The sequence below is a fragment of the Nitrospirota bacterium genome (assembly GCA_035516965.1).
In the GTDB taxonomy this organism is placed as follows: Bacteria; Nitrospirota; UBA9217; order UBA9217; family UBA9217; genus MHEA01.
This window is the reverse complement of sequence record DATIZR010000117.1, coordinates 1-57,487: the sequence shown is the minus strand read 5'-3', so window position 1 is coordinate 57,487 and position 57,487 is coordinate 1. Positions and strand designations below refer to the sequence as shown.

Below are 57,487 nucleotides of genomic sequence, written 5' to 3'. Positions count from 1 at the left end.
ACACAAGGATCATTACATGAATGTGAAAGGACTGGCGGACAACCAGGGGAAAGAAAATGAGCAGCAGGAGGGTGGCAAGTCCCGCAATGATCTGCCGAACCGTAAAATTACGCATGCGCTACCACCCCCGGAGACCCTGCGGCCTTATCCAGATTGTTATGAGATATATCGAGAAGACGATGGCATACTTGTAAGACGGATCAAAGAAGAATCCACCTAATGTCTGTGCCAGTCCTACCAGTATGCCGGCGATAAACGCCCCCTCAATGCTGCCGAACCCGCCAAGGGCCACGACGCAAAAAGCGATGGTCCCGAACAGACCTCCCACCTGGGGATAGATGTAGTAATACGTGGATAAGAAGGCCCCCGCCACGCCGACGAGGGCCGCACCGATTCCGAACGAAAGCGAGTTGATGCGCTCGGTATTGATCCCCATGAGCAGGGCCGCATCGCGGTCCATTTCGGTCGCCAAAATTGCCTTGCCGGTTTTCGTCCTTTTCAGGAACAAAAACACGCAGACAGACGCGATTACGCTCCCGAAGGAAGCTGCGACCTTGGGAACACTGAGGTTGACGCCGCCGATCTGCCACGCGCCCTGGAGTATGGTTGCCGGCAAAAGCCGGAAATCCGGGGTCCAGAAATAAACGGCAAGATTGGAGATGAAGATGCTCACTCCGAAGGTCACCACCAGCTGGGCCAGCATGGGACCTTTCATCACCTTGCTAACAATAAAGCGGTAGATCAGCGTACCCAGGACAAACATGCAGATAAAACTTATGGGGATGGAAAAAATGGGATCGATGCCGTACAGGGTAAAGAGCCAGAAGGACGTGAACATCCCGAGCATCAGAAAGTCGCCATGGGCGAAATTCACGATGTTCATAACTCCCCAGATAAGAGTCAACCCGATGGCGACCAATGAATACATCAAGCCGATTAATAAGCCATCGGCAATCTGCTGAAGCACCTGATCAGGCATCGATCGATCCCCTCTCTACTTTCTGTCTTTCCATGCCGGGAACGGCCAGACTACCTGCTTCGAGGCCGAGTCAAAAGGCCAGATCGTTACATATTCCTGATTGAGTATCTGAACAAGCGTTCCTCTGGCATAGATGTTCTGGTTTGTTTGCGGGTCGAACTTGATCCCCTCCCAGGGGTAGATGGTCTGGTTGCCGGGTATGTTCGTCTCATGAAGAGCTTTTACAATAGCTGCCGGATCTGTGGACTTCGCCCGGTTCATGGCCTCGGCGAGGACAAAGGGGGCCATGAAGCTCCGGGCTGCATTTTCGCTCATGTCTATTCCGTACTTTTTCTTAAAAAGTTCGTTGACCTTGGCAACGAGCGGTTTATTCTTGGCCAGATCGAGTGCAAAGGTCGACCGGACAATTATGTAGTTGCCATCGGCTTTTATCGCAGCCAGGTAGCCCGGCTCGATATAACCAGCCATGGTCATAATGCCTTTCGGCTGAAAACCCATATCCTTGAACGTCTTGGTAAAGAGAATGGCATCGGTGATATACGATGCGTGCATCAGTACGTCCGGTTTGCTTACGATGAGCTTGCCCACTTCGCTGGTCACGTCTGTTGCGTTGGCCGCGTATGTTATATCGGCAACCACGTTATAACCGAATTCAGCGGCATATTTCTTGTAGGCCCTGCCTGCATTGGAGCCGAATTCCGTATTTTCGTAAAGCACAGCTACGTTCTGAACTTTCTGTCCCGTCTTCTTTTCCAGGTCCTTCAGGAACTGGAACTGGTTCCGGGCAAAAATGTCGTCGTGGGGGCTGACCCTGAAAAAGTACTTGAATCCCCTGTCCGTCAGCGTGGGAGAGGAAGAATCCGAGCATACATAGGGAATCGTCAGCCTTTCGGTCATCTGGCTGGCGGTTTTTGTCACAGCACTCTGGTAGGCCCCGATCATAGCAACGACCTTTTCCGAAGTTATGAGTCTTTCAGCCTCGGACATTCCGTTTTTCGGGTCCCCCTTGGTATCGGCATAGACAATCTCGATTTTTGCGTTGCCCAGGTTCGGCAGCCCTTCAGTCTTCGCCAGGGGGAGATCAAGATCGTATTTCCCGTTGATAATATCCACCGCGAGATCGACGCCCCTCTTGCAATCCAGGCCGGTCGAGGCGATATTGCCGGTCAGGGGATAGACCGCGCCGATCTTGATCACCTTCTGCTGTGCTTGCGCGGATACGAAGAATACGAGGACCAGCAGCAACGATAATAAGGCGACAGATACAACTTTGATAAGATTCTTCGATTCCATCATGTTCTTCCTCCTGTCAGATCTTTTTATTTCCCTACCTATGTCCCGGGCGGACACTCCCGCCTGTTATCACCGTTTTACCTCAATGCCGGCCAATTTTTCATAAAAGCGGACCACGCTTCCATGATCCGCATTACCCAGGCCGTCGACTTTAAGGGCCTGCATAATCTCCATAACGGAGGCGGTAAGCTGCAACGGCACTCCGATCGAGTGCGAGGTCTCCAGGACATTGTTGAGATCCTTAATGTGCAGGTCGATCCGGAACCCCGGATTGAATTTACGGTCCATCATGAGCGGGGCTTTGGCATCCAGCACAGCGCTGCCGGCAAGTCCGCCGCGGATGGCCTGATAGACAAGGTCCGGGTCCACACCAGCTTTGGCAGACAGCACAAGGGCCTCGGACACTGCGGCGATATTGAGCGCAACGATGACCTGGTTCGCCAGTTTGGCGATATTGCCGGCTCCCGAGCTTCCGACAAGCACAACGGAACCTGCCATGGCTTTCATGACAGGGTAGCACTTGTCAAAAATCTCTTTCTTGCCGCCCACCATCACGGAAAGCGTGCCCTCGATGGCCTTGGGCTCTCCGCCGCTCACGGGAGCATCAAGCATTTCTATGCCTTTCTCAGCAAGCCTGGCGGCTATTTCACGGCTCACCAACGGAGCTATGGAGCTCATATCTATAACAACAGAACCCTTTGCTGCGCCTTCGATAACACCAGCTTCCCCCAAAACCACTTCCCTGACATGGGGGGAATTGGGCAGCATCGTAACGACGACCTCTGCCCGCTCCGCCACTTCCCTGGGACTCGTTGCAGCGCTTGCCCCGGCAGCGACAAGTTCATTCATTGCGCCCTTGCTTCTATTGAAAACGACAAGCTGATAGCCGGCTTTCAACAAATTTCTGCTCATGGGTTTCCCCATGATCCCAAGACCTATAAAACCGATTTTCATATTTTTACCTGCGTCTTCCTTAATGATTTGATTAAGACGGATTAAAGGCCTCTACAGTCCAAGTCAGAGTTTGTAGCCGAATTCTGTTATCCAGGCAAGAGAGGACTTGCTGTCAGGAATAGGCACATATTCAAGGCCGACATGTCCGCGGTACCCTGATGCGTCGATTTCTTTTAAAATAAACGGATAGTTTATTTCCCCCGTACCGGGCTGATGGCGCCCGGGATTATCGGCTATCTGGATATGGCCGATTTTATCGATATGTTTTCGTAATGTGGCTGCCAGTTCGCCTTCCTCCCTTTGAGCGTGATAGACATCATACTGCAAAAAGACGTTCGGCATCTCCGCATCGTCAATAAGTTTCAGTGCCTGCTCGGTCCGGTTAAGAAGAAAACCGGGAATATCGAAGTGATTAATCGATTCAACCATCAGTCGCAAACCTTTTTCTTGCATCACTTTTGCCGCAAAGCGCACATTCCCGACCAGTGTCGACCAGTGTGTGTCGTCATCATACCCACGTATTCTCTTACCAGCCAGACAATTCAGACCGCCCACCCCGAGTTCAAGAGCATACTCCACTGCTTTTGCAACTCCGGCACGAAATTCTTCGACTCGTTCCGGATTTGCGGCAATTCCCCGCTCACCTTCCTCCCATTTTCCGGCGGGGAGATTAAACAAAACTTGTGTTAACCTGTTTTGCCTCAGCCGAGCTTTCAGTTCGACCGCATCGAATCCGTAAGGGAATAAATATTCGATGGCTGAAAATCCTGCGTCCCTTGCCGATGCAAACCGCTCCATAAACGGGACTTCGGTAAAGAGCATCGTCAAATTCGCTGCAAACTTGGGCATTATTCCTTCCTTTTATGAAAAGGCAAGCTTAACCACTCTTGTATCAGCAGACGTACCTGCATCTTCAAAGGCAGTTGCCTTTCCTTGATCATGCATTAAAATTATGGGTACACCTCTGCAGTAGTGCAGACACGCTTGATGAGCCGGCTTCAGGAAGAGGCAAGCGTTACCCACGAAGAAACACGTCGTAAGGTCGATCGTTCTAACGCGATCCCCCTGTTATTATATCATAGCAAGTTTCCGAGGTATTGAGCCAGACCTGCCTCTTTATTCAGATTCCGGCGACCCTCATCCTGACATTTTTCAAGGTAATGCAGCAGCTTTTCCCTCTCTTTATATCCGTTCGATCTCTTTCTGAAACAACCCGAACGCCTCCTGATCAAATATGCAGAACTCGACGATTTCGAGCGAGGTCTCCGGGCTGTTCCTCAGGAATGCCGCAGTCTCTCCCACGAGGATCTGCGCGCACCGGTCCTTCGGGAAGCCGAAGATGCCGGCGCTGATGGCGGGCACTGAGATACTCGTTAGCCTCCTCCCGGTTGCGAGATCCAGCACGCTGTTGATCGCCTTCTTCAATTTACTGTCTTCATCGCCGTCTCCCATCCGCGGCCCCACGGCGTGGATAACGGAGCGGGCCTTCAGTTTACCTCCCGTGGTCATGGCAGCGCCGCCCACGGGAACGTAGCCGATCCGGTCGCTCTCCTCCTGGATCACCCGGCCGCCCTTTCTCACGATCGCGCCGGCCACCCCGCCTCCGTGCTGGAGGTGGCTGTTCGCAGCGTTCACGATGGCGTCCACGTCGCGCTCGGTGAGGTCGGCTGAAACAAGGCGCATTGTCGTTCTTCCGATCTTCTTTTCAATAGACTCCAAGCGACACCCCCCCTCCCGTCATGACCACGGAAGAACCCGCTCGACATTTTAGAAGTCTCATCTGTGCAGCGCAGCCCGCGTGAAGCCCGTGATTGAATGTGTCCTCACTTCCTGTGATTGGGACAAATATCTCGCTTGGCCTGGCCCGGTTTCCTCTGCGACCTCTGTCGTTCAAATGTGCCTCATATCTCTTTCCGGTACGGTGTGTAAAGTATATCAAAGGATGCGAAAAAAGACGAACTACCAGGAACCTGCATATGCTATAATGACCCACTATGAAAAAACCAGACTTGAGCGGACTCATCCCTTCCGTTGCCCAAAAAATCGCGCCCATGATCGATGACATGCTGCGGGAGCATGGAGCGAACATCCATTCCTTCCATGTCGTAGGGAGCGCCGTCATCCCGGACTACGATGAAAAGCTCTCGGACATCAACTCCGTTGTCGTTCTGCAGGATATGGACCTGAAGTTCCTCCATTTCCTCGCGCCCCTCGGAAGCAGGTACGGGAAAAAGAGGATCGCCGCTCCGCTCGTCATGACGCCGGAATATATCCGCGACTCGCTCGACGCGTTTCCCGTCGAGTTCCTCGATTTCAAGCTGATCCATAAAACAATCTTTGGCGACGATGTTTTCGCGGGACTCGAGTTGAACAGGACCCACCTCCGGCTGCAGTGCGAGCGCGAGACAAAGACCAGGCAGATCGGCCTGCGGCAGGGATACATTTCGTCGCTTGGGGAAAAAGATCGTCTCGCATCGATCCTCGTCAAGTCGTTCACCGGCTCCATGGCGTTCTTCCGGGCCGTCATCGTGCTGCTCGGCAAGGAGCCGCCCATCGCGCGGACCGACGTCATTTCCGGGTTCGCCGCGTGCTGCGGGGTCCAGACGGTCATCTTTGGCGACCTCCTCGCCTTGAAGAACGGTCGCATCAAACCGTCCGGGCAGGGGCTCCGCGAGATGTTCGAGCGGTATTATCAGGCACTGGAAGCAGTGAGAAAGATGATCGATGATCTCCCTTCGTAACAGGCTTCTCATCCTCATTCTGGTCCTGGTTCCGCTGTCCGCCTCGTTCTCCGCGGCTTCAACGCCCGAGCCCCCCGCCGTGCCCCGGGACTACGTCGTCGATCTTGCTGGGGTCGTGGCTGACAACGTGCAAGTCCGGCTGAACGCGCTGCTGCAGGAGCTTGAGCGGAAGACCGGCGCACAGGTCCTCGTCCTGACCGTCCAGAGCCTTGACGGCCAGGGCATCGAAGAGTTCGCCTTCACCACCAAGGAGCGGTGGAAGCTCGGACAGAAGGGCAAGGACAACGGGGTCCTGCTCGCTGTCGCGGTGAAGGACAAAAAGTACCGCTTCGAGGTCGGCTACGGGCTCGAGAGCGTGCTGCCGGACAGCCTCGTAGGGACGATCGGAAGGGAATATCTGGTCCCCTATTTCCGAAAGGGCGATTACAGTACCGGGATCTTTGCAGCAACACAGGCGGTGATCGGGACCATCGCTGGCCATGAGGGCGTTGAGATCACCGGGCTGTCGCGCATTCAACAGCCACGCACAGCGACGGGCAGACCGCTCGGGACCCTGAATAGCGTGATCTTCGGCATCTTTATCGTGGTCGGCTTGATCCTTTTCATAACCCATCCGCGTCAGTGCTTGCTCATGCTCCTCGCGGCCAACATGACCGGCAGAGGCGGCGGCTGGTCCGGAGGCGGTGGCGGCTTCGGGGGCGGGGGCGGCAGTTTTGGCGGTGGAGGCGGTGGCTCCGGAGGCGGAGGGGGCGCCTCGGGAGGATGGTAGGGCCATGCAAGTAAGACCCTCCTTGCCGATTCCCTCTCTCCGTGCGGAAAAACCATGATGGGAAGTTTCCGGGAACAGGAGACCCATCCTCACCCGTCCCTCTCCTTGAAGGAGAGGGTGAGTTTTCGAGCAGTCTTCTCTCTTTCGCAAAGGAGACGGTGAGTTTTCGATTACTTTCCTCCCTTTCAAGGGGAGGACCAAGGTGGGGATGGGTTGTCTTGCTTTTAAAGTTCCCTCTCCTTTCTGCCGAGAAGACAGCGGGAGAGTGGCTGGACAAAAATATATTTTTATTCTTAAGGAGGTTCTCATGAACAGTGGAATCAAGTCTATGCTCATTCTCCTTGCGGTCATCGCGGTCATTGCACTCGGCGTGATCTTCTGGGGCGTGGGCCAATACAACCGGGTCATCGCCATGGACGAACAGGTCAAATCCCAGTGGGCGCAGGTCGAGAACCAGTTGAAGCGGCGCTACGACCTGATCCCGAACCTGGTCGAGACCGTGAAGGGGTACGCCAAACACGAGAAGGAAACCTTCGAGAACATCGCGAACGCGCGAACGAAATATTTCCAGGCGCAGACCGTGAAGGACAAGATCCAGGCTTCGCAGCAGCTTGAGGGTGCGATCTCCCGGCTCCTCCTGCTGCAGGAGAGCTTCCCGCAGCTCAAGGCGAATGAGTCGTTCCTCAAGCTGCAGGACAGTCTGGAGGGCACCGAGAACAGGATCGCGGTGGAGCGGAAGCGGTATAACGACGATGTGAGGACGCTGAACACCTACCGGCGGTCGTTCATGGGAAGGTTCATCGCCGCCTTCGCCGGGGTCAGCGAGGCGCAGTACTACGAGATTCCCCAGGCGGAGAAGGAAGCTCCGAAGGTGAAATTCCAGTAGAATATAAGGTTCTCGAGCAGTATTCCGGCTGCGCGGGTTCGCGCGGCACTCGTTTCTTTCTGCTTTCCGGCACAGAGTATGCTCGATCAATCGCTCCTGGTTGTGATGATCATACTGAGGAGGAGTGGATACCCATGGATCAGACCACTGCTGATGTGGCAATCAAAAAGGCCTGGATGGCGGGCATCATATCGGGCGTCCTGACACTGATCGTAACGCTCGCGGCGATGTCCGGACACAGCATCATGGGGTTCACGGCCTTGAACCTTGTCGATGCCGTGTTGATATTCGGCTTGTCCTTCGGAATCTATAAAAAAAGCAGGACTTGTGCCGTCATTATGCTGATTTATTTTATCGGCAGCAAGATCTACCTCTGGAAGGAAACCGGTTCGCTTGCGGGATTTCCTCTTGCTGCGCTCTTCGGATATTATTTTTATCAGGGTGTGACGGGCACCTTTGACTATCACAGCAACGCCGATGCTCCGGCCACGCCCGCCGCCAAGAGCACTCCCGCCCCCGTACCGAAATTCAAGACACGCGAAGAGTATGAGCAATGGAAAGCCGAGCGGCTGACGCGTCCCCCGGGAGCTTCCCCGGTCAGTGATGGCGCCAATGTGCAGACAGCGGAAAAGAAAAGTTCATCCTTCGGATGGGCGATCGCCGTTGTCGTTGCGGCAACCGCAGCCGCAGTTCTTCTCTTTTCCGCACCCGGCAAAGCGCTTCTCAGCAAAGCCTCTATTCCGGAAACGCCTTCGTGGGCGGAGTTTTCTTCGCCGGAAGGAAATTTTTCGATCCTGATGCCCGGAACACCAGCACAGGAGAAAAAACAAGTGAGCACCGCCGCCGGCCTCCTCGACATGCACATGTTCTCGCGGGAAGTCCGGAACAGAACGGCATATATTGTCATCTACACCGATTACCCGGATGCCATAACCCGCGTTTCGCCGGACAAGGTCCTCGATGGCGGCCGGGACGGCGCCGTCGCGAACAGCAAGGGGAAGCTGCTGAGCGAACAATACCTGTTTCTTGAGGGCGGTCACTCCGGGAGGGAGATCACGGTCGAAGTCCCCGAAAAAGGGATGTTGAAGGTTCGTGCCTACCTGGTCCGGCAGCGATTGTATCAAATCATGCTCATCGCGCCAAAGGAGCTCATCGATTCCGAGGACAACGTCAGATATTTGTCATCGTTCAAACTGAAGTGAGCATAAGAACCCGACAACTGCCGATCGCCGGGCTTTGCAAAAGCATCAGACTTTTGTCAGGACGCCGCCTATCGTTCCTTCTCTTCCTGCTCCTGTGAAGGAGAGGCTGGATATGTCCTCAAAGGCGCTCATGGCCGCCATCGATCCCTGCCCCACGGCCACCACGATCTGCTTCATGCTTCCGGTGATGTCGCCTGCCGCATACACGCCGGGCATCGTTGTCCGCATGGTGGTGAGGTCCACCTTGACATATCCCTCGGCCGTGAGCTCCAGCCCGAGCGCCTTGGCGATCTCGTTGTTCGGCACGTAGCCGATCGCGACGAACACGCCCTCGGCAGGAAGTTCCGTCACGGCTTTCGTCTTGTTGTTCTCGATCACCGCGGACCTGACGGTCTTGTCGCCGACGATCTCCTTTACCTCGCTGTTCCATAAGACCGGGATTCCCGTCTGCTTCAGGCTCTCCTGCAGTTTTGCCTCGCACCGCAGCAACTCCCGCCGGTGCACGAGGGTGACCTTCGCGCCGATATTATGGAGGTAGAGCGCATCGGTGACAGCCGTGTTGCCGCCTCCCACGACGATCACCGGCTTCCCTTCCTTGAAGAAGTAGCCGTCGCAGGTGGCGCAGTAGCTGACCCCCCTGCCGTACAGCCTCTTCTCGCCGGCCGCGCCGAGCGCCCGGTTGCCCACGCCTGTCGCGAGGACGATGCCCTTGGTGATGTAGACCGCCCGGTTGGTCTTGATGTGCAACCTGCCGTCCTTCTGCTCGCGGCTGATCTCTTTCACCTGCTCTCCCACATGAACGTCAGCATACTGGATCGCCTGCTGCGATATCAGGTCAACGAGGCTCTTGCCGCCGATCCGCATGTAGCCAGGGTAGTTCTCGACCACGGGCGTGATGGCCACCTGACCGCCGATCATCTCGCGCTCGACCACGACGGTGCTCAACCCGGCACGTACCGCATAGATCGCGGCGGTGAGGCCAGCGGGGCCCGCGCCGACGATCACGAGGTCCCGCTCGATGGGTTCCGTCGAGATCTGTTCCGTAACATATTCGGGCTCTTTCAGGGTGAGGAGCGATTCGACGAACAGCTCCTCGGGCTGCAGGCCGATGCCCGTGAACGTGCCGTTGATGACGGTCTGCGGCACCGACATGGATCCGAGGCTCTCGGCAAGGTCCGGGTTCTCGTAGAGCTCCACGATCTCCGCCGATACCAGGTCGGGCTTCACGATCGCGGCAGAAAAGGCGGTGAGCGCCTGCTGCGGGCAGTAGGGGCAGGTCGGCGTAACGAATACCTGGATGTCCCTTTTTTCCTTCAGACCCGCGATCCGCTCCATGGTCGGCGCGGTGAGAATGCTCTTGCCCGTGGAGGCCATCAGGATCGCGATGAGCAGCGACCGCCCCTCCTCGCCGAGCGGCGCTCCGGAATAGCGCATCCGGTATTTGTCGGGTGCGATGAGGACCGTCGGGGACCGGTGCACGTCCCGTTTGATCGAGAGGTCGTCCCCGACCTGGTGAAATGAAACCGCTAGCTTGTCGGACAGCATTGACAGGGCCTTCATGAGCGAAACGGCGGCTTCATTGAACTGGTCGTTCATCCCGGTCTTGGTATAAACCTCTACCATGACCTTTTCCCTGAGGTCCTTGAAAAAGGTGTCCTTGATGACTTTTTGTACTTCTTCAGGAAATTGTTCTTCAGCCATGATGCCACCTCTGGATCAACCACCGGCTTCGCACACGGTTTAAGAAACGGGGTCCTGTGTCAGGTCAATTTTTTAACCATGTTCATCCGTGGTCAATAACCTTATTTTATTCTCTGCGATATTTTCTTGAACTCCTCGGTACCCGCAACTTTCAAGAGTTGGAACAGTACCGTTTCCGTGCAACTGATGACCGCCCCGACGTCTCGCATATACTCCAGCCCGGCCTTCCAATTCTCTGTGGTCCGTGAGCAAACCGCGTCCTGGACCACGTGAGGCATGAACCCGTCCTGCAGCAACCCTATCGTTGTCTGGAGGCAACAGATGTGTGTCTCCATGCCGGCCAGGACGACCTTCTTTCTCCTGAGCTTCCTGACCGCCTCGATGAATGTCGGCTCGCCGCAACAGTTGAACGACGTCTTCTCGATCGGCTGATATGCCGGCAGAGCTGACTGGATCTCGGCGACGGTATGTCCCAGCCCCTTGGGATACTGTTCGGTCACGACAACCGGCACGTTGATCATCTTCGCCAGCTCGATCAGATTCAGGCAATTCCTGACCACCCGGTCCCGCTCCTGCATGACCGTCGCAAGGCGGTCCTGAATGTCCACAATGAGGAGAACCGAGTCGTCTTTCTCAAGGAAATACTTGTTGTCCAATCCACCCATCTCCTTTTAAAAGAGGAATTATTAATTCAGCCGCCCGGATGTATATTATACACCTTCCGGCAAACTGCCGGATCTCATATTCCTCACGATCCTCCGTAGCCGACCGCTGTCTTTCCGTCCTCGACAATGACCGGAACGTTCCGCACACCCTTGGTAATTTTGAGCATCTCATCAAGCCTGGCCTTATCAGCCTTCACGTCGAAATAAACCGCCCTGTCCCCGAAGGCTTCACGAGCCTTGCTGGTATAGGGTCAACCCTGCTTCCCGTAAATAACGACTTTGTTTGTCACGGCAGACCTCCTCTTACCGGTTTAATTAATTATATATTAGCATTTTGCTGATGCAAAAGTAAACTTGTTGGGCTAGAATCGTTTTTATCATGGTCAATGAAACAAATCCCCTCGCTGGATTGTCTTATAATAATGGTGTAACCGGCATGCCGACGGCGGGTGACGATGCCGAACTCGTCGCACAGTCCCGTCAAGGCGACCTGGACGCTTTTGAACAGCTCGTGACTAAGCACCAGAAAAGGATGCTGAACATCGCGTTCAGGCTGATCGGCGACTACGACGAGGCGTGCGAAGTAGTACAGGATGCTTTCGTCTCGGCCCACAGGAACATCAAGACGTTCCGGGGCGATTCGAAGTTCTCGACCTGGCTTACGACAATAACGCTGAACCATGCGAAGAACAGGCTGAAGCAGGTCAGGGCCCGGCAAAGGCGCGTGGCTTTCTCCCTGGACGATCCTGTGCAAACCGATGACGGAGAAATGTCCAGGGGTCTGCCATCAAATGAGCCGTCCCCGCTCGACCGGCTGGAGAATCAGGACATCCGGAACAATGTGCAAGGGTGCATCGAGGCCCTGGACCCGGAATTCCGGGAGGTAATCGTGCTAAGGGATGTGCAGGACTTTTCCTATGATGAGATCGGGAGTATTCTGAAAATACGCGAGGGCACGGTCAAGTCCCGCCTCTTCCGTGCGCGCGAGGCAGTTAAGGATTGTCTGAAAAAGGCAATGGGAGATTTGTAATGGATCACAACGATATACGACATAAGTTGTCAGAATATATGGACGGTGCGGTCACGCCCGAAGAGAATGCAGTGATCGAAGAACACCTCAAGACCTGTCCGCTGTGCAGCGAGGCCTTGAGAGAACTTGAGACGACCGTCGAGCACATGAAAAATATAGAAGAAGTGGAGCCGCCTGCGTGGATGACGCAGAAGATCATGGCAAAGGTACGCGCCGAAGCGGAGAAGAAGTGGTTCATCCACCGGCTGTTCTTCCCGCTCCACGTCAAGTTGCCGCTCGAAACCCTGGGCGTTATGCTCCTTGCGGTGATGGTGTTCTTTATGTATCAAAACAACCAGCCGGCAAAATACGCCGAGTCGCCTACCCAGGAGTTCTCTCCAAAAGCGGAAACTTCTCCTCCGGCAACTGCTAAGGACGAACTTGGCAAAGCCGATAATTCCACCCACGGGAAACAGGTGCTGCAAAAGCCGGCGTATAAGGCTCTGGACATGAGGCAGGAGTACGAAAAACCCGCGCCGCCGGTACCCGAAGGCCGGACTGCACCTGCTCCTACTCCAGCGCCATCAAAAAATGAAGCTCATCCGGAAAGACGCGCAGCATCACCACAAGCCGCTGGGCCGAGCGTCGCGCGAGAGCAGTCGGTACAATTGGCTGGCGCGGCACCTCAGGCGGAGGCGAAACTAAAATCCGCTGCTCCGGCGGGGCGGAACATGGCCGCAGCAGGAGCGGATAAAGATGCGGAATGTCTCCCTTATGAGCCGAATATAGTTTCGCTTGCCGGCATCATCAACAAAAAAGACTTTCCAGGGAAACCCAATTATGAAAGCATTGGGTCAGGCAATGAGCGGGAGACCTATTGGATATTGAAATTGGACAGACCAATTTGCTTATCCGCAGATGCGAACAATGAATTGAATCAGCCGGAATTCGGCATAGCTGAAATGCAATTGGTGTTGGATTCAGCAAAATATGATGAGTATCGTTCTCTCCTCGCGAGACAGGTGACCGTGCGAGGCACACTATTTCATGCCCATACGGGGCACCACCATACAACCGTCCTCCTGAAGGTCCTTGATATTACTGCAGGAACAAATTAACAAGCCAGCCATTCCCCCGCCGGGAACTTTTCCCGCACCTCCTTTGTCTCATTCGCCAAGAGCGGTTCAATTCAGTAACAAAGGAGGTTCATCATGCAAATCAAAAGATTCATTGCGGTTGCAGCGGTAATGATCCTGCTCGGTGCCGGTTATGGTTCGGATTCATCAGCAGAAAATAAGGAAGCAAAAAACGGGGCAGCAACAAGCACTCTGGACGATCAGACCGGGATGGCGCTGACCATCTACAACGTCAACCTCGGGCTGGTGAAGGACCAGCGGCAGATCAAGCTGTTCAAAGGCGCAGGGAACCTGCGGTTCATGGATGTGGCTTCGCAGATCATGCCGACGAGCGTACATATCAAATCGCTCGTCAATCCCGAGAGCCTTCAGGTCCTCGAGCAGAATTACGAGTACGACCTCCTGAACCCCCAAAAGCTCCTCGACAAGTACGTGGGCAAAGAGGTGAAGCTTTTTACGATAAATCCGTACACCGAGCGTGAGGAGATCGTTACGGCCACACTTCTATCGAACAACGGCCAGCCCATCTTCAAGATCGGCGACGAAATCACCTTCGGCCATCCCGGCAGGATCATCTTCCCCGGCGTGCCTGAAAATCTCAACGCCAAGCCGACCCTCGTCTGGATGCTCGAGAACAGCCTGCCGACAACTCAGAGGATTGAGGCGTCCTATCTCACGAACGGCATCAACTGGCAATCCGATTATGTGGTCACGCTGAACGACAAGGATGATAAGGCGGCCCTGGCGGGATGGGTGACCATCGACAACAAGAGCGGAGCAACGTATAAGGATGCCAGGCTCAAGCTCGTGGCTGGCGACGTGAACCGCGTGAAGGACAAACACGTGTATGAGGACAGGATGATTCTTGCCGCCGAAGTGGCAGCGAAAGCTGCGGCACCGCAGTTTAAAGAGGATTCGTTCTTCGAGTACCATATATATACTCTTGAACGACCCGCGACGGTCAAGGACAACCAGACCAAACAGATCAGCCTGGTGGCTGCCGACGACATTCCGGTCAAGAAGGAGCTTTTATACTCCGGCGCAAACTATTATTACTACAATCGCTTCGGCTATGTCATGTCAAACCAGAAGATCGGCGTGTTCGTGGAGATCCGGAATAGGAAGGAGAACAATCTCGGCATACCCCTGCCCAAGGGCACGGTGCGGGTCTACAAAGCCGACAAGGAAGGAAGTCTCCAGTTCGTAGGTGAGGACTCGATCGACCATACGCCCAGGGACGAGAAGATCAGGATCAAGCTCGGCGATGCCTTTGACGTGGTCGGAAGCAGGAAGCAGACGGACTGGAAAAAGATCGCCTCAGACACCTATGAAGCGGCCTTCGAGATCTCGCTCAGGAACCATAAGAAGGAGGACGTGATGGTAAAGGTCGTGGAACCGGTCCCCGGGGACTGGATCATGCTGAACTCCTCCCACGAGTATAAGAAGACCGAGGCCTTCGCAGCGGAATTCAACATCCCCGTTCCCAGAGACAAGGAAGTAAAGCTCACCTACCGGGTGAGGATGAGGTATCAGACGGGATATTGAGAACGGTGTTCCCCTTCCCCGGCAGGAAGGTTTGACCTCTCACAGCCACTTCTTGCGTTTGAAGTAAAAGAACATCGAGACACCGATGCCGAGCATTACCAAGAGCGTGAGAAAATACCCGTACCGCCACTCGAGCTCGGGCATGTATTTGAAGTTCATCCCGTACACGCCGACGATGAAGGTGAGCGGCATAAAGATCAACGAGATCGCCGTCAGGACCTTCATCACCTCGTTCAGCCGGTTGCTCACGCTCGAAAGGTACATGTCGAGCATGCTGGAGATCATCTCCCGGTAGATGTCCACGCTGTCGATCACATGGATCACGTGGTCGTACACGTCCCGAAAATACGGGACCGTCGCCTCCCGGATGAGCGGCGACTCGTGCTTCCCCAGGGCGCTCACGACCTCCCGCAAAGGCCAGACCGCGTTATGCAGGAATATCAGCTCTCTCTTCAACTGGTAGATCCGCTGCACGGTTTTCTGTGTCGGATTCTCGATCAATTCCGTTTCGAGCACCTCGAGCTTCTCGCCGAACTTTTCGAGGATCACGAAGTAGTTGTCCACGACCGCATCGAGAAGCGAGTAGGCCAGATAGTCGGCGCCCATCTTCCGTATACGGCCCTTGCCGCTCCTGAGCCGTTCGCGGATCAGGTTGAACACATCGCCTTCGATCCCTTCCTGGAAGGAGAGGACGAAATTTGCGCCGAAGATGATGCTGATCTGCTCGGTGACGATATCGCCATTCTTGCCGCTCGACAGCATCTTGAGCACGACGAACAGGTATTCGCCGTAATCCTCCGCTTTCGGACGCTGGTCAATGTTCACGATGTCTTCCATCACGAGCCGGTGGAGCCCGAAGCACTCGCCGAGTTTTTCGAGCACCGGGATATTCTGGACGCTGTCGATGTTGATCCAGGTGACGGTCGGCTTGTTCTTGTAAGGCATGCACGCTTCGATGGTAGAAAGCTCTGTTTTGAGGAAGTTCGACTCGTCGTAATCGATGACGTGGATCTTGACCGCCTCTTCCTTCCTCTCTCCGGTGTACAACAGGGTCCCGGGAGGGAGGCCGGCTTTCCTGGTCTGCTTTTTGTTGAGCTTGCGCATAAGCGGTTGTTAATAAAACTCCTTGATCGTCGTCCGGATCTTTGTTGCGTCGAAGGCCTGGTGCACAAGCGGTTTGCCTGAGATCATCGGCAGCCGCTCCTCGAAGGTCTGGCGGTGATTGCGGTAAATGACGCCAAGCGGGATCCGGTCCCCCCATTCGAGGGCTTTCGTGAACGCGGCGGCACGGTCTCCGGGCTCGTAGCCGGGCTCGATGTGATAGACGCGCCTGCTGTACCATTCGTAGGTGTTGACCCTGTTGAAGGTCACGCAGGGCTGCAGAATGTCAATGAGAGCGAACCCGCGGTGGTTCATCGCTTCCTTCATGAGCCCCTTCAAATGGCCGGTGTCTCCGGCAAAGGCGCGTGCCGCGAAGCTGCAGTCGAGGGCCACGGCGAGGGCCATGGGATTGAACTGTTCCGACAGGACGCCGAGGGGAGCGTTCTTCGCGACAGTGCCTTCCGCCGTCGTGGGTGAAGGCTGACCCTTGGTCAGACCGTATATCTGGTTGTCGTGAACGAAGAGCTTGATGTTGATGTTCCGGCGTATGGCGGCAAGGAAATGGTTCCCGCCTTCGCCGTAGCAGTCGCCGTCGCCGGTCGTGACGATGACCGGCATGGCATGGTTCGCGAGCTTGATGCCGGTAGCCACCGGCAGCGCCCTTCCGTGAAGTCCGTTGAAGGTGTTGCATCTCGTATAGTGGGGAAGTTTAGCGGCCTGGCCGATGCCCGAAACAACGGTCACCTGGTGGGGCTCCAGGTCCAGCTCGGCCATGGCCTCATTGAAGGCTTTGAGGATCGGGAAATTTCCGCATCCCGGACACCAGGCGGGGGTTTGGCCTTTATATCTTTCCAAGGGCGGCACGGATCTCTCCTACCAGTTCTTCGAGCAAAAACGGCCTGCCGTCGAACTTATGAATGTGCGTCGTAAACTCATAGCCGGTCTCTCCGCGGATCAGCCGCTCGAACTGTCCCGTTGCGTTCTGTTCCATGCATATCGCGACCTTCGCATCGGCGAGGAACCGGACATAATCGAACTTTTCAAGAAGCGGAAGCGGGTAGACCTCGCTGAAATGAAGCATGGCGATGCTCCGCGACTTCGCAATTTCGTCCACGGCTTCCCTCAGCATTCCGTAGGTCGACCCCCAGCCGACGAGGACGGTCTCGGGATCGTGATCGCCGTACAGGAAGGGAGGCGCGATCTCCTGCCGGATCAGGGGCAGCTTGTTGAACAGCCTCTTCTGGACCATCTTCACCCTCGTCTCCGCGTCCTCGACGATATGGCCCTCCTCATCGTGCTCATCGCTGTCCGTGACAACGATATGTTTCGCATCGCCCGGAACACCGAAGGGGGATACGCCGCTCGCGGTGAAGGCATGCCGCTTGTAGTCGGCGACATTCTCGAACGCGCCGCCCCGCAGCCGGTAATCGGTATAAACGGTCCTGTCCGTGTCGATCCCGTCCATGGTCCACTGGCTGTCCGAGAGGTAAGTGTCAAAAAGAACAAAAACGGGGATCTGGAACTTTTCCGCAAGATCGAAGGCCTTATTCATGAGCAGGAAGGCCTGCTGCGGCGTTCCGGGTGCGAAGATGATCCGGGGGAACTCGCCATGCCCCGCGGAAAGAAGGAACTGGAGCTCGCCCTGCTCGGTCCGCGTGGGAAAACCCGTTGCCGGTCCCGGTCGCTGGCCCATGGCGATCACGACGGGCGTCTCGGTCATGCCGGCGAGGGACAGCCCCTCGGCCATCAGGGCAAACCCCCCGCCCGAGGTCCCGGTCATGGCGCGGACGCCGGCGAAGGACGCGCCCAGGGCCATGTTGATCGCCGCGATCTCGTCCTCGGCCTGTTCGACGATGATGCCGTACTCCCGCTCCTTGGACGCGAGATAGTTCATGATGCCCGTTGACGGGGTCATGGGGTAGGCCGCGTAGAACCTGCAGCCCGAGGCAAGCGCGCCGAGCGCTATGGACTCCACGCCGCCGATCAGCATCCGTGGCCGCGGAGAAGCGACGTCGCCCAAGGAGAATAAGCACCGGGTGCAGTTCTTCACGGCATAGTCGTAACCGGCGATGGCCGCCTTCCTGTTCCCGGCAACGATCTTCTCACCCTTCCTGGCGAACGTCTCGCCTATGTTCGTGAGCAGGTAATCGATGTCAAGGCCGAGCATCCCGAGCACAGCGCCCGTCGCCACGGTGTTCTCCATGATGCGTTCACCGCCGCTCGTGACGGCAATCTCGACAAAAGGGACATCGAAAAAGGCAGGGCCTTCCGGTTTCATTTTTAATGTTGAAGAGTCGTAAACGACGCGCCCATTCTCTGCGAGCTCCTGCTCATGACGCAGGATGCTCTCTTTGTCCAGGGCGATCAGGATATCGACGTTCTGACGCGACGCGGCGATCGGCCGTTCGGAAATTCGTATCTGATAAAAATTGTGGCCGCCGCGGACCCTCGACTCGTAATCCTGGTGGCTGAATACGTGATAACCCGCGCGGGCAAAGACCCGTCCGATCGTGTCCCCGATGGTCTGTATTCCCTGGCCGGCCTCGCCGCCGATCTTTATGGTATAGTCCATGTGCGTTCTCTCTCTGGTGGGAATGATCGCGAGCGTCACTCCATATCGTCCGGCGTGATGATGCCCGCTCTCAGAAGCTGACCGAGGAGCAGAAAGCCGCCGCAAGGCTGCGCCTTCCGGTCCATCGCGAAATCGCAGCCGTCCTTCCTGAAATCACAGGCAACGCACAGTCTCCGGATGACCGCGTCATCGGTCATGGCGTCGCGTTCCTGCTCCTTCCGCTCAAGGGGGATGCGCCTGCCCTGCTTCGTAAGGCGTTCTATGACCCGATACCCCCGGCAGGCAAGCTCTTCATTCCTGCCCGGCTTGTAGTAGGCACAGAAATTCAAACACAGTGTTTTACCGATACCCTGATCTTTTCTCATCCCGCCCATTATAACAAATTCACCTGCCCGGTGCTATAATAACCCCATGACCTATCATCTTTCGGGCCGGGCCGTGCTGAAATGGCTGGAAACACCGGCGATCTATCACATCGACAATGACGAGCTGTACGAGCTCGATGCCGATTCGTTCCGCTTCATGAAAGGGTGCATGACCGGCGAAGGCTGCCGGTCAAAGGACGGGGCGTTCATCGACTACTGCATGGATGAGGATCTTCTCACCAAGAAAAAAATCGTTTCACGGCGACCCGCGCTCCGGCAGGCCCCTGTCCCCTCCCTGCGCTATCTGGAGCTCCAGATAACCGATTCCTGCAACCTGCGATGCAAGCACTGCTACAGCGGGGAAGGGGCGGGCAATGAACTTTCGCCTGAACAGATACGCGGCATACTGGCCGAGTTCGAGGAGATGCAGGGGCTGCGCCTCCTCCTGTCCGGAGGAGAACCTCTGTTGCACAGCAGGTTTAGCGAGATCAACGAAATGCTTCCCGACTTCTTCCTGCGCAAGGTGCTGTTCACCAACGGCGTGCTGCTCCGGAAGGAGTTGCTTAAGTCGCTGAAGACCGACGAGATACAGGTCAGCATTGACGGGCTGGAAGCGGCCCACGATGTCGTCCGGGGCACCGGCATGTTCACGCGTACCCTGCAGGCGATCCGTCTCGCCCTCGATGCCGGTTTCGATGTATCGGTCTCGACCATGGTGCATCGGGCCAATCTGAAGGATTTCGATGCAATGGAAAAGTTGTTCCGCGACCTTGGGATCAAGGACTGGACCGTTGACGTGCCCTGCGCTGTAGGCCGGCTGAAGCAACACACCGAGCTTGTCGTCAGTCCCGAGGAGGGCGGCAAATACCTGGGGTACGGATTTGGCGGCGGCCTTCATTCCTCAGGCCAGGGCTTCGGATGCGGACTGCATCTGATGGCCGTAATGGCAGACGGAAAGGCCGCGAAATGCACCTTTTACGGTGATCGTGCGATCGGCACTATAGATCAGGGACTCAGGCCGGCCTGGCAGAAGATGAAACCCGTCCTCCTGAAGGACCTTGCCTGCGACTGCGACTATATCGAGGTGTGCCGGGGAGGATGCCGTTACCGTGCGGAGCTCATGAGCGGGGAGGGAGGAAAAGACCCCTATCGCTGTACTCTCTATGGTATACTTTAAGCACTGACTGATGCCCATATACCATCGTCACGCGAGAAAGGAGGAGGAATAGAATGACGATCAAGAAGGTAACGAAAAAAATGGCGCTCACCTGCAAGTGCAAAAGCTCCTGCTGAACCGTCGACCGGATAGAAACAACACGAGCCCGGACCTTGTCCGGGCTCTTTGTATTTCCGGCAGAGAGTACCGACTGCGGGCCAGCGTTATGCCGCTTCCCGTCCGAATGCCTCCCGCTCGTCAAAGTTCCTGATGAACTGCCCGATCTGAACGCCGAGATACACACACTTGAGTCCGTTCATGCACTCGTCGGCGTCCTTCTTTTCCAAACGTGTCGTCAGGGCCTCTTTCCCCCGCTTCACCGTGATCAGGTACGCATTCTTTTCCGCATCGAATTCTACGGCCGGCAACAGATGATGTTCCCCGATCTCGGGATACATCTCCATGATCTTATCCTGCAATGCAACAGTGGTATATGCCATGATCGCTCCTCCTCTCGTGGAGCAACGCTGGACGGACCCGGGACGCGCAATACCGGTCATCCGCCCTCGACAATGCCCCGTTCCTCCCACATGAACCAGTTCCCCGTATCGGACAGGAACTGGTAGGTATTGGCAAAAATGTCGTAGTGCTGCTGCTCTTCCCGGATCAGCTGTTCCAGGAACGTCCGCTCCAGGTCCTTGGTGGCGTGCGCGAGGGTCTTCTGATAATGCTCCATCCCTTCTTTTTCCATCCGCATGGCGATCCTGAACGCTTCGAGCTCATCCTGGGTCGCTTCGGCTTTCTGCATCATTTCGGACTTCATCGCCTCGAACACGGTCTTCACATTCTGCAGGGGGGTCACATCGCTGTGGGTGATATGGAGGCCTTTCACGAGCTTTGCGATCATTTCCAGGTGACGCCGTTCATCCTGGGTGATCGCTTCGAACATCTTTTTCCCCGCCGGGTACCTGGTCTTGCGAGCGGCCTCGGTGTAAAAGGCTATTGCGTCCGTTTCCATCCTCATTGCCAGTTCCAGAGCATCCATGAGAGCCTCCCTTTGAAGTTTTGAGCAGCACTCCGGGCAGTCATAGAGGACATCAGGGGTCCTCTTAACCGCCTGGTAATTCTTAGTATACCACAAGGGAGCGCTCAGGAAGGCGGCGCTTCCCGATGCGACCTGAAGTACAGCAGCACAATGCCGGCAAGGACCATGCAGGCGCTGAGCGCCTGTCCCATGGTGAACGGACCGGCGATGTAGCCGAGCTGCGGGTCCGGTTCCCGGAAAAACTCCCCGACGATCCTGAGCATGCCGTAGAGTGAGACGAACAGTGCAATGACAACGCCTGTTTGACGCACCCTATCCTTGATCGTCCACAGGATCGTGAAGAGGACCACTCCTTCGAGACAGAATTCATAGAGCTGCGACGGATGGCGCGGGAGCGGGCCTCCGCCGGGAAAGATCATGCCCCAGGGAACGGCAGTGATCCTGCCGTAGAGCTCGCCGTTGATGAAGTTCCCAAGCCTGCCGAACCCGAGCCCGATCGGAGCCGTGACCGCCACGAGGTCGGCCACCAGCCAGGGGTCCGTCTTGAACCGCTTGCAGCACCAGACTCCAGCCAGAACACTCCCGATGAACCCCCCGTGAAAAGACATCCCGCCGTGCCACAGGGCGAACACATCGAGAGGATGCTGCAGGTAAAAGGCCAGGTTGTAAAAGAGCACATAGCCCAGACGGGCCCCGATGATCAGGCCGAAGATGAGGGAGGAGTAGAAGGAGTCGAGAAAGTCGCCCGTGAGCGGGAGACGCCGTTTCTTCACTTGATGGCGAACAAGCACGTACGAAGAGACGAATCCCAGAACATACATGAGTCCATACCATCGGATCGCAAAAGGTCCGACGCGCAGGATTTCGGGATCTATGGAAGGATAACGGATCATGAATTACCATTCCCGCGACATGCCGCCGTGCTGGGCTTCCGCGGGGTGCTCGATGAGATCAGGGTGGGGAGAAACCCGGGGGATCATTTCTTCGCCTTGTCGCCAAAGATCTCCTTCACCTTGTCAAAAAATCCCGTGGTGATCGGGGCCGAATGCTCGCCGTTCAGGCGATCGAATTCCAGGAGAAGCTCTTTCTGCCTCCCCGTCAGCTTGGCCGGCACCTCGACCATGATCCTGCAGACCTGGTCACCCGTTCCCGAGCCGCGGAGGTGCGGGACGCCCTTGCCTTTTAGCCGGAATACGTGCCCCGGCTGCGTGCCCGCCGGTATCTTCAGCTTCATGGGACCCGTGAGCGTGGGCACTTCGATCTCGGCGCCGAGCGCCGCCTGCACGAACGTAATCGGGACCGGACAGATGATGTCCAATCCCTCCCGCTGGAACAGGGCGTGCTCCCCGACGGCAAGGTACACATAGAGATCGCCGGGAGGCCCTCCGTAGGCGCCCAGTTCCCCCTCCCCGCTCAAGCGGATCGTGGTCCCCGTTTCAACGCCTGCAGGAACCTTGATGGAAAGCGTCCGCTCGCGCTCCACCCGTCTCCGGCCCTTGCATGTCTTGCAGGGTTCGGTGATGATCTTTCCTTCACCGCCGCAACGGGGGCATGAACGGCTGATGCTGAAGAAACCCTGCTGCGTCCGGACCTGGCCGGACCCGTGGCAGTAGGAACACGTGATGATCTTATCCTTCGAGGCGGCGCCCAATCCGTCGCACTCGGGGCAGCGCTCCCAGCGGGGCACGCGGATCTTGGTCGCGGTCCCGAAGGCGGCGTCCTCGAAGCTGATCTTCAGGTTGTAGCGGAGGTCGTCTCCAGCGACCGCCCGGGCGCCGCCCCGGCCGGTGCCGAAGAACTCCCCGAAGATATCGCCGAAGATATCGCCCATGCCCATGCCGGCACCAAAGCCCCCCGGTCCGGCCTGCGCACCGGGCGCCGTACCGAACTGGTCGTAATAGGTGCGTTTCTGGCCGTCCGACAGGACCTCATACGCCTCGTTGATCTCCTTGAACTTGTCCTCGGCTTCCTTGTTCCCGGGGTTCTTGTCCGGGTGGAATTCGTGGGCCAGCCGGCGGTATGCTCGCTTGAGCTCCGCGTCCGTGGCATTGCGATGGACCCCCAGCAGTTCGTAATAATCCTTGGCCATAAATCCCTTCACCGGCTACCCGCGGCGCTCATGATGCGGCTTTCCCGCGCGGAGACAGACATGCTTCAGAAAAAGAGGATAGCGCCGCCGGCTTTTCCCGGCAACCGCTATCCTCGGTGCGTAACGGCGTTACTTCTTGTCCTTGTCCACTTCCTCGAACTCGGCGTCGACGACCTTTTCCTCGGGCTTCGCGCCTCCATCCCCGGCCGGACCCGACGCACCCGCACCCGGTGACTGCTCCTTGTTCATCTTGGCGTAGACTTCCTCGGCAAGCTTGTGCGACGACTTCGACAGGTCGGCGACCGCCTTCTTGATGGCGTCGGCATCCTGCCCGTCCTTTACCGCCTTCGCCGCCTCGAGGGCCTTCTGGATGTCGGCCCGCTCGTCCTCGGTCAGCTTGGAGCCGTAATCGGCCACCGATTTCTCGACAGAGTAGATCAGGGTGTCCGCCTCGTTCCTCGCCTCGGCGATTTCCCGCTTTTTCTTGTCCTCGGCTGCGTGCGCTTCGCTCTCTTTGAGGGCCTTGTCGATCTCATCCTTGCTCATGCCGCTGGACGCAGTGATCTTGATGGACTGCTCCCTGCCCGTTCCGAGGTCCTTTGCCATCACATGCACGATGCCGTTCGCATCGATGTCGAAGGTGACCTCGATCTGCGGGATCCCCCGCGGCGCAGGGGGAATGCCCATGAGTTCGAACCGGCCGAGGGTCTTGTTGTCCGCAGCCATCTCGCGCTCGCCTTGGACCACATGGATCGAGACCGCGGTCTGATTGTCCGATGCCGTGGAGAATACCTGGCTCTTCTTGGTCGGGATTGTGGTGTTCCGCTCGATGAGCCGGGTGGTCACGCCGCCCAGCGTCTCGATGCCGAGCGACAACGGCGTCACGTCGAGGAGTAGCACGTCCTTCACCTGGCCGGTCAGGACCGCGCCCTGGATCGCCGCGCCGATCGCCACCACCTCATCAGGGTTCACGCCCCGGTGCGGTTCCTTCTTGAAGAACTCCTTCACCGCGGCGATCACCTTGGGTGTGCGCGTCTGGCCGCCCACGAGGACCGCTTCATTGATCTGGTCAACCGTCTTGCCCGCGTCGCTGAGCGCCTTCCTGCAGGGATCGATGCTCTTTCTGATCAGGTCGTCCGCCAGCTGCTCGAACTTGGCGCGCGACAGCTTGTACAGCAGATGCTTGGGCCCGCTCGCGTCGGCGGTCACGAAGGGCAGATTGATCTCCGTCTCCATGACGTTCGACAGCTCGATCTTGGCCTTCTCGGCCGCTTCCTTCAGGCGCTGGAGCGCCATCTTGTCCTTGCTCAGGTCGATCCCCTGGTCCCGCTTGAACTCGTCCACGAGCCATTTGATGATCCTGTCGTCGAAATCGTCGCCGCCCAGGAAGGTGTCGCCGTTCGTCGACTTCACCTCGAACACGCCCTCGCCCAGCTCCAGGATGGAGATGTCGAACGTGCCTCCGCCCAGGTCGTAGACCGCGATGGTCTCGTCCTTTTTCTTGTCCAGCCCGTACGCCAGCGACGCAGCGGTCGGCTCATTGATGATCCTGAGCACATTGAGCCCCGCGATCTTGCCGGCGTCCTTCGTGGCCTGGCGCTGGCTGTCGTTGAAATAGGCCGGCACGGTCACGACCGCGTCGGTCACCTTCTCGCCGAGGTAGTCCTCAGCGGTCTGCTTCATCTTGGTCAAAATCATGGCCGATATCTCGGCCGGGCTGTACACCTTCCCGCGGATCATGACGTGCGCATCGCCGTTCGCCGCTTTTTCGATCTTGTACGGAAGGTGCTTCATCGCCTCCTGTACCTCGGCCGAGTCGAATTTGCGTCCGATCAGCCGTTTGATCGAGAAAATGGTATTGTCCGGGTTCGTGATCGCCTGACGTTTGGCGATCTGGCCCACGAGCCGCTCGCCGCCCTCGGTGATCGCGACCACCGACGGCGTGGTCCGGCTTCCCTCCGAATTCGGGATAACGACCGGCTCGCCGCCTTCCATGATCGCTACGCAGGAGTTGGTCGTCCCCAGGTCAATTCCTATCACTTTTGCCATATAAGCCTCCTTGGATATTCACGATGATTGCATCTCACTCTTTCGTCCATGCTGCCCGTTCTGTTTTATGGTTCTGAAGCTGCGACCGCCTCCGACTGCGGCTTCTTCGACACGCTGACCTTCGCGTGGCGGAGCACTTTATCGTGGTATACGTAGCCGTCCTGGAATACCTGCACCACGGAGTTTTCCGGCACCTCGTCAGTAACGACCTGCATCATCGCATCGTGCTTGGCCGGGTCGAACGGCTCGCCCTTGGCTGAAAACCGTTTTACACCGAACTTCTCGAGCAGATCCCGAAGCTGTTTATAGACCAGCTCCACACCCTGCTGCAGTCCTTCTCCCGCCCCGCCCGCTTCCGCAGCGTGCTTCAGGGCGAGACACATGGAATCCACCACCGTCAGCAACTCAAGCACGAGCTGCTCATTTGCGTACTTCTTGTACTCCGCCATGTCACGCTGCATCCGTTTGCGGTAATTATCGAATTCCGCGTAGACCCGGAGATACTTGTCGTTTGCCTCGGCAGCCTCCTTCGCCTTCTGCTCGGCGGCCTGGATCAGCCTCTCCCGCTCGTCGGAGGCTGCCGCTTCACCCTCCTGCGGAACGGGGGGTCCTTCGTCCTCGTACTGTTCGTCCCATTCGTTCTTCATTTGTTCAGACCTCGCTGATATCGTTCGCCAAGCAGTTTCGTCAGCAGCTGCGCCGTATAGTCCACGACCTGGATCACCTGTTTGTAACGCATCCTCGTCGGCCCGATCACGCCGAGCGTGCCCACGACGTTGCCGGCGGCATGGTAGGTGCTGACCACCATGCTGCATCCCTGCATCTCAAAATAAGGGTTCTCCGACCCGATGAAAACTTTCACGCCTTCCGCCGCCGCGCTCCGGTCAAGCAGCGTTAGGAGCTTATACTTGTCCTCGAACGCTTTGAACAGGCTCCTCATCGTCTCGACGTTCGCGAATTCCGGGCTCTCGAGGACCTGCGACGCGCCGCCGATGAAAACCTTCTCCGCATCCCGTTCCTGGACCTGCTGGCTTGCCCGGTAGGTTTCTTCCATCACCCGCATGAAAACCTGCTTGTCCTCCCTCAGCTTTTCCACGAGCCGCTGACGGATCTCGGCAAGCGTCCGCTGTTCCAGTTCCTCGTCCAGGTAGGCGCTGAAGTAGTTCAGGTCATGCTGCGTCACGGCCGCATCGAGCTCGATCAGCTTGTTCTGGACCATACCGGTATTCGTCACGAAGATCAGCAGCACCTGTCTGCCGCGCAGCCGCACGAACTCGATATGCTTGAACGTTCCTTCCGGCTCCGAAGGCGCAACCACCACGCCTGCGCACTTGGAGAGAGTTGCCAGGAACCGGCTGGCATCCTCCATGAGGCCGTGAAGGTCCCTCTCCTGCAGGAGGGGAATCTCCGGCACCTGTCGTAGCTGGACCTCTATGTCTTCGCTGTCCCTCCGGATGTTGATGATACTGTCAATATAGTAGCGGTAGCCGCGGTCTGTGGGTACCCTCCCGGCCGACGTATGAGGATGCGTAAGATACCCCCGCTCCTCCAGATCGGCCATGATATTCCTGAGTGTCGCTGAACTCAGTCCGAAGTCGTAGCGTTTGACCAGAATGGCCGACCCCACAGGAGCACCATTGGCGATGTAACTGTCTATTACAGCCTGTAAAACCCTTTTATTTCTTTCATCTAACTCCATAAAGCATTCACCAGGATGCTCAGGGAAAAAAGTTAGCACTCACGCTGCGAGAGTGCCAACAATTTAGCATACGTGACTTCCCGTGTCAAGCGTTCATTCACCCTCATGTACCCGGAAATCCTTTGAAATAAGGCCTTAAAAAACATCCCGCATCCGTCCATAAGATGCGGGATGTCACCATCGAAACCGAATTTCCCGACATTTAGGCGGCCTTCTTTACGTCCGCCTTTTCCCCTTCAATCATCTTCGGTGTTTCAATCTCTATCTTTTTGGCCTTCGGAGCGATCTTTGGAACGGGTAAGCTCACTTCGAGAATGCCGTTCGCGAATTTCGCCTTTACCTGGTCGGCCTTCACGCCCTCGGGAAGCGTGAATCGTCTCTCGAAGCTGCCGTACGACATCTCTCTGTGGATGTAATCTTCCTCCTTGGTGTCCTTTTCCGTTTTGCGCTCACCTTTGATGATCAGCTGCCGGGCATTCTCATCGAGCGTTATCTCGACGGCTTTGGGATCGATTCCCGGAAGTTCGCACTTGACGATCAGGTCACTGCCCTTCATGTAGCTCTCCACCGAGGGAACCCAGGCATTGAACGTTTCTGCAGCTGTAACATCCCGTCCCATGCCAAGCCGGTCAAAAAGCCTGTCCATCTCATGCTGCATGCCACGGAGTTCATCCAACGGATCCCATCTCTGAAGAGTCCCAAAGGGGTTCCAGCGTACGAGACTTTTCATAGTAATCCCTCCTTCCGAACTCACCATGCTATTTTCTATATATCACAATATTAGCACTCTGTCAAGTAGAGTGCTAACTACCAATATAATATACTGATATTATTATATATTTTATTAAATAAACAGGAAAATGGATTCGCTATGACGTGTGTCGGGAAGTGAACCCGCCCGGTATCACGAAACGGTCGGTTATGATCTTGCGGAACCTAGGGGTGTAAATCAGCTCATAAACGGATTCTTTGTCAGGGAACAAGAGCAGAGCTGCCCGCTTCGTATCCTGCATGATAGTGAACGCCTCCTTCAGCGTCAGGTCTTTCTGCTGCAGAAGAAGAGCCTGCGCGAGGTCCACGATGAACCTGAGGCGTCTCATTTTCCTTTCTTCTTCCAGGAGTTTTTTCTTCATATCGACATCTCCGCCCCGGCGCTGCGGACGGAACCAAATGACGGATGCTGGTATAAAATACCATGTTCAGGCGGCAATTTCAGTAATAAAAAAAGCGGGGCCTCTTTCCCCGCTTCTTGTCCCGGATTGTAAGTTCAGGCACCGCGTCAGGACCGCTTGAAGGTCCCGCTCTTACCGCCCGTTTTTTTCATCAGCTGCACGCCGGTGATCGTCATCGCCCGGTCCACGGCCTTGCACATGTCATAGATGGTGAGACCGGCGACAGCTGCGGCCGTCAGGGCCTCCATTTCCACGCCCGTTTTCCCCGTCGTCCGGGCCGTCGCGCGGACAAGGACACTCGATGAGGGGGCGTCCGGCTCAAATGCGACCTCGACGGACGTGAGAATCACCGGATGGCACAGGGGGACCAGTTCAGGCGTTTTCTTCGCTGCCATGATGCCGGCCACGCGGGCAACGCCGAACACGTCTCCTTTCGAAATGTTCCTGTCAAGAATGAGGCCGAGCGTTTCCGGCTGCATATTCACCCGGGCTTCGGCTTCCGCCTCGCGGACCGTTTCCGCCTTGCCGGAAACATCGACCATGCGCGCCCTGCCTTCTTCGTCGAAGTGGTTCAGTTTCGGGCCGGCTTCCTGTCCTTTGTCACTCGTCACCCCGCGCTCATCCCCCTATCCCCGACATGGTCCGTTCGAAACAGTACGGCAGTCCCCGGTCCCGGTCGATATAGTGGTGCTCCGGCTTGATCTCCAGGGCCAGCCTCAGCAGCCGCTCCAGTTCCCGCTCATCGCAGCCTCCGCGCAAAGGCGACTTCACATCGATCTCGGTATCCGACAGGAGACAGGGCCTGATCTTCCCGTCGGCCGTGAGCCGCAGCCGACGGCAGGCTGCGCAAAAGTGCTTGCTGATAGGGCTGATGAACCCGATCACGCCCGCAGCTCCTGAGATCCGGAAATTCGAGGCGGGGCCTGCTGACTCATTGCCGCGTGCAGGGGCGAGCGTACCGAACTCGCGTTCGATGACCTCCCGGATCTGCGCCCCGCTGACACAGGCTTCGCTCCGCCACCGGTCGTTCGCGCCGATGGGCATGAACTCGATGAACCTGACGTGCAGGGGGCGGTCGATCGTGAGCCGCGCGAAGTCCAGGATTTCATCATCATTGACGCCTCTGACCGGGACCATGTTGATCTTGACCGGGGAAAATCCCGCCTCCTCCGCCCGCCGGATACCTTCCCAGACGTCGGACCAGTGGTCGCTTCCCGTCATGGTGCGGAACTTTTCCGGAAGGAGGGAGTCGAGGCTGATGTTGAGACGCCCGATCCCTGCATCACGAAGTTCGCCGACCATGCCGGCGAGCAGCACACCGTTCGTGGTCAGGCTCATGTCCCTGATCCCGTCGACGGACCGGAGCGACCGGATGAAGTCAACGATGCCGCGCCGCACGAGCGGTTCACCGCCGGTGATGCGGACGTGCGTGATGCCGAGCGGCACGGCCACGGAGACGATCCTGAGCATTTCCTCATACCGGAGAATGTCTCGGTGCTGGAGGCTCCCGATGCGGGCTTTCGGCTTGCAGTACAGGCAGGAGAGATTGCATCTGTCGGTGACGGAGATGCGCAGGTAGTCGATGCACCGGTTATTGCGGTCAACGAGGGCCATGAAAAAATGTACCACAGGCGCGGAGCCGCTGCAAGGCAAATTATGACCTTGACCTGCCCCTTTTTTATCAGTATAATTTTGACACTGTCCTGGACCTGATCGGACAGCGTGACAGAAGCGGTTGATTTTCCCTGCGCGATGAGGTGAGCCGGCAGCAATGTCAACAAGTCTGAAGCGAAGTATTCTCGGCCGCGGGAAGGGTTACCTGAACTTCGCGGGGCCGCAGTCCCGGTTCATCATCTTCCTGATATTCGTGTTGATGGCATACACGCTGCTTCTGCGGGTGTTCCAGAAACTCGCGGAGATGCTCCAGCTCCCCCTGTTCTTCTCCATATCCCTCATAACGTTGCTGGTCTTCATCGGGGTGGTAGGCACGGTGTATTCCCACTCCTTCGTCGGCCCCATGCTCAGGATCCGCAGGACCATCGATCAACTGGCGCAGGGTGACACATCCGTTTGCATCAGGCTCAGGGAATCCGACGATCCCATGCTGAAGGAGCTTGTCGATTCGATCTGCCGCCTGGCGCAGCACCACCGGAACTCCCATGCCGCGATCGCTGCGTCGGCGCAGGACCTGACGGAGGCGATCGGCTCATTGCAGCATGCTGTGCAGGCCGGCGCAGACAAGGCGGAGCTGCAGAAACACCTTGACGGTGTCCGCGGGAAGCGGGACGTGCTCGAAAAGATGGTCGAATCGCTCGGCGGGTCATAGGCGTCGTCATGGCGGAAACCGGGATCAGGGGCAAGAGCATGAAAGCGGTTGCAACGGATGTGGCGGAAGGCTACGTCTCGATGAACCCGCTGTTTCTGAAGAAATTCGACAAGGACATGGTGAAGGAGCTGTTCGAGCACCTGAACAAGGCCATGACCGGCGCCAGAACCGCAAAGATCGATCTCACCGACTCCGCTTCCGTGCGCAACAGGAACATGCGGCTTCAGCGGCTGCACAATGCGATCATCATTTTGAGAAATGTGGCCCGCGAAAAACGAATCCCCATCTGAATAAAAAAGGGACGGAGATTTCAATCTCCGTCCCTTTTTTATTGTATTAAACCTTCCCTATTCGACGCAGACGCAGAACCGCTTCCTGAAATCCTCCGGCGACAGGTTCGTCGTCGCGGCCAGCTTCTTGAGCGACTCGCCTTCCAGGTCTTCCTTCTCGATCCTGATCATGTAGCGCCGCGCCATCAGGTACTCATCGGCCTTGATGTCCACGGTACGTATGCGGGTCTTGCCCGTCTTGGGATCGAGCAGGTTGGTGAATTTTATGGGCTGGCAATGGCCGTCCTTCAGCATGATCATGGCGCCCGTCCCGCCCTTGGCGAGGAACGTCACGGCGCTGTAACCCAGGTACCGCGTATATTCCCGGTCATAGGAGATCGGCGGCTGACAGCGGAGCTCGTACCCGATGTCCTTGGCAATGATCGTCATCTTGACCCCCAGGGATTCCAGGTCCGCGATCACCTTCTGCTTCAGCATGTCGCCGATCGGGATCTCGGCGAGCCGGATGTTCCCATGGTCGTCGCGGGGCACGTCTTTCAGGAAAGTGAGCTCCTCCGGGTCAAGGCGCGTGGCAACGCCCTCGGCGATCACGACGACCCCGTGGTTCCTGCCGAAAGCCAGGCGCTTGATGATGGCGCCCGAGAGCATGGACACGACCTTGTTCAGCGAGATCTTGTTCCCCAGCTCTTCCGGGATGAGCGTCAGCGTCGCGCCTGCGCCCATGCCCATGCCGAGCGCGAGATGACCGGCGGACCGCCCCATGGCGATCACGAAGTACCAGCGGCCTGCCGTGCGGGCGTCCTCCATGATGTTCTCGACCAGCTGGGTGCCGAGCATGCGCGCCGTCTCGAACCCGAAGGTCGGAACGCCGTGCGGAAGGGGAAGATCGTTGTCGATGGTCTTCGGCACGTGGCAGACCGCGATCTTGCCGCCGGCCTCCTGCTCGACCCTCGTCGAGGTGTAGGCCGTGTCGTCGCCGCCGATCGTAACGAGGTATTTGATGCCGAGGCTGGTCAGCGCTTTCACCACGTTCGCCATCTTTTCGGGGCTCTTGGTCGGATTATCGCGCGAGGTGCCGATGATCGACCCGCCCCGGAGATGGATTCGCGAGATCTCGCCGTTGTCGAGTTTGAGCGTGTGGGTCGTATCGCCTTTGGACAGCCACTTGAACCCGTCATGGATGCCGACGACCTCCATGCCCTGCTTGACGGCCTCGAACGTTACGGCGCTGATCACGCCGTTGATCCCGGGCGCCGGCCCACCACCCACGACGACTGCGAGCTTTTCCCCCATGCGATCCTCCTGGCAGTTGCGATCTTTCGAGGTTCCTCCGCACTGCGATACGCGCCAATGTAACAAAACAGGGCATAATTGTCAACCCCGAACGGGCCCTCGGGATGTGAGCGTCTCGACCATCGGCTCATTGATTCTCCCCGCGTCCGGCAAGAGCAGTTCGTGCCTCCGAAAGGAAGAATTTCCCGATGCTGCTCAGAATGTGCAGGGATCTCAAGAGCTTGCTTCGAGATCCGGTCCAAGCGCCGTTCATCCGTGGTCAAACATAATTTGCACGCTGCGGCCCGTATATAGCTCTTCCCAATCCCCGCCGGCCCGTAAAAAAATCAAGTTGACACCCTCCCGCCGAAACGCTATAGTTTCCCTGTCGCCGCACGGCACGCGAAGGCGGGATTTATTTTCACTCATAAGGGAGAAGCCATGAACAAGTATTCGATCGACGAGGTCCTCGAAATGGCGGTCCAGACGGAAAAGCTCGGGTATCAGTTCTATGTTGGCATGGCCGACAAGTTCAAGCATGATGCGGGTCTGGTCAAGCTCTTCACGACGCTGGCCTCCAAGGAAAAAGTGCACGAGAAGACCTTCAGCAACCTCAAGGACATGGTCGCGAAGAAGGGCACGGAGCCGGTCCAGTGGGAGGACGTGACCACCTACATGCGGGCCTTCGTGGAGTCGGAGTTCTTCCTCGGCAACAGCAAGTCCCTGCCTTCCATGGACCACCTGAGAACCGTGCAGGATGTCGTGAAGTTCGCCCTGGGCTTCGAGAAGGAGACGCTTCTCTATTTCTGGGAGCTCCGGTCCGTCGTGAAGGAGAAAGAGGTCGTCGACGAGGTCATCAACGAGGAAAAGAGCCACATCATGTGGCTGGACGCTTTCAAGAGAGGTTTAAACGCCTAATCGACTCCTAAGCAACCCTGATCGAAGACAAAGGGCATGCCCCAATTGGGCATGCCCTCTTTATTGTTCTGCAGGGCACGGCAAACGTCGCCCCTCCCCGGCAGAGGCCGACCGTCAGAAGTGCGAGGCCGCGCCTGGTTGAGATGCCTTGGCGGCTGCGGTTCGGTCGCCAGTTGTCGTCCGTGAAGACCGAACGATCGCTTCGCCCTTCTGATCTTCCCGCAGGAGTTCTCCCACGGTGACCAGCGTGAAGCCTCTTTTTCGCAGGCCTTCGATCACGTCAGGCAGGACCTCCGCGGTGTGCACGCCGTTCCCGTTCATGTGGAACACGATGATGCTCCCGCCCCGAGCCTCCCGCAGAACCCCGCGTATAATCGCCTTCGGTGACAGGTTCGGGTCGGGGTCGCCCGAAGCGATGTCATACTGGACCGTGACAAGCCCCTCATTCGCCGCAAGCCCCGCCACCCGTTCATCCACCTCTCCGTAGGGCGGCCGGAAATAACGCGGCGTTTTCCCGGTCACCTTCCTGATCTCCGCCTGGGTCGCCTTGAACTCCCGGATGTCCCGTTCATCATCTTTTTCCAGCATATGGGGGTGGTAAAAACTGTGGGCTGCGATCTCGAACTGAATTTGATCAGCGAGGAACTTCGCCTTGCCGGGGTTCTTCTGGACCCACCTGCCGCTCATGAAGAGCGTGGCAGGAACGTGCTCCCGCATCAGGACGTCGATCACCTTTTCATCGTACTCATCGGACCTGCCGGTCGGGCAGGCGTCAAAGGTAAGCGCAACCTTCGTGCAATTCCTCGGACCGTGTTCGATGACAGGGGTTCCGGCCGTTCCGGCAGGCGCGGCGGAACTGCAGAAGAAAACCAGGGGAAGACAGATCAGGATTTCACGGTACCAAGGCATGACCGAATTATAACATCCGTTCTTCATAAATCCAATTCTTTCTGTTGAGCATGGCCGGGGCTCAGGAGATTGCCGGTCGGTTTCAATGGCTGGTCAGAGCGGAAAATGGCATGCCACCAGATGGCCGCCAACGTCCGTCAGTTTCGGTTCCGTAGCAGGGTCGACACAGACCGCAGGCCTGCCCTTGGATTCATAGACCGGGCAGCGCGGCGCGAACCGGCAGCCCGCAACCGGACGCTCGAAGTCGAACACGCCCCATGCGCCCACGGGGACATTCGCCGAAGCATGCGACGACTCCCTGCTCTGCTTTTCGACCAGGGATGACCAGAGAATGTTCGTGTAGGGATGGCTCGCTTTGTTCGCGATCCGGCCCGACAGCCCCATCTCCACGATCTTGCCGAGATACATCACGGCGACCTTATGACTGATGAGCTCCACCACACGCAGATCGTGGGAGATGAAAAGGTAGGAAAGGCCGAGCCGCTTCTGCAGATCACGCATGAGGTTCACGACCTGCGCCTGGATGGAAACGTCGAGGGCGCTGGTAGGCTCGTCGGCAACGATGAACCGGGCGCCGACCGACAGGACGCGGGCGATGCCCACGCGCCGCTTCTCCCCCCCGGAAAGCTCGTGGGGAAAGTTGGAAAGCTTGCTCTTTTTCAGATTAACCTGCTCGAGCAGTCCGGCGATGCGCTTGCCGACCTCTGCGTCACTGACGCGGTCATGCACCGTGATCGCTTCCTGCAGGATATCGCGGATCCGCATCTGGGGATTGAGGGCGGCGTCCAGGTCCTGGAAGATCATCTGCATCTGGCCCCGGAGCTGCCGCAGTTCCTCGGGCGGCATCGCGATGATGTCCTTCCCGTCAAAGAGGACCTTGCCCGAGGTAGCCGGCGTGAGCCGCAGGATGGTCCTGCCGATGGTCGTCTTGCCGCAGCCCGACTCGCCCACGAGCCCGACGGTCTCATGCTCCTTCAGATAAAAGCTCACCCCGTCCACGGCAGGGATGGACCGCTGCTTTTCCTTGAACGCGGAAAAGAGGCTCTTCCGGTCCGTGAAGTGCTTTTTCAGGTCTATGACTTCGAGGATCGTTTTCGGCATACATGACTCTTGGAACCACAGGTTAACACAGGTGAACACCGGTAAAGAAAAAATCCTCTTTCGTACACTCCGCTTCAGATTTCATCCGTGTTCATCTGCCTGCCCCCGCGTTTTCGCAAGAGCAGGGGGCGTTCATCTGTGGTGAATAAATTCTTTTTCTTAATCAAAATACAACCAGCACCGTACTTTGTGCCCGGGCCCGACATCCCGCAAATCAGGTTCCTGCCTTTGGCACTTTTCACGGATCTTGTCCGTCGTGCGGCCGCACCGACCGTAGAACCTGCACCCCGCCGGAATATTGATCGTATCCAGCACGTCTCCCTCGATCGCCTGCAAATACGCCTTCTCTTTGATGTTCCGGTCGCTGGGAATGGATGCGAGCAGCGCGCTCGTGTAGGGATGCTTCGAGGTGAACCCTTCGGACAGGATCTCCTTTGCCGGACCGTACTCGAACACGGTGCCCCCGTACATCACCACGATGCTGTCAGACAGCCGCGAGATGATGCCGATGTCATGGCTGATGAGCATGGTCGTGATGCCCAGCTCGGACCTGAGCTCGGCAAGGAGGTCCACGATCTTCGACTGGATTGTGGCGTCCAGTCCTGTCGTGGGTTCATCAGCGATCAGGAGCGACGGCTCGCAGGCGAGCGCCATGGCGATCATGGCGCGCTGGCACATGCCGCCCGAGAGGCCGTAGGGATGGTTGTCGAACCTGAGCCGCGGAGAATCGATCTTTACCCGGTCGAGCCAGTACAACGCGCGGTCCCTGGTTTCCTTTTCGTTCTTGATGGCGGTATGGAGCCGGATCGCCTCGGTGATCTGTTTTCCCACGGGCGTGAAGGGATTGAGCGATGATTTCGGGTTCTGGAAGATCATTGCGATCTCTTTACCGCGGATATTGCTCATCACGCGCTCAGAGCTCCGGTCCCACGCCGCCACGTCCTTTCTCACGTACATGATCTTGCCGTCCTTCTTCGTGAGCGTTACGTAGTCGCTGAGGTCCTGGAGCAGGTTCTTCTGAACGCGGTCGGTCTTGAACCCGATCTTGCCGCTGATCACGCCCGGACCGCCGCTGATGAGGCCCATGACCGAAAGGGCCGTGACGCTCTTGCCGCTGCCGCTCTCGCCCACGATGCCGAGCGTCTCGCCCCTGGCGATCTCGAGGCTCACACCGTCGACGGACCGGATGAAGGCCTGCTTGCTTCGCGAGTAGAAGTAGGTCCTGAGGTCTCCTATCTGAAGGAGCGGCGCTGTCGTCACCTGCCCGGTCATTTGCCTCTCCTGCCTTCAAGGATATTGTTCAGCCCGTCGCCGAGCAAATGGAAGCCGAGAATGGTGAACAGGATGGCGAGCGAAGGCGCGGTGGAGGGCCAGAACTTGCCCTGCATGAAGTAGTTGGCCCCCGCCTGCACCATGTTGCCCCAAGACGGGGTCGGTTCCTGCACGCCGAACCCGAGATAGCTGAGACTCGTTTCCATCAGGATGGCTTCCGCCATGCCGAGCGTCGCCTGGATGATCAGGAGCGAACGGCAGTTGTGCCAGAGGATATGCTTCAAGACGATCGTTCGCGTTGGGAGGCCCAGGGCCGTATCGGCTTCGATGAAGTTCTTCTGCTTCAGGAACTGGATCTTGCCCTTGATATGCGACACGACGACCGGTACGTTCGTGAGCCCCACCACGAGCATGATGTAATAGATGTCGGGCTTGAAGGCCGCGATCACGAGCAGGATCAGCACGAGGCGCGGGAAGGAATCGACGAGGTTCGCGAAATAGGTGATGGCCGTGTCGGACCTGCCGCCCCGGTATCCGGCAAGAACACCGAGCACGGTGCCGAAGAAGAGCGCGATGAACACGGCAAGGAGTCCCGGCAGGAAGTAGGCCTGGATGCCGACGATGAGCCGTGAGAGCATGTCCCTGCCCATGAAATCCGTGCCCAGGACGTGGCCGGGAGTCCCCGGCCCTGCCATCATCAGTTCGAGGTCGATGTCATCGGGATTATGCGGCAGAAGGTGGATCGAGCCGAGGAGATAGGATAGCACGACGATCGTCACGATCAGGAGCCCGTAACCCACATAGGCAAGGTCGATGGGGTCCGCCTTCTTCCAAGACGGCAGGTCTGAGAGTTCGCTGATCTCGCCGGCTATTTGAGAATAGGATTTCATAAAGCTACTCTAACCACGGATGAACACGGTTAAAAGCAAAATGCTTTCACCGCAAAGGCGACTTCGCGGTTCCCAGTCTTGAGTTTGTTTCTTTTAACTCCGGAGTCCGATCTATTCCTTTGAGGCTCTCGGGTTCACCGCCACATACACAACGCTCTGGAACAGGCTTCCCATCCGCACGAGGACCGCAGCAAGGATCGCCACGCCCATGATCACCGGGTAGTCCCGGTCCTGGGCAGCCTGCCACGCCATCTTGCCCATGCCCGGCCAGTTGAACACCTGCTCGACGATGACGGCGCCGCCGAGGATGAAGGGGATCTTGGAGGCGATGATCTCCGTCACCGGGATGAGGAACCCTTCCTTGAAGGAGTGCTTCCAGACCGAGGCCCCCTTGGCGCGGGCCGTCCGGATATAGTCATCGGCCATGACCCTGCCCATCTCGTTCCGGAGGTAGCGGATCACCTCGCTGATCGTGCCGTTGCCGATGCCGAGCACGAAGATCGGCAGGAGCGCATAGAGCCAGCCGAACTTCTGCGCGCTCGTAGAGTACCCGAAGGCCATGGGGAAAATGCCGAGTTTGTGAGTGAAGAAATAGATGACGATATAGCCGAGCCAGAACACGGGAAGGGCCGATATGATGTAGGAGAACATGGTGAGCGGCCAGGATATCCTGTCCGTTCCGCGCACCGCCGAGTAGAGCGCGATCGGGACCGCGATCAGGAGCGTGATGAACAGCGAGCCGATCGTGAGTATGAGCGTGTTCAGCCCCATGCGCAGTACCTCTTTCAGGACCGGAAGCCCGGTCCGGATCGAGGTGCCGAAGTTCCCCTGCAGCATGCCGGTGAGCCAGGACAGATACTGCACGTACCAGGACTTGGGAACCCCGAGCGCCTCGCGCAGCCCGGCCCGCGCATCGGCCGAAGAGACCTGGCCCTCGAGCAGGACGCTGAAGGGGTCTCCCGGCGAGAGGTAGAGTATGATGAAGACCACGAAGCTCACCCCGAGCAGCAAGAGTGCCGTGATCATCAACTCCCTGGACAGCACCAGGGCTATGGGGCGGATGGCGGAAAGCTTCAAAATAATTTAATGCATTCGGCCACAGAGGTCACCGAGGACCCAGAGTAAAACCTCAATGTCATAAACTCTGTGATCTTTGTGGCAAGAGCCTTGTGCTGGTTTAGGACTTATTTTTGATCTTTTTCTTCCATGAACCACTCATCGGCATAGGAGAAGAACTTGTACGGATGGATGGCCACGCGCCGCACCTTCTTGTGATAGCCCGCGTAGTTCGTGAGCGTCCAGAGGAAGGTGTAGGGGTTCTCCTCGGCGAGGATGGCGTGGAGCTTGCGATTGATGGTCCTCCGCTTCTCGTGGTCGAGGGTCAGCTTGCTCTCGTTGATCAGGCCGTCCACTTCCGGATTGGAGTATCCGCCGAAGTTGTTCTTCCAGGCCCCGATCTCGCCGGAATGGAACAGGGAGGAGATGTCGGCCGAATCGTCGAACACCCAGGACGCGAAGATGACGTCGAAGTCATGCTCGAGGAACACGTCTTCCTTCCAGGCCTGCCATTCCTTGAATTCGACCTTGATGTCGACGCCGATGTTCTTGAGGTAGTTCTTGAACGCCAGCACCACGCGCTTCACGGCTTCGCTCTCCTTCTCGATGGGCACCTTGAGCGAAAGCTCGAGCTTCTTGCCGTCCTTCTGCATGAAGCCGTCCGACCCGCGGGCAAAGCCGGCCTCCTGCAGGAGCGCGATCGCCCTCTGCGGATCAAAGGGAATGGGCTGCACGTCCAGGTTGTAGGCCCAGCTGCCGGGCGCAAAGGGGCCTGAAATAATGGTCCCCTGGCCGTTGAAGAAGGAGTCGAGCATCTCCTGCCGGTTCACGGCATAGGTGAAGGCCTGCCTGACGCGCTTGTCGGCAAGGAGCGGATTCCGGACATTGTACCCGAAGAACGAATAGGACAGCGCGTTGTACGGCTGGAGGATGAAGCGCTTGTCGCCCTGGATCTCGGGAATGTCGCGGGGGTTCACGAGCACGATCATGTCGATGGCGTTGAACATGAGCGCCTGGGTCATGATGTTCTGGTCGGCAAAGGGCTTGGCCACGAACCTGTCGATGTGCGGCCTGCCCTTGAAATAGTTGTCGTTCGCAACAAGGACGATCTCCCGTTCGGCGGTGATGTTCTTCAGCATGTAGGGCCCGGTTCCGATGGGGTTCTGCACGAAGGCGTCGTCCCGGGTGAGATAGTTCGGGTTGCTCGGTCCGTGCTTCGGGATGATCTTGAAGCTGAACTTGGCAAGGGCGTTCAGGATGGGCCGCTTCAGGGTGAACTTGACGGTATAGTCGTCGATCTTTTCGACCGAATCGATGAACTCGTAGCGCACCTTGAGGGGGGTGATGGTCCGCGGATGCATCATGATCTTGTACGTGAAGATCACGTCGTCGGCGGTGAAAGGCTTGGGCTGTTCGCCTTCGCGGGGATGCCAGGTCACGTCCCGGCGAAGGTGGAAGGTATAGGTCCGGCCGTCGGGGGAGCGGTCCCACTTTTCGGCCAGTTCGGGCACGATCTCCTGTTTCTCGTTGATCCCCACGAGGCCGTTGAAGATGAGCTCGGTCAGCCGCAGCGAGATCATCTCGTTGCTCGTGATCGGGTCGAGCGTGGCCGGCCTCCCGTATTCACCGTAGCTGAGCGACCCGCCGTTCGGCCTGCCGTCCTTCTTGGGCTCGGCAAGCGCGGGAAACGACACTGCGCAGGCCATGAAAACCAGCGACAGCAGAACAAGTGCAAGCTTTTTCATAGGATCCTCCTCAAATGATCGCGGGTAATGTCAAACTTTGACCACAGATACCACAGAGAACAAATTGCATTAAGAGCATAAATGCGTTTTCGAGGGTTCCTCCCCCCTCGGTGACCTCTTTGTAGCCCTCTTGATTCTTCTTTCTTCCCTGTTCTTGGGCGCGAGTGCACAGAGAATCTTGACAAAAAAATCAGCTTCTCGGCGTTTAGGTTTCCCCGAGCGTTTCCTCTGCGCCCCCTGCGGTTTCGTACGTGCCTCTCCGTCTTCAGAGAACTTTTGACAATACATGATCGAGGACCGCAACGTTGGTCTTTAATTGATCTTCACGTCACCGGCGCTCTTATGCTCCGTCGCATAGATGCCCTGGAGCGCCTCCTGAACCTGGCGGACCTCGGGGAACTGCTTGCTCATCTCGAAATAGATCTCGAGGGCTTCCGCAAATTTCTTGGTCCGGTAATAGACGTCGGCAAGGGCCACGAGCATCACCGGATCGTTCGACTCGATCTTGTTCTTATTCGCCTTGTCCCTTCCCGCTTCGAGGCAGGAAAGGGCCTTGGCATAGTCCTTCTTGCCCTCGTAATACCTGCCCAGAGCGATATTGAGATTGGCGTACCGCTTCCCCTCCCCGGCATCAGCCGAGGCCGATGCCTTCTGGGCGACCCTGGGACATTCGATGCGCAGCCGGCCGCAGGAGAACAGGATCTCCGCGAGCAGATCGGGGTCCTCGGGCGTTTTTTTGGAGAGCTCGTCCCAGGTCCCGATCGCCTCGAAGTGTTTCCCTTTCTGGTACTGGTTCGCCGCCTGCCGCGCCGTGGCCTTATCGCGGTATTGCTGCGGCACGCCCGAGGAAGCGATAACGGAAGCCGTTGCCTTGATGGACTGGTCGAGGCTGCCCGCAAGAGCGTATGCCTCGCCGAGATAGAAGTTGGCCGTCTCCCGGAGCTTGACGTCCTCTGCTGCTTTTTCAAGAGCGGCGATCGCAGCCTGCGAGTAGAGCTGCGACAGGCCGCCCAGGAGCGAGACGTCGTAGAACGTGATGACCTTGGTCTGGCTCATCGACTCCCGGTGCGAGAATGTCTTGAGGTCGGCCCTGCGGGCGTTATCGAGCCCCTTTTCAATGAGGCCGGCCGACACGTACGCTGAAATGAGGTTCTTCACCTGGCGCAGGGAGGGGGCTGCTCCTGTTTTCTTCAGGTCCGCCAGGCTTTCATCGGCCAGCGCAGCAGGCTTCCTGTCCCTGAACCCTGCCTTGCTGTAGGCATTGGCCAGGGCGGCCTTGATCTCCGGATCGTTCCGGTCCAGCCCGTTCCAGACCTCATCCGCTTTCTCGATGTTCTTCTGGAGCGCGTAGCAGAGCCCGATCGCAGCCTTGGCCACGGCCCTTGAGCGGCTGTCCACGCTTTCGTCGGCAGCGAACCGCTCGAGATGCTTCAGCGCCTGATCGGGCTTGCCCGCTTCCAGGAGCGTCTCGCCCAGGTACAGATCGACGAAGCGGCTCCGGCTCTTTCCCTGCGCCGCCGCGAGCTTCTGGAGGTAGTCCTGGTGAACGGTCAGCGATTCCTGATAGAGGGCGCGGTGCAGCTCGGCGTTCTTCAGGTATATCATGCCGAGCGTCAGGTGCGCGGCCGACTGCCTGCCTGGATCGATCGAAGGAAGGTCCGACCGGAGCAGCGTTGTCGCTTCGACGTAGTGCCGTTTTTCATAGAGCCTCATCGCCTTCGCGACGGCGTCGTCGGCCGCATGGACGGCCGGCGCGAAGACAGAGAAAAGAATGAAAAGAACAATGACAGACCTCATAGTTACTCCTGGAGAACTCACTCCCGGCAACCCGCAGCAATGCCTGCACCACGAAGGCCGCGAAGACTGCCGAGATCCCTTTGACATTGTCATACGACGTTCGCCTCGCTCCGAGCCTTCGCGCCCGACCTGTTCTTCGCGGTAGCGGCGGGTTCCGATTTTTCCCCTTACTGTTTCAGCTTCATGATATAGATCTGGTCCCACTGGTTGACCTGAGCCCGGAAGGCGATGGTGCCGTCGCTGGAGCAGGCAACATCATGGTTCATCCTGGTATCGGTCCTGATGCCGATGTTCGTCCGCTGAGCGACATCAACGATGTAGATCGGGTTGTATTCCACGCGGTCATTCTTCACGTAAACCAGCCGCGCGCTGTCCGGCATCCATGCCGGACCGGTCTCGATGTCCGGGATCACATCCGTAGCAACAACCTTGGCAGCGAGGCCGTCGCCTTCCTTGGGGTCGGACCCGTCCGCGGCGATCACGACCAGGGACCAGAGCTTCGGGTCGTTGGCCGCGTTGTAGTTGGAGTAAAAGGCGATCTTCTTCCCGTCGGGGGACCAGACCGGCCGCAGGTCGTCGGCGGGCCACGTCGTGAGCGCATTCTGCGATTGCGACGGCCGTCCGGGTTCGGCGATCACCAGGATATCGTGGTTCTCGTTGCTGCCGTGCATGACCGCGATCCTCTTTCCATCCGGCGACCACTGCGGATAGAGGTATGCCTTGCCTCCCCGGGTAACGCGCGTGAGCGACGTGGTGGACAGGTCCATGATATAGACATCGCCGTTGCCGGTGCGGCCCGACACGAACACGATCTGATCGGCCACGGGCGACCAGTGGGCCTGGCCGTCCTTCTCCTTGTGGTCCGTCAGCCGGACCGCGGTCCGGCCCAGCTCCTGGAGGTAGAGGTCATAGTTGCCCTCCCCTCCGTTGCTCATGAACACGAAGCGGTCCCTGCCGGGGGACCAGGTGATGCCGGCATTATAGCTCACGTCCTCGAACAGCCCGGGAAAGAAGAACTTGGAGTCCTTGTCCGCCGACAGCTGGAAGTACACGGTGTCCACGGGCGTCCCGTCGGCATACATGATGTTGATCTCTTTTTTCTCGCCCATGCTGCGTTCAAAGGCGATGAACGTCCCCCCGGGCGTCCATTGGGGATTCGCATCGTTCCGTCCCGGCTCGATCCTGGTGAGGGGCCGGACAAAGGCCGGTTCGATCGTCTCCGGTTTCTTCTCGGTCACCGTCGCCGTGGGGGCCGTCGACAGGTCAACAGGAGCCGTCGACGTGACGCCGGTGACGGCCTCACCGAGCGTCCTCGTTTGCGCTGCCGACCCGCTTTCGCGGGTGTTGGCCGGGGGGGAAAGGACTTCGCCGGCAAGCCCCGTCTTCGCCAGGGAAATGACGAACAACGCGGCAAACCCCAAGGAACGATGGCCGGTCCAGCACTTCACGATGGTTCTCCTCCACCCGATTGATGCGGATCGATGGGCGCCCCCTTGTTGTCCGGGTGGACGCTCATGCGATGCTGTCAATGCGACCCTCAGCGTTCTACAGGTTCCTTATCTGGTCCCAGTACTTCTGGGCGGCCGCGCGGGTCTCTTCGAAAGCACTGTTCCCCTCGAGGCTCTTCGGGAAGAAGTCGAAATACTCCCGCCACGCCACGTTCGCGTCGTTCAGGATCGTGCTCTTCTTCGTCACGAGATAGAGCTTGTGGTACGAGAGCGCCGTATAGTAATAGGTGTCGTGCACGGCTTCGTCGTAATGCAGGTTCGGGAAGAAGCGCGTGTTCTGCTTCGCCTTTTTGAGGTTCTCGATCGCCTTCGCGAAGCTCTGCGCCGCGGCGTCCCGGTCCTTCTGGACGAGCGCGTTGCCCCTCTCATAGTAGGCGTGCCCGAGGTTCGTGAATGCCACCGCGTACTGCTTGTACACGAGCTGCTGGTTCTCCGGGAGCGACAGCACGTTCTCGAACTCGCGGATGGCGGAGTCATAGTCGCCCTTGTCGTCGAGGTAGGTCTGCGCGAGGCGGTTATGCGCTTCGGAATAGTCGGGGTGCCCCTTCTCGGCGCTCTTGTATGCGCGGATGGCACCGTCGATGTCGTTCTGCTGCAGCGCCCGTTCGCCTATCTTGAGGTAGTCCTTGTACAGGATGACCTTCGCGCTTCCGGTCCGGTCCTCCGTCTTCCTGGCGAACTCCATCACCTCTTCCCAGTCGCGGTAGTCCCCGCCGACCGAGACCTTCACGGTATGGAACCCGAGGTTGACCAGCTTGCCGTCGAGGATCGGGGTCCTCCCGATCTTCTCGCCGTCCACGAATACATCGGCGGAGGAGGGCTCGGACTCGATCCTGAACACCGAGTTGTTGACGTTCAGGACGAACTCCTTCTGTTCCCTGGCCTTCTCCACCCTCACCTTGTCGCTCACCTGCTGGTAGCCGTGCTTGTACAGCACGAGGGTGAAGTTCTTGCCGATGCGCACGGGCACCTCGGCCTTGCCGTCTGCGCCTGTGCTGCCGGCCCACTCATCGTTCACGTAGATGTTCACGCCTCCGAGCGGCGCGACATCGGGCGGAACGCCGCCCTTGGCGGAAAGGACGAAATAGTTCCTGGCGGCCTCTTCCTCGCCCTCGCGGTAGATATGCCGCACCACGCGGTCTCCGACGGTGATCTTCTCGCCCTTTTTCAGGTCCTCCACCTCGGCCCAGGAGCCGTTTTCCTCCGACTTCTTGACCTTGAGCTTGCCGGTCTCGCGGTACCCGGAGACCCTGCCGGCCTCATCGAGGCGCGGGGTCATGAGCGCGAACTCCGTGCCGCGGCTGATCTTGAACGTCTTTCCGATGTTCACCCGGTACCGGTCGCCATCGCTGCCGATCACCGTGCCCTCGAAGGGGAATTTCTCGAGCACCGCCGCCGTGATCTCCTTCGCGGCGCTCTTGATGTCGCTCGCGCTCCGGGCGCGGGAGAGCTGGCTCAGGATAAGCCTGCCCCCGGAGGTATAGAACTTGGTCTCGATCAAAAGGCCCTTGTCGTCCTTCGCGACGCTGCCGAGGATGATCATGTCCACGGTCCTTCGCAGCGGCGTCTCGCGCCATCCCTTCGCGGTGATCTTTTCAATGTTGAGCTTCGCAGCCTTCATGTCCGCCTGGAGGGCCTTGGTCGGCACCTGCACGAAACAGGCATTGTTGAAGAGCTGGGCGGCCACCGCGGTTTCGGCCTGGCTCGCGACCTCTTTCATGTCCTCGTTCGGCGTATTGCCGATGAAACGGTAGATGCCGGCGCGGATCGGCTTCGGCGTAGAGGGATAGAAGTAGCGCTGGATATCGACCTCGCCCTCGAGCATGACCGAGGCCTTCCACTGCGGGGGGATGTAGCCGCTGGCTGCAAGTGTGATCTGGGCCTTTTTGCCCGGCTCGCCGTCGTAGCTGTACGTGGCCACGCCCTTGGCGTCGGTCTTGCCGATCTGCTTGTTGTTGAGGGTCATTGTCACGCCCGGGATGCCGCTCGCCTGGCCGTACTCCTCGACAAGGGCCGTCACGGTCAGCAGCACCCGCTTGGAGATCGCGGCCTCGATGCGCTGGGCCGGCTCGAGATCTCCGGTCTTTCGCCAGACGCCATAGCCGGACTTCTTAACCGCGAGGTCGGCTCCGCCCTTGGGGAGCTCCTTGTACTCGTACACGAACTCGCCCTTGGCGTCCGTCTTGCCCACTTCCTTGCCTCCGGCCAGGACCGCGGCCTCGGCCACGGGACCGCCCTTGTCCGTGACGTGGATCGTGACGTACCGCGATGCGGGAAGGACCGCGTCAAAGGAGTAGGTGTCGGGAGCGCCGGACTTGGGCAGCTTCATCAGGAAGGTCGTCTTCCAGGGCGTGATCCGGTACCCGGGAACGTCGGCGGACACCGTTACGTCCACTTCGGCTCCCGGCTTCTTTTTGATCACCTTCGAAAAATCGCCGTTGGCGTCCGTCAAGCCCTGATCCTCGTTGTCCACGACGACCTTGGCCCGGGATGCGGGCTTGTTGTCCATGGTGGCTTTTATCTTGAGCTCGAGCTTCTCCCCTGCGCATCCGAACACGAGCAGCGATGCAGACAGGATCAGAACCGTCCGTAGAATTGACTTCGTCATGGAATGCCTCCTTAAAAATGGAACTGCTGCAGCCACAGAGGTCGCCGAGGCCTTGGAGAAGATCAGCCTTCCAGTCTTCGCCCGGCCTTCTCTGCCTTCCCTGTGGTGAATCTCACGGTTACGCTGGGCCTTGGGTCGTCGAGCGTCACATCGTCGGAGGCTGGATGTTGACCTCGCCGGGGTTCACGATCTTGTCCTCGTCGGACTTCGATCCCTCGATGCTCTTGCGCTTGCCCTCGGGGATCCTCTTGAGTTTGAACTCCACCTTGTGCCCGCCGAACTTGGTCACCTCGACGGTCTGGGTGTCGGTCATATACCCGATCCTGCTCGCTTCGACCTTGTAGATACCGGGAATCAGGTAGTCCTTCAGGGACTCGAACTTGCCTTCAACGTCCACGTTCACGGCCTGGGATGCCTTCTCCAGGGTCGTCGTGGTGTTGATCATGTTCACCACCGTGCCCTGCGGGCTCTCCGTGGCAGGCGGAATCGGCTGCAGGTTCGTGTCCAGCAGATGAACCGTTCCATATATTTTCGGCGAACAGGCCCCGAGCCCGAGCGCCAAAACAGCGATCAATAGAAACTTTGCACGATCCATATCCCATCTCCTCCTGGCCTGAATTAACTTCGCGCAGCTCCGACCATACCCGATTCAAAACAAAAAAGCCGCCAAAGAATATACGTATCCTTTGGCGGCTCGACTAGCATATACGACAGCACCGTGGCGGCGTGCTGTCGTACTTAGCTTCGCGGCTCTGCGCCCCGCGGTTTCCCGCGGTTTGCTCTGAGCAAAGTCCCTGTACTGCTGTAGTACCCAGTAAGTAGCACAAACTTTAGCATTTAGAACTGACATTGTCAAGAGCCGGCAGCTGATTCGGGGAATTCCGGAATGTATTGATTTTCCAGCGCTCCGAACGCAAGACATCGAAAATTTCCTTTAAAAAACATTTGCCATATATCGGGGTCTTGTGTAATATAACGTTTTGTTTCAGTCTATATATACTACGGTTGTTGAAGGAAAAATATGCTTCAAGTCACAAATATCGAAAAATCCTACGGCAAGCAGCTCCTGTTCGACGGCGTCGGTTTCACCGTCAATTCCCGCGAAAGGGTCGGGCTCGTGGGCAGGAACGGCCATGGCAAGTCAACGCTTTTCCGCATGATCCTGGGCGAAGAGCACCAGGACGCAGGCACGATCACCATGCCCTCGGGCTATACCGTGGGCCATCTCTCCCAGCACATCCATTTCACCGAGGACACGGTGCTCGCGGAAGCCTGCCTGGCGCTCCCGGTGAACGAGGACCACATCGACGAGACGTACAAGGCCGAGGCTATCCTGCACGGCCTCGGGTTCACGAACGACGACTTCGACAGGCACCCCTCGTCGCTCTCGGGCGGGTACCAGGTGCGTCTGAACCTCGCCAAGGTGCTCGTGTCCGAGCCGAACCTCCTGCTCCTGGACGAGCCCACGAACTACCTGGACATCGTTTCGGTCCGCTGGCTCACCCAGTTCCTGCGCGCCTGGCGGAACGAGATGATCATCATCACCCACGACCGCGAGTTCATGGACAGCGTCACGACCCATACCATGATCATCCACCGCTACAAGATGCGGAAGGTGGCGGGCGGCACGCAGAAGCTCTACGACCAGATCCTGATGGAAGAGGAGATCTACGAGAAGACGCGCCAGAACGACGAGAAGAAGCGCAAGGAGGTCGAGCAGTTCATCAACCGCTTCCGCGCCCAGGCGACCAAGGCCAGCGCGGTCCAGTCGCGCATCAAGGCGCTCGCCCGGCATGAGCAGCTCGACAAGCTCGAGGAGATCAGATCGCTCGATTTCAAGTTCCGGTCCGCGCCCTTCGAGGCGAAGTGGCTCATGACCGTGGAGGACCTCTCCTTCGGGTTCTCGCCGGACGGGCCCCCGCTGATCGACGGGCTCTCGTTCGCCGTCGGGAAAAAGGACCGCATCGCCGTGATCGGAAAGAACGGCAAGGGCAAGACCACGCTCCTGAACCTCCTCGCCCGCGAGATGTCGCCCACGGGCGGCGAGGTGAAGCTCCACCCGAACACCCGGATCGCCTACTTCGGCCAGACGAACATCAACCGGCTCAGGCCGGACAAGACGGCGCTCCAGGAGATCATGGACGCACACCCCGATTACGCCCAGGGCGAGTCCCGCGCCATCTGCGGCCTCATGATGTTCGAGGGCGACAACGCGCTCAAGAAGGTGAGCGTGCTCTCGGGCGGCGAGAAGAGCCGCGTGCTCCTCGGCAAGCTGCTGGTCTCCCCGGCGAACCTGCTCATGCTCGACGAGCCCACGAACCACCTCGACATGGAGTCCATCGATTCGCTGATCGAGGCCATCGAGGCCTTCGACGGAGCGGTCATCATCGTGACCCACAGCGAACTGATCCTCGAGGCCGTGGCGACCAAGCTGATCGTCTACGACAACGACTCCGTTTCGGTATTCGAAGGGACCTACCTTGACTTCCTCGAGCGCGTGGGATGGAGCGACGAGGGCGGCGTGCGTACGAAGAAGGGAAAGAAGCAGGACGGGGACAGGAACGGCAACAGGAAGGACGCGAAGAAGCTCCGCACCGGCATCGTGTCCGACAGGTCCCGGGTCCTCGGCGCTCTCAAGAAGAAGATCGCCGACCTCGAGGAAGAGATCACGAAGCTGGAGTATGATGTCGAGCAGGACACCCAGAAGCTCCTTGAGGTGTCGATCAAGGGCAAGGCCCTGGACATCAAGCGGCTGTCGCAGGCAATCCGCGACAACAAGACAAGGATCGATGCGCGCTTTGCCGAGCTCCAGGCCGTTACGAACGAGCATGACGCGAAGGCAAAGGAGTTCGATCAGCAGCTCGCCGGGCTCGCGGAGATATCGTAAAAAGTATTCTTAAGCACAGATGAACGCTGGTGAGTACCGATCGAAGAAAATATCGTTGGATCATCTCCATAACGAGTGAACGACAGAAGTCGATTGCCGTGAACCGGCGGAAAGGACCATAGGCTAAAGACAGGATCATCCCCCAGGGAAGTTCAAGATGCTTTTCTTTATTCTGCACCCCGGTTCACAGGTCCGCGCAGGCACGCGCCTCTAGTCACCTTTCTTGCGTGCCCAAGAAAGGTGACCCCAAGAAGGGCACCCGGCGACCATTCTCGTCCGTCATGCTCGGTCGTCCTCGGTACATTTCGGAAACAGCCTGCATTCGCGTAAACACGCATAAACGCTGGCCGCTGGCTCGCCAACCTGCGGGCTCAGACAGTCCGAAATGCTTCACCCTCGGATTCGGTCGCATGCCGGGAATGGCCGCATGGGTCTCCCGCAGGTGCAGTCGTTCTGTCCTTGCCCAAACCCCGCATATCCCCGGAGCGGTCCTACACCCCGCACTGAGAAAGAGGAAAGTGCCAACCCAAACGGGAGAAGACCCCAAATCTTTTGAACACGGGAAAACACAGCTAGAAGAAGCTTCTCTTTTTGCCCGCAGTATGATACCATCAACCCGCTATCCTCTTTGAGACAGTTCAGAGAACCTATCCTAGTTCACCCTCCGTCCGCATCAGGCAGGGAGCGTTCATGACGAGCACGTCACCAGAGCCGATGCCTTCCGCATGCGATGTCGTCGTTATCGGCGCCGGCATCGCGGGCCTTACCGCCTCCGCTCTCCTGGCAAAATCCGGCCTCAAGGTGGCGCTGGTCGAGGAGCAGCCGCAGCCCGGCGGGTACCTCGTGAGCTTCCGGCGGAAGGGGTATGTCTTCGACAGCTCCATCCAGTGGCTCAACCAGTGCAATGCGCGCGGCCTGGTCAACAGGGTGTTTCGGCATATCGCGCCGGATTTCCCCGTCTGCAGGAACATGAAGCGCATCCACCGGTACAAGGGCAAATCCTTTGATTACGTCCTGACCAGCGAGCCGGAAAAACTGCGCGACCAGCTGATCAGGGACCACCCCGAAGACAGGCAGGGCATAGTCCGCTTCTTCGAGGACTGCAGGCGGATCGGCATGCACTTTGACAAGCTGAACCTGTGCATGCGGGTCATCGAGACCATGACCCTTCAGGAAAAGCTGCGGTTCGGATTAAAGATGACCCGATGGACCGCGCCGGTATGGAAGTATTTCAGGATGCCTGCGGAAGAGGGCGTGAACCTGTATTTCCGTACGGAGGGAATGAAGAAGCTGTTTTGCAGCGAAGAAAAGTTCATGAGCATGATCATGCCGGTCTGCTGGGCCTATACGGGAGACATCCAGTCGCCGCCAGACGGCGGGACGGGTGTATTTGCGGACTGGCTGTGCAGGCAGATAGAGGCAGCGTCATCCCGCGTGATCCTGAACTCGGCTGTTGAGAAGATACTCCTGGAAAACGGACGGGCTGCGGGAGTCCGTCTTTCCAACGGCCACCGGATCTCATCGCAATACGTCATCGCGACCTGCGACCTTCAGCATCTGTACGAGAACATGCTTCCCGCGGGCGTTGTGCCGGACCGGCTGATGCGTGATGTCCGGAAGGCCGACCTCTACCCCTCCGGGGTTAACATATTCCTCGGCCTGGATTGCGACATTGCCGGCCTGGGCCTCCATGAGGAACTGACCTGCATTACCGAGGAATGCGCCAACAGAACGGACCATTCGGGAAAGGACCCTCACAAGATATCTCTCATCGTGCAGGCGCCTTCCGTGCGGGACCCTTCCCTGGCGCCGCAGGGAAAATCCACGCTGACCATCCACACTGCCGCCTGGATGGACTATGAAGACAACTGGAAAACGGATGAGGGCCTGGGGCGCGGGAAAGCATACCGGGAATTCAAAGAACAGTACGCCCAGGTCCTGATCAGCCGCGTGGAAAAAGCCATGGGTGTGGACCTCCGGAAGCACATAGAGGTCATGGAAGTGGCCACCCCGGTCACCTACTGGAGATATTCAAGGAACCGCGGGGGCACCACCATGGGACAGAAGCCGACCATGAAGAACATAACCAGCAGGGTCGCCCATTACCACACCCCGGTCAAGAACCTCTTGCTGGGAGGGCACTGGGCGGAGTACGGCGGCGGCGTGCCGATCGCGGTGAAGGCGGCTGCCAATGCGAGTTTGCTGATCTTGCAGGAAATGAAGAAGAAGGAATTTCATGAACTGCGGGATGTCCTGGACGGAAAAACGATAATGACATCGGATTGACGCATCGCCATACTCCGCTTTTTCCGTCAACACAAGCACGACAGGAAGACCCGCATCATTCTGACAGCGTCTTCTCAATGCGGCGGTCGGGAATGAGCCACATCACTGCCACGAGTGTATACAACCCGATGGCGATCCATGGGCTCACAAAGGCAAGTGGGATCGCCGAGAGATAGATGAAGATCGATACCTTTTCCTTGAATTCCCTGCCAAGCGCCGTGGCAAGCACGGATTCCCTCCCGTGGAGAGAAATGAGAGCGCGGGTCAGGATGAAATAAGCGATCGCCGCGCACAGGAGCACCACGCCGTAGCACGCCACCGGCAGCGTGGCGAAATGGTTCTCGCCGACCCAGCCGGTGACAAAGGGGAACAACGACAGCCAGAACAGCAGATGCAGGTTTGCCCACAGGACGCGGCCATTCACGTGCTTGATCGCCTGGAGCAGGTGATGGTGGTTGTTCCAGTAGATCCCGAGATACACGAAGCTGAGCACATAGCTCAGGAACACCGGGGCCAGCGGGACCAGCGCAGCCAGGCCGGTTTCGCGCGGCACCCTCAATTCGAGAACCATGATCGTGATCAGGATGGCGATCACGCCATCGCTGAACGCTTCCATTCTTCCCTTGCTCATCGGCACTCCCCCTGGGTGAATGCCTTCTCAGGGCTTTTCTCCCCGACCAGCACGATAAAATCGCCTTCCGCCTGTTTCGTCACGAGCACGCCGTAATCCTTCAGACCCAAAAGCGCAGCTTTCTTCGCTGCCGCACTCCAGATGTCGCCAAACGAACTTACGCGTGCGGACCTGGAATCATCGAAGCGTCCGCGGGCATCAGGTTGCAGACGCACGATGTGCACGTGGAGCTGGTCCTGGCCGCGCGTGCTCGCCGGGTTGACCGCTAGCGCGATTTCGGCCTCATTGCTGATGCGCTTCTTTGCCGCGGCCCAGGCAAAGCTCCAGATGTTGTCAGGCCGGTTCGGGTCTTCGATGCCGATGACCCGCGTGCGCGGAATGGCAAGACCGTGCACGAATCCTGCTTCGCAGCCGCACATCTTCCTGTCCCGGATCGCGACGTAGTCAGTCGTTTCTTCCCAGACTTCCGTTGTCTCCTTGCACGCGCGCCCCTGGCCGCAGGGGCTGTCGACCCTGGGAGCAGAACAATTGTCGCAGTAATGGGGAGCGTGGAGGTCGGTGCAGGTTGATACGATGTTCCAGAGCGCATCCCGGGATTCTGCTGCTCCGGCGCTTGCCAGGACGGAGCTGATGACGAAGAGCAGGACGCACAGGAGGATCAGTCGGGCATGGCGGGAAGAAAAGACGCGCAAGATGTCTCCTAATAAGTCTGTGCTAGTTAACGATTCGGGTCACGCGCTGTTTATGATGCCTCGCCGTCGACCCGCTCGCTATTCCTTCACGATGTGCCCTGCCGGGTGACAATCATATCGAACAGCTTTTCGAAAGCGTCGAACCACTTGTCCTGCGAGATTGCGTGGATGGAGGCGCCGGTGATGAAGGTGCCCCTGTTCTCGTAGCAATATCTCACCTCGATCCCGAACGTGATCTCCCGGGGAGTGGCCGTGTTGACCCTCAGGGAGCATTCGGTGCGGTCGCACACAGTAAACTGCCGGGAGCATTCGAACAGGATGCCGTTCCGGCTGAAGTTGGCGATAACCGCTGGTACCAATTCCTGTCCCCGCGTCACCGTGAACGTGAGGTACTTCCGGCACGGATCTGGAATTGCATGCCGCTGCTCTTTCCGATTGTCGATCTTCATGAGTCCAGCCGCACCGGGGAACGCTGATGTGCCTGATGCGTCCTCTCCTCTCAATGAGCTCTTTTGTGCGAACATGGGCGTGAGAACTTTTTTGGGGACGTTGCTTGTTTCCGTGTTTATATCATCTATTATTATCAAGAAAAAGAAATAAATTAGAAACAACGGCCCCCTTGCACACTCCCCATTTTATCATCATCGAGAAAACGATGAGTTCACACGCCGCGAAGCGGTCGGCGTGGAAACGCATCGTTATCATTTGTCTTAGCATCAGCTTCTTTCACACAAACGCATAGTAGCCGTGCTATCCGGAGCGGCCTTAGGCTGGTTTTGGTTTGTCCATTTTCTTGAGATAATTTTCGGTTTTGATTTTCTGAACGATCCAGTATTTGGTCAATTCGATCAATTCTTTTAGGTCCTTCATGTCCATATCTTCCCACTTTCTGACATAATGGGTCTCGTCATTTCCGAGCCAAGTCGCTTTTTCAGCACAGGCCTTTATAGTGTCATCGGCTATATATCGTTCGATTACCGGCTTGAGCATCAATTTCTTGATTGCGTCAGCGTCGGACTCGTTCTTACTGATACAATAATCCTTGACCAGAAATTCCAAGGCTTTTCTATAGCCACAGCCGGCTACCTGCTGATATCCTCTCTTTTCAGCAAAGAATGCCTGTTCGTAGATTTCACAGAAAGTCGCGGATAGATTAAATACCTCATTTTCAAATTCAAGTTCTTCGAAATTTCGAGGCCTCAGATTGCGTAATTCGTATGTACTGCTAGAAAATCCTTTGAGATAATAGGCGATGAAATAGCTTAAGCAATCATGATTCGGGCATCCAAATATAATCTGGAAGCGATCGTACGTCTGCTTGAATGCGGTTATGTAATTAGGCGTCTGGTGCTGATTGCATATCGGGCAGAAATCCGGGTACTTGTCTATCTCTATCGATTCCCTTCTCCCATCCAATGTACCGATATCATTAATCCTTCTCGTCACAACAACACCTCCGCTGCCAATAAGATACCAGATAACCCGCGGGTGAGACGCGCGTCTTTTGCGAGTCGGACTCGACCCGGTGGTTGGATCCTTAGGGTGCATCAATTTCTTTATGCACCAAAACAGCAATGAGACGGTCGTTCTCATCAAATACCCAAGTAGCGAACACATAGGTGATCATCGGGAGACCAGGAATAGACGTCCAGTACCACCCAATTTCGATCGGACCTATCGATTTATTTCCGACTGCAACAGTATAACCCCGTGACCCACGATCATATCCAGGCCGCTGAAGCAGCATGATATTTTCTTTGCTCCATTTCGTCCGAAGGTCGTTCACCACCTGATCCGCTTTAGAACCTAATGGTGTTTTCTTGATAAGACTCTGTCGAATATCACCTTCGGTACGGACTCTCATAGACGGATTAATCCACCATCCAATGCAGACCAGGAGAATGAAGATTACCGTGTATCGCTTTACTTTCTTACGCGTTATTATAAGTTAGTCCAACGAGCGCGTGAGAGGCGCGTTTCCGCGACCCTCACGACGCGAGTTAATTTATGATTCATCAATACAGCATATCTTTATTGAGTTGGAGATGGGGCACGTTCGTCAGAATATTCTTTTACCGAAGCTGCAATAACAGCCACAACTTGGTCCTGTGTCTCAGTGTTAAGTATATACGGTGTCTTATGGGATGGATTCGATATGCCGAAGTCGACAATCACTGTTGGCATATCTGTGTTTAATAAAATGTAATCATAGAGCGGTTGTATTTTAATACAACCAACATTTTGATTGGTTTGTAATTTTGTTTCTAATTTCAATGCAAGGTTGATGCTTTCTTCTATTTTGTCATCAACCTGCATACTTTTAAGAATTTCATTGAGATCACTATTGCGTTCGTTTAACTTCTTTGTCTCAATGTTCTGAACCGGTTTTCTTTCTTTTGGCAGGGTGGTTGTAAAAAGCCGTATACAGTCTTTCTTGTGGTTGCTGATTCTTATCGCTAAATATATATCTGTCCCCTTCGCTTTGGATCGAAATGTTCTCGTTTCGAGAGGAACATGTTGATCCCCCTCACGTGAAAGATAGACAGTAAAGCCGGCTTCTGTAAGTCGGGCTTGAAGTTTTTGCGCGACAAGCAATGTTATATTCTTGCCATATGTATTCTTCGCCAATTTCGGCCCGCGTTCTTTGCCGCCATATGCTGGGTCAATGTAGATTGTCTTTATTTTGAGGCCGAGTTTACGCGATAAGCTCACCTCCGCGAAGGAATTGTCGGCACTAAAGAAAATAGCACAAGAAAGCAATAAAATGTTCGCAGCTAATTTTCGATTCATGATCATATTGTGAAGGTTAACCAGATATTATCTAAACGGACCTCATTATATACATATAGGATCATCTATCGGCATATGGATTCATCTACCGGTAGATAACACTCTTACATATACAAGTAGATCATTTCGATTTCGCGCAGGCATCTACGTTTTATCTACATATATATGGTTTTTCAGGGGCGAGCCGACGATATTGCCGCATTTCACGAACAGAGCTTCTTCTCAGGCTCCCACCGTCCGCCCGCTGCCCTGGCTTGCGACCGCAGGAATTGTTCCCCGAGACATCCGCCTGCCCGCTCCGAACATTCATACTTTCAATGCAGCATCGAGTATATAACAATCCGGGGCGCTGATAAAGGACAAAAGCGGGCTCGTGCTGCCGGATTCTACTCTTTGAACGTCCAGTAGGAATTCAGGAAATAATTGATGAGCGTTGCGGGGATGATGCCGGCGGCCTGGTGGACCTGGGGGATGCCGTTGGGATTGAGCATGCTTAAGATGAGGAAGGTCGTGTAGCTGACACCGAGAGCTACGAAGGAGATGATATTGAACTTGAGGCCCCGGATATGGATCTTGTCGTTCATGTCCCGTTCCGAGAAGGTCCAGAAGTTATTGAGCAGGAAATTGGTGATGATCGAGAACTCGATCGCGATGGGCGAGGCGATGTATTTGTTCAGCCCCGCGTTCATCAGCATGGTGAACGAGACGAGGTTCACGACCACGCCGGTCGCTCCCACAGCGGCGAATTTCAGGAAGGTCTTGCTCCGCTCGAACCGGATCCACCACGCGTTCAGCATGAACTCGACGATGTCGCTCATGCCGAGCTTCGTCTCTCCCCGCTTCCGGTCAACGAACTCGACCGGGACCTCTTTGACCTTCGCGTGGTTCAGGAGCGCTTCATGCAAAAGCGATATCTGGAACGCGTAACCCTTGACCCTGAGGGTATCGGGATCGATCTTTTCGATGGTCGAAGCGCGGATCGCCCGGAACCCCGCCGTGCAGTCCCGGACGCTGTACATCCCTGCAACGTACCGGGCGAACACGTTCCCCCATTTGGAGTTCATCCTGCGCAGAAAGCTCCAGTCGCCGGGGATCCTCCCTCCCGGAACGTACCTGCTCCCGATCACGAAGTCCGCGCCGGCATCGAGCGCTTCGATCAGGCGGGGAACATCCTCGGGCTTGTGAGAGAAGTCCGCGTCCATCTCCATCACGGCGTCGGCCTTCAGCTCGTTGACCGCGTGCTTCATGCCGCGGATATAAGCAGCGCCCAGACCCTGCTTTCTGCCGGTGATGAGGAAGATGTTCGATGCCTTCTTCGCTTCCAGCCGGACAACATCGGCGGTCCCGTCAGGAGAGTTATCATCAACGACCAGGATGCTCATGTCGTGAGGGAGCTTCCTGAACTGCTCCTGGAGCGCTCCGATCATGAGCGCGATGTTCTCTTTTTCGTTATAGGTCGGAAGAATGACGACGATCTTCATGAATCACCTGTAGGGGCAACCCTAGTAGTTGCCCTTTGATTGCCCCTTTTGCGGGCCGCCACAAGGACCGCCCCTACGAATGAACAATCTTGTTCTGAACGGTAAAGAGCTTTACGATCACATACACGGCCAGGCACACGGCCACGAGCGGCGAGAGCCAGATCAGCTCCGCATGGGGCGCGAGCAGCCGCTCGATCGGACGGCTGGCAACAAGGGCAAGCGCCATGACACCGAGCAGGATGGCTTCACCGCTCCTCCCCTCGATCTTTACAGCGCGCGCGAGGAACAGGGCAAGAACCGGACTGAGCATTGCGTAGGTGTTGTTCTCGGTGCGCGGGCTGAACAGCATCACGTACAGGGCTGCGAGGGAGAACAGGAAGATGGCCGAGGTTGCTGCATCGTGCCGCCGCCTGCTCACGAAGCAGAGCACGAGCGTACCCAGGGCCCCTGCGAGGCGCATCAGGGTCTGCAGTTTCTCCGGCACATCGATGCCCGTGACGGCCCGAAGCGCGGTGAACGGCGACGTCCAGCCGTGCGCGGCAACGCCGACGTGCGCCGAGATCGCCATGTTCTGGAGGCACGTGACGTACTGCTCAACGACATAGCCGGGACGCTGCGTCAGGAACGGAAAGAGCGCGAGCAGGACCATGCCGAGCAACGCGCGCCAGGTCATGGGGCGGTCGATCGCGGCGATCAGGAGCACCAGCACGATCGCCAGCGGTTTGATCGCTACTGCCAGGGCAAGCCAGAGCGTTGCCCTCCACCAGCGCGAACGGCTGACGTCAACCACGGCCATCAGCATCACTGCCGTCATCAGGAGCGTCGCTTGGCCGTTCCGGGCGCAGTCCCATACGATCGGGATCACGACGAGGGTCATCAAGGGAAAGAGGTTTTTCCCCG

56 protein-coding genes and 1 riboswitch (1 of these 57 cut by a window edge) are annotated in these 57,487 nt (G+C 57.4%); of the genes, 13 read left to right on the top strand and 43 right to left on the bottom strand.

The genetic code is table 11. The annotated features are described in order from the left end of the window. The 6 genes from VL197_17170 to VL197_17145 all read right to left on the bottom strand — a co-directional run. Window positions 1-115: the 5' portion of a branched-chain amino acid ABC transporter permease gene (locus VL197_17170; GenBank protein HUJ19722.1), read on the bottom strand. Its footprint begins 851 nt before the window's first position; only the first 115 of its 966 coding nucleotides appear in the window; the start codon lies at window positions 113-115; its stop codon lies beyond the left edge, outside the window. Window positions 116-118: 3 nt separating this feature from the next. Further along, window positions 119-979 carry a branched-chain amino acid ABC transporter permease gene (locus VL197_17165; GenBank protein ID HUJ19721.1) on the bottom strand — a complete coding sequence of 287 codons (861 nt, stop codon included), beginning with the start codon at window positions 977-979 and terminating at the stop codon, window positions 119-121. A 15-nt stretch (window positions 980-994) separates the two neighbouring features. Beyond that, on the bottom strand, window positions 995-2,275 hold the full coding sequence (locus VL197_17160; GenBank protein HUJ19720.1) for an ABC transporter substrate-binding protein: 1,281 nt from the start codon (window positions 2,273-2,275) through the stop codon (window positions 995-997). Window positions 2,276-2,341: 66 nt separating this feature from the next. Continuing rightward, window positions 2,342-3,226 (bottom strand): 2-hydroxy-3-oxopropionate reductase, encoded by an 885-nt coding sequence (garR, locus tag VL197_17155; protein HUJ19719.1) that lies wholly within the window; start codon window positions 3,224-3,226, stop codon window positions 2,342-2,344. A 63-nt stretch (window positions 3,227-3,289) separates the two neighbouring features. Then, window positions 3,290-4,075 carry a hydroxypyruvate isomerase gene (gene hyi / locus VL197_17150; GenBank protein HUJ19718.1) on the bottom strand — a complete coding sequence of 262 codons (786 nt, stop codon included), beginning with the start codon at window positions 4,073-4,075 and terminating at the stop codon, window positions 3,290-3,292. A gap of 333 nt (window positions 4,076-4,408) precedes the next feature. Continuing rightward, a complete protein-coding gene (locus VL197_17145) occupies window positions 4,409-4,909 on the bottom strand; it encodes a macro domain-containing protein (protein ID HUJ19717.1) in 501 nt (166 codons plus the stop codon). Window positions 4,910-5,220: 311 nt separating this feature from the next. Between VL197_17145 and VL197_17140 the strand changes: the two genes are divergently transcribed. From VL197_17140 to VL197_17125, 4 genes are all read left to right on the top strand, one after another. Further along, entirely contained in the window at window positions 5,221-5,967 is a 747-nt protein-coding gene (locus VL197_17140; protein ID HUJ19716.1) for a hypothetical protein, read from the top strand. Further along, window positions 5,951-6,736 carry a TPM domain-containing protein gene (locus VL197_17135; protein ID HUJ19715.1) on the top strand — a complete coding sequence of 262 codons (786 nt, stop codon included), beginning with the start codon at window positions 5,951-5,953 and terminating at the stop codon, window positions 6,734-6,736. Before VL197_17140 ends, VL197_17135 begins: the two co-directional genes overlap by 17 nt. 307 nt (window positions 6,737-7,043) lie before the next feature. Continuing rightward, a complete protein-coding gene (locus tag VL197_17130) occupies window positions 7,044-7,622 on the top strand; it encodes a LemA family protein (protein ID HUJ19714.1) in 579 nt (192 codons plus the stop codon). A 134-nt stretch (window positions 7,623-7,756) separates the two neighbouring features. Then, window positions 7,757-8,824 carry a hypothetical protein gene (locus VL197_17125; protein HUJ19713.1) on the top strand — a complete coding sequence of 356 codons (1,068 nt, stop codon included), beginning with the start codon at window positions 7,757-7,759 and terminating at the stop codon, window positions 8,822-8,824. A gap of 45 nt (window positions 8,825-8,869) precedes the next feature. Here the strand turns inward: VL197_17125 and VL197_17120 are convergent, their stop codons facing one another. From VL197_17120 to VL197_17110, 3 genes are all read right to left on the bottom strand, one after another. Continuing rightward, the gene (locus VL197_17120) at window positions 8,870-10,525 is read right to left on the bottom strand and encodes an FAD-dependent oxidoreductase (protein HUJ19712.1); all 1,656 of its coding nucleotides are present in this window, start codon (window positions 10,523-10,525) and stop codon (window positions 8,870-8,872) included. Window positions 10,526-10,626: 101 nt separating this feature from the next. After that, window positions 10,627-11,190, bottom strand: coding sequence for a hydrolase (locus tag VL197_17115; protein HUJ19711.1), 564 nt, complete (start codon window positions 11,188-11,190; stop codon window positions 10,627-10,629). Window positions 11,191-11,273: 83 nt separating this feature from the next. Then, the gene (locus VL197_17110) at window positions 11,274-11,480 is read right to left on the bottom strand and encodes a UXX-star (seleno)protein family 1 (protein HUJ19710.1); all 207 of its coding nucleotides are present in this window, start codon (window positions 11,478-11,480) and stop codon (window positions 11,274-11,276) included. Window positions 11,481-11,626: 146 nt separating this feature from the next. Between VL197_17110 and VL197_17105 the strand changes: the two genes are divergently transcribed. The 3 genes from VL197_17105 to VL197_17095 all read left to right on the top strand — a co-directional run bounded on the left by VL197_17105 (window position 11,627) and on the right by VL197_17095 (window position 14,880). After that, window positions 11,627-12,220 carry a sigma-70 family RNA polymerase sigma factor gene (locus VL197_17105; protein ID HUJ19709.1) on the top strand — a complete coding sequence of 198 codons (594 nt, stop codon included), beginning with the start codon at window positions 11,627-11,629 and terminating at the stop codon, window positions 12,218-12,220. Then, window positions 12,220-13,317 (top strand): DUF2275 domain-containing protein, encoded by a 1,098-nt coding sequence (locus tag VL197_17100; protein ID HUJ19708.1) that lies wholly within the window; start codon window positions 12,220-12,222, stop codon window positions 13,315-13,317. The genes VL197_17105 and VL197_17100 overlap by 1 nt, the downstream gene beginning before the upstream one ends. A 93-nt stretch (window positions 13,318-13,410) precedes the next feature. Continuing rightward, window positions 13,411-14,880 carry a DUF4139 domain-containing protein gene (locus VL197_17095; GenBank protein ID HUJ19707.1) on the top strand — a complete coding sequence of 490 codons (1,470 nt, stop codon included), beginning with the start codon at window positions 13,411-13,413 and terminating at the stop codon, window positions 14,878-14,880. A 39-nt stretch (window positions 14,881-14,919) separates the two neighbouring features. Here VL197_17095 and corA read toward each other — a convergent pair whose 3' ends face one another. Genes corA through VL197_17075 form a run of 4 tightly spaced genes read right to left on the bottom strand, consistent with a single transcriptional unit; the run spans window position 14,920 to window position 18,918 of the window. After that, on the bottom strand, window positions 14,920-15,984 hold the full coding sequence (corA, locus tag VL197_17090) for a magnesium/cobalt transporter CorA (protein HUJ19706.1): 1,065 nt from the start codon (window positions 15,982-15,984) through the stop codon (window positions 14,920-14,922). A 9-nt stretch (window positions 15,985-15,993) separates the two neighbouring features. Next, window positions 15,994-16,845, bottom strand: a complete 852-nt coding sequence (locus VL197_17085) for a 2-oxoacid:ferredoxin oxidoreductase subunit beta (GenBank protein ID HUJ19705.1) — start codon at window positions 16,843-16,845, stop codon at window positions 15,994-15,996. After that, on the bottom strand, window positions 16,823-18,553 hold the full coding sequence (locus tag VL197_17080; GenBank protein ID HUJ19704.1) for a 2-oxoacid:acceptor oxidoreductase subunit alpha: 1,731 nt from the start codon (window positions 18,551-18,553) through the stop codon (window positions 16,823-16,825). Before VL197_17080 ends, VL197_17085 begins: the two co-directional genes overlap by 23 nt. 35 nt (window positions 18,554-18,588) lie before the next feature. Beyond that, window positions 18,589-18,918: a hypothetical protein gene (locus tag VL197_17075; GenBank protein ID HUJ19703.1), complete on the bottom strand. Its 330-nt coding sequence runs from the start codon at window positions 18,916-18,918 to the stop codon at window positions 18,589-18,591. A 46-nt stretch (window positions 18,919-18,964) separates the two neighbouring features. Here VL197_17075 and VL197_17070 point away from each other — a divergent pair, with 46 nt between their 5' ends. Beyond that, complete coding sequence (locus tag VL197_17070; GenBank protein ID HUJ19702.1) at window positions 18,965-20,095, top strand: radical SAM protein; 1,131 nt, start codon at window positions 18,965-18,967, stop codon at window positions 20,093-20,095. A 203-nt stretch (window positions 20,096-20,298) separates the two neighbouring features. On the opposite strand, the gene VL197_17065 is transcribed toward VL197_17070, so the two are convergent. From VL197_17065 to moaA, 11 genes are all read right to left on the bottom strand, one after another. Further along, window positions 20,299-20,574: a hypothetical protein gene (locus VL197_17065; GenBank protein HUJ19701.1), complete on the bottom strand. Its 276-nt coding sequence runs from the start codon at window positions 20,572-20,574 to the stop codon at window positions 20,299-20,301. 56 nt (window positions 20,575-20,630) lie between these two features. After that, window positions 20,631-21,119, bottom strand: a complete 489-nt coding sequence (locus VL197_17060) for a ferritin family protein (GenBank protein ID HUJ19700.1) — start codon at window positions 21,117-21,119, stop codon at window positions 20,631-20,633. Window positions 21,120-21,223: 104 nt separating this feature from the next. Further along, a complete protein-coding gene (lgt, locus tag VL197_17055) occupies window positions 21,224-22,009 on the bottom strand; it encodes a prolipoprotein diacylglyceryl transferase (protein HUJ19699.1) in 786 nt (261 codons plus the stop codon). Between the two features lie 86 nt (window positions 22,010-22,095). Further along, on the bottom strand, window positions 22,096-23,208 hold the full coding sequence (dnaJ, locus tag VL197_17050) for a molecular chaperone DnaJ (protein HUJ19698.1): 1,113 nt from the start codon (window positions 23,206-23,208) through the stop codon (window positions 22,096-22,098). 129 nt (window positions 23,209-23,337) lie between these two features. After that, complete coding sequence (gene dnaK, locus VL197_17045) at window positions 23,338-25,257, bottom strand: molecular chaperone DnaK (protein ID HUJ19697.1); 1,920 nt, start codon at window positions 25,255-25,257, stop codon at window positions 23,338-23,340. Between the two features lie 65 nt (window positions 25,258-25,322). Next, window positions 25,323-25,904, bottom strand: a complete 582-nt coding sequence (gene grpE, locus VL197_17040) for a nucleotide exchange factor GrpE (GenBank protein ID HUJ19696.1) — start codon at window positions 25,902-25,904, stop codon at window positions 25,323-25,325. After that, window positions 25,901-26,956 (bottom strand): heat-inducible transcriptional repressor HrcA, encoded by a 1,056-nt coding sequence (gene hrcA, locus VL197_17035; GenBank protein ID HUJ19695.1) that lies wholly within the window; start codon window positions 26,954-26,956, stop codon window positions 25,901-25,903. Before hrcA ends, grpE begins: the two co-directional genes overlap by 4 nt. Before the next feature lie 202 nt (window positions 26,957-27,158). After that, on the bottom strand, window positions 27,159-27,686 hold the full coding sequence (locus VL197_17030; GenBank protein HUJ19694.1) for an Hsp20/alpha crystallin family protein: 528 nt from the start codon (window positions 27,684-27,686) through the stop codon (window positions 27,159-27,161). 139 nt (window positions 27,687-27,825) lie between these two features. Next, on the bottom strand, window positions 27,826-28,089 hold the full coding sequence (locus tag VL197_17025; GenBank protein HUJ19693.1) for a hypothetical protein: 264 nt from the start codon (window positions 28,087-28,089) through the stop codon (window positions 27,826-27,828). 146 nt (window positions 28,090-28,235) lie between these two features. Next, on the bottom strand, window positions 28,236-28,739 hold the full coding sequence (moaC, locus tag VL197_17020; protein HUJ19692.1) for a cyclic pyranopterin monophosphate synthase MoaC: 504 nt from the start codon (window positions 28,737-28,739) through the stop codon (window positions 28,236-28,238). A gap of 7 nt (window positions 28,740-28,746) precedes the next feature. Continuing rightward, window positions 28,747-29,742: a GTP 3',8-cyclase MoaA gene (gene moaA, locus VL197_17015; GenBank protein ID HUJ19691.1), complete on the bottom strand. Its 996-nt coding sequence runs from the start codon at window positions 29,740-29,742 to the stop codon at window positions 28,747-28,749. Between the two features lie 157 nt (window positions 29,743-29,899). Between moaA and VL197_17010 the strand changes: the two genes are divergently transcribed. Further along, window positions 29,900-30,454, top strand: coding sequence for a hypothetical protein (locus VL197_17010; GenBank protein HUJ19690.1), 555 nt, complete (start codon window positions 29,900-29,902; stop codon window positions 30,452-30,454). An 8-nt stretch (window positions 30,455-30,462) separates the two neighbouring features. Next, a complete protein-coding gene (locus tag VL197_17005; GenBank protein HUJ19689.1) occupies window positions 30,463-30,744 on the top strand; it encodes a hypothetical protein in 282 nt (93 codons plus the stop codon). Window positions 30,745-30,801: 57 nt separating this feature from the next. Here the strand turns inward: VL197_17005 and pfp are convergent, their stop codons facing one another. After that, window positions 30,802-32,037, bottom strand: a complete 1,236-nt coding sequence (gene pfp / locus VL197_17000; protein ID HUJ19688.1) for a diphosphate--fructose-6-phosphate 1-phosphotransferase — start codon at window positions 32,035-32,037, stop codon at window positions 30,802-30,804. Between the two features lie 420 nt (window positions 32,038-32,457). Here pfp and VL197_16995 point away from each other — a divergent pair, with 420 nt between their 5' ends. Further along, a complete protein-coding gene (locus tag VL197_16995) occupies window positions 32,458-32,934 on the top strand; it encodes a ferritin family protein (protein HUJ19687.1) in 477 nt (158 codons plus the stop codon). A gap of 114 nt (window positions 32,935-33,048) precedes the next feature. On the opposite strand, the gene VL197_16990 is transcribed toward VL197_16995, so the two are convergent. The 10 genes from VL197_16990 to VL197_16945 all read right to left on the bottom strand — a co-directional run bounded on the left by VL197_16990 (window position 33,049) and on the right by VL197_16945 (window position 46,415). Next, complete coding sequence (locus tag VL197_16990; GenBank protein HUJ19686.1) at window positions 33,049-33,843, bottom strand: polysaccharide deacetylase family protein; 795 nt, start codon at window positions 33,841-33,843, stop codon at window positions 33,049-33,051. A gap of 93 nt (window positions 33,844-33,936) precedes the next feature. Continuing rightward, complete coding sequence (locus VL197_16985; GenBank protein HUJ19685.1) at window positions 33,937-34,944, bottom strand: ABC transporter ATP-binding protein; 1,008 nt, start codon at window positions 34,942-34,944, stop codon at window positions 33,937-33,939. A 159-nt stretch (window positions 34,945-35,103) separates the two neighbouring features. Then, entirely contained in the window at window positions 35,104-36,216 is a 1,113-nt protein-coding gene (locus tag VL197_16980; GenBank protein ID HUJ19684.1) for an ABC transporter ATP-binding protein, read from the bottom strand. After that, window positions 36,213-37,106: an ABC transporter permease gene (locus VL197_16975; protein ID HUJ19683.1), complete on the bottom strand. Its 894-nt coding sequence runs from the start codon at window positions 37,104-37,106 to the stop codon at window positions 36,213-36,215. The genes VL197_16980 and VL197_16975 overlap by 4 nt, the downstream gene beginning before the upstream one ends. A 111-nt stretch (window positions 37,107-37,217) precedes the next feature. Next, a complete protein-coding gene (locus tag VL197_16970; protein HUJ19682.1) occupies window positions 37,218-38,132 on the bottom strand; it encodes an ABC transporter permease in 915 nt (304 codons plus the stop codon). Window positions 38,133-38,290: 158 nt separating this feature from the next. Continuing rightward, window positions 38,291-39,907: an ABC transporter substrate-binding protein gene (locus tag VL197_16965; protein HUJ19681.1), complete on the bottom strand. Its 1,617-nt coding sequence runs from the start codon at window positions 39,905-39,907 to the stop codon at window positions 38,291-38,293. 312 nt (window positions 39,908-40,219) lie between these two features. After that, window positions 40,220-41,704: a tetratricopeptide repeat protein gene (locus tag VL197_16960; protein HUJ19680.1), complete on the bottom strand. Its 1,485-nt coding sequence runs from the start codon at window positions 41,702-41,704 to the stop codon at window positions 40,220-40,222. A 167-nt stretch (window positions 41,705-41,871) separates the two neighbouring features. Then, window positions 41,872-43,152 carry a hypothetical protein gene (locus VL197_16955; protein HUJ19679.1) on the bottom strand — a complete coding sequence of 427 codons (1,281 nt, stop codon included), beginning with the start codon at window positions 43,150-43,152 and terminating at the stop codon, window positions 41,872-41,874. 97 nt (window positions 43,153-43,249) lie between these two features. Further along, on the bottom strand, window positions 43,250-45,820 hold the full coding sequence (locus VL197_16950; protein ID HUJ19678.1) for a PEGA domain-containing protein: 2,571 nt from the start codon (window positions 45,818-45,820) through the stop codon (window positions 43,250-43,252). Between the two features lie 145 nt (window positions 45,821-45,965). Then, window positions 45,966-46,415 carry a hypothetical protein gene (locus VL197_16945; protein ID HUJ19677.1) on the bottom strand — a complete coding sequence of 150 codons (450 nt, stop codon included), beginning with the start codon at window positions 46,413-46,415 and terminating at the stop codon, window positions 45,966-45,968. A 90-nt stretch (window positions 46,416-46,505) separates the two neighbouring features. After that, a riboswitch (cyclic di-GMP riboswitch) is annotated at window positions 46,506-46,611 on the bottom strand. 230 nt (window positions 46,612-46,841) lie between these two features. On the opposite strand from VL197_16945, the gene VL197_16940 reads away from it, so the two are divergent. Beyond that, a complete protein-coding gene (locus VL197_16940; GenBank protein HUJ19676.1) occupies window positions 46,842-48,707 on the top strand; it encodes an ABC-F family ATP-binding cassette domain-containing protein in 1,866 nt (621 codons plus the stop codon). Window positions 48,708-49,397: 690 nt separating this feature from the next. After that, a complete protein-coding gene (locus tag VL197_16935; protein ID HUJ19675.1) occupies window positions 49,398-50,993 on the top strand; it encodes an NAD(P)/FAD-dependent oxidoreductase in 1,596 nt (531 codons plus the stop codon). Between the two features lie 55 nt (window positions 50,994-51,048). On the opposite strand, the gene VL197_16930 is transcribed toward VL197_16935, so the two are convergent. The 8 genes from VL197_16930 to VL197_16895 form a co-directional block, all read right to left on the bottom strand. Beyond that, complete coding sequence (locus tag VL197_16930; GenBank protein ID HUJ19674.1) at window positions 51,049-51,624, bottom strand: TMEM175 family protein; 576 nt, start codon at window positions 51,622-51,624, stop codon at window positions 51,049-51,051. After that, window positions 51,621-52,316: a CDP-diacylglycerol diphosphatase gene (locus tag VL197_16925; GenBank protein HUJ19673.1), complete on the bottom strand. Its 696-nt coding sequence runs from the start codon at window positions 52,314-52,316 to the stop codon at window positions 51,621-51,623. Before VL197_16925 ends, VL197_16930 begins: the two co-directional genes overlap by 4 nt. Window positions 52,317-52,402: 86 nt before the next feature. Beyond that, a complete protein-coding gene (locus VL197_16920; GenBank protein HUJ19672.1) occupies window positions 52,403-52,765 on the bottom strand; it encodes a PilZ domain-containing protein in 363 nt (120 codons plus the stop codon). Between the two features lie 316 nt (window positions 52,766-53,081). Next, window positions 53,082-53,762, bottom strand: coding sequence for a DUF4145 domain-containing protein (locus VL197_16915; protein ID HUJ19671.1), 681 nt, complete (start codon window positions 53,760-53,762; stop codon window positions 53,082-53,084). Window positions 53,763-53,853: 91 nt separating this feature from the next. Then, entirely contained in the window at window positions 53,854-54,180 is a 327-nt protein-coding gene (locus VL197_16910; GenBank protein ID HUJ19670.1) for a hypothetical protein, read from the bottom strand. Window positions 54,181-54,347: 167 nt separating this feature from the next. After that, complete coding sequence (locus VL197_16905; GenBank protein HUJ19669.1) at window positions 54,348-55,106, bottom strand: N-acetylmuramoyl-L-alanine amidase; 759 nt, start codon at window positions 55,104-55,106, stop codon at window positions 54,348-54,350. 386 nt (window positions 55,107-55,492) lie between these two features. After that, window positions 55,493-56,587: a glycosyltransferase family 2 protein gene (locus VL197_16900; protein ID HUJ19668.1), complete on the bottom strand. Its 1,095-nt coding sequence runs from the start codon at window positions 56,585-56,587 to the stop codon at window positions 55,493-55,495. Window positions 56,588-56,660: 73 nt separating this feature from the next. Next, on the bottom strand, window positions 56,661-57,487 hold an 827-nt coding region (locus tag VL197_16895), incomplete at its 5' end, for a glycosyltransferase 87 family protein (GenBank protein HUJ19667.1).

Bases quoted from the DNA above. Each gene is read 5' to 3' on its own strand.
- VL197_17115 (HUJ19711.1), bottom strand. From the start codon at position 11,190: ATGGGTGGATTGGACAACAAGTATTTCCTTGAGAAAGACGACTCGGTT.
- VL197_17135 (HUJ19715.1), top strand. From the start codon at position 5,951: ATGATCTCCCTTCGTAACAGGCTTCTCATCCTCATTCTGGTCCTGGTT.
- corA (HUJ19706.1), bottom strand. From the start codon at position 15,984: ATGCGCAAGCTCAACAAAAAGCAGACCAGGAAAGCCGGCCTCCCTCCC.
- garR (HUJ19719.1), bottom strand. From the start codon at position 3,226: ATGAAAATCGGTTTTATAGGTCTTGGGATCATGGGGAAACCCATGAGC.
- VL197_17080 (HUJ19704.1), bottom strand. From the start codon at position 18,553: ATGGACTATACCATAAAGATCGGCGGCGAGGCCGGCCAGGGAATACAG.
- VL197_17145 (HUJ19717.1), bottom strand. From the start codon at position 4,909: ATGCGCCTTGTTTCAGCCGACCTCACCGAGCGCGACGTGGACGCCATC.
- VL197_16975 (HUJ19683.1), bottom strand. From the start codon at position 37,106: ATGAAATCCTATTCTCAAATAGCCGGCGAGATCAGCGAACTCTCAGAC.
- VL197_17160 (HUJ19720.1), bottom strand. From the start codon at position 2,275: ATGATGGAATCGAAGAATCTTATCAAAGTTGTATCTGTCGCCTTATTA.
- VL197_17095 (HUJ19707.1), top strand. From the start codon at position 13,411: ATGCAAATCAAAAGATTCATTGCGGTTGCAGCGGTAATGATCCTGCTC.
- hyi (HUJ19718.1), bottom strand. From the start codon at position 4,075: ATGCCCAAGTTTGCAGCGAATTTGACGATGCTCTTTACCGAAGTCCCG.
- VL197_17060 (HUJ19700.1), bottom strand. From the start codon at position 21,119: ATGGATGCTCTGGAACTGGCAATGAGGATGGAAACGGACGCAATAGCC.
- VL197_17140 (HUJ19716.1), top strand. From the start codon at position 5,221: ATGAAAAAACCAGACTTGAGCGGACTCATCCCTTCCGTTGCCCAAAAA.
- VL197_17100 (HUJ19708.1), top strand. From the start codon at position 12,220: ATGGATCACAACGATATACGACATAAGTTGTCAGAATATATGGACGGT.
- VL197_16965 (HUJ19681.1), bottom strand. From the start codon at position 39,907: ATGAAAAAGCTTGCACTTGTTCTGCTGTCGCTGGTTTTCATGGCCTGC.
- VL197_16910 (HUJ19670.1), bottom strand. From the start codon at position 54,180: ATGAGAGTCCGTACCGAAGGTGATATTCGACAGAGTCTTATCAAGAAA.
- VL197_17125 (HUJ19713.1), top strand. From the start codon at position 7,757: ATGGATCAGACCACTGCTGATGTGGCAATCAAAAAGGCCTGGATGGCG.
- VL197_16960 (HUJ19680.1), bottom strand. From the start codon at position 41,704: ATGAGGTCTGTCATTGTTCTTTTCATTCTTTTCTCTGTCTTCGCGCCG.
- VL197_17005 (HUJ19689.1), top strand. From the start codon at position 30,463: ATGGCGGAAACCGGGATCAGGGGCAAGAGCATGAAAGCGGTTGCAACG.
- VL197_17130 (HUJ19714.1), top strand. From the start codon at position 7,044: ATGAACAGTGGAATCAAGTCTATGCTCATTCTCCTTGCGGTCATCGCG.
- VL197_16970 (HUJ19682.1), bottom strand. From the start codon at position 38,132: ATGATCACGGCACTCTTGCTGCTCGGGGTGAGCTTCGTGGTCTTCATC.
- VL197_17075 (HUJ19703.1), bottom strand. From the start codon at position 18,918: ATGAGAAAAGATCAGGGTATCGGTAAAACACTGTGTTTGAATTTCTGT.
- hrcA (HUJ19695.1), bottom strand. From the start codon at position 26,956: ATGGAGTTAGATGAAAGAAATAAAAGGGTTTTACAGGCTGTAATAGAC.
- VL197_17010 (HUJ19690.1), top strand. From the start codon at position 29,900: ATGTCAACAAGTCTGAAGCGAAGTATTCTCGGCCGCGGGAAGGGTTAC.
- VL197_16920 (HUJ19672.1), bottom strand. From the start codon at position 52,765: ATGAAGATCGACAATCGGAAAGAGCAGCGGCATGCAATTCCAGATCCG.
- moaA (HUJ19691.1), bottom strand. From the start codon at position 29,742: ATGGCCCTCGTTGACCGCAATAACCGGTGCATCGACTACCTGCGCATC.
- VL197_17025 (HUJ19693.1), bottom strand. From the start codon at position 28,089: ATGAAGAAAAAACTCCTGGAAGAAGAAAGGAAAATGAGACGCCTCAGG.
- pfp (HUJ19688.1), bottom strand. From the start codon at position 32,037: ATGGGGGAAAAGCTCGCAGTCGTCGTGGGTGGTGGGCCGGCGCCCGGG.
- VL197_17165 (HUJ19721.1), bottom strand. From the start codon at position 979: ATGCCTGATCAGGTGCTTCAGCAGATTGCCGATGGCTTATTAATCGGC.
- VL197_16900 (HUJ19668.1), bottom strand. From the start codon at position 56,587: ATGAAGATCGTCGTCATTCTTCCGACCTATAACGAAAAAGAGAACATC.
- dnaK (HUJ19697.1), bottom strand. From the start codon at position 25,257: ATGGCAAAAGTGATAGGAATTGACCTGGGGACGACCAACTCCTGCGTA.
- VL197_16935 (HUJ19675.1), top strand. From the start codon at position 49,398: ATGACGAGCACGTCACCAGAGCCGATGCCTTCCGCATGCGATGTCGTC.
- grpE (HUJ19696.1), bottom strand. From the start codon at position 25,904: ATGAAGAACGAATGGGACGAACAGTACGAGGACGAAGGACCCCCCGTT.
- VL197_17065 (HUJ19701.1), bottom strand. From the start codon at position 20,574: ATGGCATATACCACTGTTGCATTGCAGGATAAGATCATGGAGATGTAT.
- VL197_17030 (HUJ19694.1), bottom strand. From the start codon at position 27,686: ATGAAAAGTCTCGTACGCTGGAACCCCTTTGGGACTCTTCAGAGATGG.
- VL197_16930 (HUJ19674.1), bottom strand. From the start codon at position 51,624: ATGAGCAAGGGAAGAATGGAAGCGTTCAGCGATGGCGTGATCGCCATC.
- VL197_17070 (HUJ19702.1), top strand. From the start codon at position 18,965: ATGACCTATCATCTTTCGGGCCGGGCCGTGCTGAAATGGCTGGAAACA.
- VL197_17105 (HUJ19709.1), top strand. From the start codon at position 11,627: ATGCCGACGGCGGGTGACGATGCCGAACTCGTCGCACAGTCCCGTCAA.
- VL197_16940 (HUJ19676.1), top strand. From the start codon at position 46,842: ATGCTTCAAGTCACAAATATCGAAAAATCCTACGGCAAGCAGCTCCTG.
- VL197_17120 (HUJ19712.1), bottom strand. From the start codon at position 10,525: ATGGCTGAAGAACAATTTCCTGAAGAAGTACAAAAAGTCATCAAGGAC.
- VL197_16985 (HUJ19685.1), bottom strand. From the start codon at position 34,944: ATGCCGAAAACGATCCTCGAAGTCATAGACCTGAAAAAGCACTTCACG.
- dnaJ (HUJ19698.1), bottom strand. From the start codon at position 23,208: ATGGCCAAGGATTATTACGAACTGCTGGGGGTCCATCGCAATGCCACG.
- VL197_16905 (HUJ19669.1), bottom strand. From the start codon at position 55,106: ATGAATCGAAAATTAGCTGCGAACATTTTATTGCTTTCTTGTGCTATT.
- VL197_16980 (HUJ19684.1), bottom strand. From the start codon at position 36,216: ATGACCGGGCAGGTGACGACAGCGCCGCTCCTTCAGATAGGAGACCTC.
- VL197_16945 (HUJ19677.1), bottom strand. From the start codon at position 46,415: ATGGATCGTGCAAAGTTTCTATTGATCGCTGTTTTGGCGCTCGGGCTC.
- VL197_16990 (HUJ19686.1), bottom strand. From the start codon at position 33,843: ATGCCTTGGTACCGTGAAATCCTGATCTGTCTTCCCCTGGTTTTCTTC.
- VL197_16950 (HUJ19678.1), bottom strand. From the start codon at position 45,820: ATGACGAAGTCAATTCTACGGACGGTTCTGATCCTGTCTGCATCGCTG.
- VL197_16995 (HUJ19687.1), top strand. From the start codon at position 32,458: ATGAACAAGTATTCGATCGACGAGGTCCTCGAAATGGCGGTCCAGACG.